Consider the following 57,671-nt stretch of genomic DNA (forward strand, 5'->3'; position numbering starts at 1 on the left):
AGCCAAAGCACGCGCAATGGATACCCGTTGTCTCATACCGCCGGACATTTGGGGGGTTTCTTTTCCATTGCGTCAGCTAATCCCACCATTGCTAAATGTTCCCGCACAATCGCCCGTTTTTCCGCTTCCATTTTGTTGGGGTAAACGGCGTTAACGGCGAGGTAGATGTTTTCAAAAGCTGTACGCCAAGGTAGCAAGGCGTAGTTTTGAAACACTACCATTCTGTCGGGGCCGGGTTTGGTGATGGGTTCACCTTCTAGTAAAACTTGTCCGGTGGTGGGGGTGTTAAAACCGGACACCATGTTTAATAAAGTGGATTTACCACAACCAGAGTGACCGATGACGCAAATAAATTCACCCTGTTCGACGTTGAGGTTAACACCATCGAGGACTGTGAAGGGGCCTTTTTTGGTGGGGTAGACTTTGGTAACGTCTTTAATTTCTAGAAAGGATCTGGAGTTAGCAAAGGAAGAAGAGGTTTGTCTGTCTCTGAGAGTCGTACTACGGTTTTGCATGGCGGTGATCAGGATGAAATTTTTAACGCAGAGGGTGGTACGCGGAGAATGAGGAAGGGAGTTATACCAATTCACAATTCGCAATGGACTAACGTCCCGCTTCGCTAACGCAATTCGCAATTCGCAATTGATAAGTCCTCACTTGACAAGGGTTCCTATGTTTGGATCTGTATCAGAATTTTCGTGAATTGGTATTAGGCGCGAGTTTTTGATTGCTGGTGAATGAGTTTCTAAGGTTCATCGGTGCAGTAAAAATACTCGCGCCTAGTGTGGTTTTTCCCTTGCTGGGCTTAGGCTACTCTTCTAGTGGGAGAGTCTAGAACGACTTCGGCAACGGAAACATCGCGTTTAATCTCTAAACTGTTGAGATAGGCGATAGGATCGTCAGCATTGAAGGGAGTACCATCAAATAATTCAATGGGTTGGCGAGTGTAGCTAATATCTAAGCCTAATTCTCTGGCGGCGGTGCTGAAGACGCGCACACGGCAAACTCTTTCTACTACTTCTACCCAGTTTCTGGGGAAGGGTGTGTCTCCCCACCGCGCTAATTGCGTCATAATCCACATTTGTTCGGTGCGGCTGGGACGGTTAATGGCAGAATCAGCATAAAACTGATGGTGAGCATACTGCCGCATGGGATGATCTAGGCTACAGCTGTTGGTATCTGGGTCTTCTAGTTGGATGTAGTCTACATCGGTGCTGACGTAATCTCTACCAGCTAAAATCAGCCTTATTTCTTCAGCGTTTTCGGGCTTGGAACAATATTGGCAAGCTTCGAGTAAGGCTTTGGTGAGGGCAATATAAGTATTAGGATATCTTTCTGCCCAATCTTCCCGCACGCCGAGAACTTTACCAGGGTGTCCTAACCAGACTTCTAAGTCGGTGGCGATGGTAAAGCCTGTATTTTCCATAGCGGCGCGGTAGTTCCAGGGTTCACCTACACAAAAACCGTCAATGGAAGCGGCTTGTAGGTCAGCTACCATTTGGGCAGGGGGGATAGTTTTCATATCCACATCTAAATCGGGGTCAATTCCCCCAGCCGCTAACCAGTAACGCAGCAACAGGTTGTGCATAGATGCGGGATGCACCACTCCCATGATGTGGCGTTGTTCACGGGTACGCAACAGGTAGTTTTTGAAGTCAGATAAGGTACGCACACCTTGGTCATAGAAGCGTTTAGCTAAGGTGATGGCGTTACCGTTGCGAGTCATGGTGAGGGAGGTGACAACGGGAAGGGGTTTATTATTATGTCCTCCTAATGTTAGCCACATGGGCATCCCGGAAGGCATTTGTGCTGCGTCGATATAACCGCCAGCCATCCCATCCACGATACCGCGCCAGCTAGTTTCCCGCACGAGGTTGACTTCATCTAAACCATGCTTGGTGAAGAAACCTTTTTCTTTAGCGACAGCGAGAGGAGCGCAGGCGGTGAGGGGTAGAAAGCCAATTTCTAAGTTAACTTTTTCTAAGCCGTGGCGAGCCACATCTGCGGTTTTACGGGCGCGGATTTTCTTCACCCGTTTTTGTTGGTTGAGGAAGTAAATCATTTCACTCCGCAAGCTGTAGTAGCTGGGGTGTTCTACTACTTCCATACGTTTGCGGGGACGGGGGATATCTACTTCTAAGATGTCACCAATTTTGGATTCTGGCCCATTGGTGAGCATGACAATTCTGTCAGATAACAACACAGCTTCGTCTACGTCGTGAGTTACCATGACGGCGGTAACTTCATTTTCTTCGCAAATTTGCATTAACTGCTCTTGTAAGTTACCGCGTGTCAGAGCATCAAGTGCGCCGAAGGGTTCATCTAATAGTAGTAGTTTAGGACGAATGGCCAGAGCGCGAGCGATCGCCACCCGTTGTTTTTGTCCACCTGACAGCATCCCTGGTTGTTTATCTGCATGGGGACGCAAACCCACCATATCAATATGTTTTTCCACAACCGCCTTACGTTCAGCTGCGGGCATACCTTTCATTACCGAGTCAACCGCCAAGGCGATATTTTCTCTAACTGTTCGCCAAGGTAATAGAGAATAATTTTGGAAAACCACCATCCGGTCTGGCCCTGGTCTGGAGATTCTTTGTCCTTCTAATGTGACAACACCTTCACTGGGTAAATCCAAACCAGCAATCATATTTAATAGTGTGGACTTACCACAACCGGAGTGACCAATCAAAGAAACAAATTCACCTTTTTTAATTTGCAGGTCAATTCCTTTGAGGGCGATATACTGGCCACCACCAGTTAGATTAAATACTTTATCAATTTGGTCAACAGCAACAAATACAGCCATAGTTTTGAGGTATCGAGTATTGGTTATTAGGGATTAGGGATTGGGGATTAGGGATTGGGGGGGTTAGGGATTGGGGGGGTTAGGGATTGGGGGGGTTAGGGATTGGGGATTAGGTATTAGGATTTTTTCCTAGTCCCCAGTACCCAGTCCCCAGTACCCAGTCCCCAGTCCCTACTTCTGTTCTGCTGGTAAAATCAGGTTCTGCACCCAAGCCATGAGTTTGTCGAGGATGAGACCGACAACACCGATGTAAACTAGTGCCAAAATTACTTCACTGACGTTGTTATTTTGGTAAGCATCCCAGATGAAGAAACCAATACCGACGATACCGGACATGACAATCTCAGCCGCAATAATCGCTAACCAAGCCAAACCAATCGCAATTCTCAAGCCGGTGAAAATGTAGGGTAAAGCGGCGGGAATTAAGATGTTGGTGAAGTATTCTTTGCGGCTCAGTTGTAATACTTTGGCGACGTTGTTGTAGTCTTGGGGAATTTGGGTAACGCCAACGGCTGTGTTAATTAAGATAGGCCAAATGGCGGTGATAAAAATTACGAATAATGCGGCGGGTTCGTTTTGACGTAAAGCAGCCAAGGAAATGGGAACCCAAGCGAGGGGAGGTACAGTCCGTAGTAACTGGAAGATGGGGTCTAAAGCTTTGGACATGGTTTGGTTAACACCAATCAAAATTCCTAAGCCAATACCAACTACGGCAGCTAAGGTGTAGCTAATGGCAACCCGTTGCAAACTAGCAAAGATTTGCCAAAATAAACCTTTATCAGTGCCGCCTTTATCATAGAAAGGATACAAAATTAAGATCCAAGTATCTTCAATAACTTGAATTGGCCCTGGTAGGGTTGCGCCGGGAGTCCAAGCGAATAACTGCCAGACTACCAAGAAAATAGTAATGGCGATCGCAGGTGGAACAATATTTGGAAATTGCTTTTGTAGTTGGGCTAAGAATCCACTATCCAACTTAGGGTTACTAGGTCTTCTCTGTGCTACGGTCATGACTTTATGTTCCTCAGATGACGCAATCAATTCAAAATTCAAAATGACGCTCGCAGACTCGCTAACGCTGCGCTAACAAAATTCAAAAGTTTTTGCCTTTTGACTTTTTTATGCTTAGTCACTAATAACTAATGACTAATGACTAATGACTAAACACTCACTTTCTTGATAGCCAGACTCTTGAGATAGGCTTCTGGATTTTCAGGGTCGAACTTAGCACCATCAAAAAATTCTTCTACGCCACGGGATGTACTGGTGGGGATATCAGCAGCCGCAATTCCTGCTTCTTTTGCTGCTTCTTTCCAAATATCTTCCCGGTTAACTTTCTTGATTAATTCTTTAGCTTTAGCCGCACCGTTGGTAATGTAATCTTTGGGCAAGAATCCCCAACGCACGTTTTCAGTGATGAACCACAAATCATGGCTTTGGTAAGGATAGGAAACGTTACCTTTTTCATCTTTCCAGTAGTAAGCAGCCATTGATTTATCATCAATCTTGCGGCCATCACCCATGTCATACTTACCTTGGAATGGGTCAGCCAGAATTTCTGGTGAATTCAAGTTGAAGTAATTTCTCCCGGCTAGAATTGAGGCTGCTTCTTTGCGGTTATCAAAGTTATCTAACCACTGTTGAGCTTCCATAATCCCTTTGAGTATGGCTTTGGTGGCTTTAGGATTTTGGTCAACCCAATCAGCCCGCATAGCTAAATATTCTTCGGGGTGGTTCTTCCAAATCTCTGCTGTTAACGCAGCCATGTAACCGATTTTGTCAGTAACAATGCGGTAAGGCCAGGGGTCGCCTGTACTGAAAGCATCCATTGTCCCGGTTTTCATGTTGGCGACGGTTTGCGCTGCGGGGACAGTCAGCAGTTTTACGTCTGCGTCAGGGTCAAGACCACCTGCGGCTAACCAATAGCGAATCCACAAATCTTGGTTAACATGGGGAAAGGTAAAAGCTGCGGTGAATGGAGTGGGGGAAGATTTCAGTTTAGAGAATACAGATTTTGCACCCGCTAATTTTAAACTGATACCACTACCTTGGTGTTTGTTGGCGATCGCAATCCCGTTACCATGTGTAATTAACTGACACAACACATACATGGGGATTTTTTGATTGCCCTTGGTAATTAAACCTTCTGTGATTAAATGGGGCATGGGCATTTGCCATTGACCACCATCAATCCCACCGCCAGATGAACCAATTTCAACGTTATCTCTGGCTGCACCCCAAGAAGCTTGTTTCGCCAACTCCACACCAGTCATACCATACTTCGCAAAAAAGCCTTTTTCTTTGGCAATAATTAAAGGTGCAGATTCTACAATCGGAATATATCCTAGTTTGACTGTAGTTACTTCTGGAGCTTGTTCTGGGCTAATATTTGCCACTGTTTGAGCAGTTGGCGTAGATGGGGTATTTCCTCCAGTGGTGGTTTCTGGGGGATTTCCCAGACAACCCTTCAAAAACACAGCACCCGCCGAAGCCCCTGCTGTGACAATAAATTTACGCCGAGAAATTTGATTGAGAAAATCTGACATCACAACTCCTTCACTGAACCATGAGATTTTTTATGCACAACAGTTTGTGCAAGTAAACTTTTGTGTCTCTTGCAAGATTTAGGAAAATTTTCACTATAATCAGCCAGCCCTAACGAATTACTTCTTGTGAGAAATAATAGTGAAGACTAAATGTTTATGATTTGATTTTTTTTGGGATTGATTTACGGTAGCCGTTCATTCATTGAAATCAGTTTACAGGTATTTATGCCCAATTTGTTGACTCTGCAAAGTGAATTCTTAAATAAATATTAGATTAGACATATAAGTAAAAATTTATCGTCCCAAACCAAAGCCCCAAGAGGGTTTCAATGTATCGAGACTTACTGATAATAGCTATTGATTTTAGCTGATATGTTCGGAAATGCCTGTATTTTAAGTTTTATTGAGTAATAAAATATAATCCGTAATAGTAATCATAATTTTATCTCTATAGATAAAATGAGATGCTGATAACCTAAGTAGTTTGTCGTCTTCATAAGTCACTTGTTTACACTAATCAAAAGAGTGCTGAGTGCTGAGTAACGAGTGCTGAGTAAAAAGTAAGATTAATTGCACGCTGCTCAACGCTGCGCTACCGCTAACAGCACTACTGAAATAATGACAACTATTTAATAAAACTGATGATTGAGAGGATGGTCAGCATAGCATTGGGTGGTGTAGAAGTCCTTGTCCAACACTTTCCCCATTCCCGCTTCCCTGTTAACGCTGAGGTGGTTCTCAGCGTTACTATTGAGAGAAGAATCAATCATGCTTGGCTCATAATGACCTTGGCTAAAACTCCCAATACCAAAAACACTCTCAATCCTTTTCTCACCCTGAATTACGAACCGGCTTTAGCATCCTTGGGTGATGATTATTATGATGAAGTAGTCGCAGCAGAATTTCCCCAACATACTTTACGCTGGCGTAACGATGACCTATTACCCACATTGGGACTCAACCCCCAAGATGTTGAGGATGAAGACTTTCTTACAGCGTTTAGTCTGTTTCAAGGACGTAAACCATTTTTAGCACTGCGTTATCATGGCTATCAATTTGGGGAATATAACCCCCAATTAGGTGACGGACGGGGTTTTTTGTACGGTCAAGTCCGTGGTATCGACGGTCAACTCTATGATTTTGGGACTAAAGGTTCTGGGAGAACACCTTATTCCCGTGGTGGTGACGGGATGTTGACTCTCAAAGGTGGAGTTAGGGAAGTTCTAGCAGCAGAAGCATTACATCAGCTAGGAGTACGGACATCACGCTGTCTGAGTATGATTGAAACTGGCTTATCTCTGTGGCGTGGTGACGAACCTTCCCCTACCCGTTCATCGGTGATGGTGAGAATGAGTAGTTCACACATTCGCTTTGGGACTTTTGAGCGGTTGTATTACATCCAGCGTCACGATTTGATTCAAAAGTTATTAGATCATGTAATTGAGCATTACTACTCTCACTTAGTGAATGAGCCAGATAAATATGCTTTGTTTTATGGCGAATTAGTCAAACGTGTTGCAGAACTAGTTGCACAGTGGATGGCTGTTGGTTTTTGTCATGGAGTCCTCAATACTGACAATATGTCCATTACTGGGGAAAGTTTTGACTACGGGCCTTATGCGTTTATTCCTACTTATGACCCTTATTTTACGGCTGCATACTTCGACTATTACAAACGCTATTGTTATAGTCAACAACCAGGAATTTGCCAGTTAAATCTGGAATTACTGCAACAACCATTAAGGTCAGTGGTGAATAAAGCTGATTTAGAAACTGGACTAGCAAAATTTGGTGATGATTATTTTGCTGCTTATCGGTCTTTGATGCTGAAAAAATTAGGTTTTGAGCAATTGACTATACCTGAAGCTGATGAACTTTTACGTTTGACAATGCAATTTTTGCAAGATAGTCAAGTCGGATATCATCACTTTTTCGCAGAAATGGCGCGGACTTTTTCTGCTAAATGGAGAGATGAGCCAGGATTGATACTTAATTTATCTGATGTTCTTCCTACAGCAGATAAGTCAGCTATCTTTGATAATTGGTGTTTCATTTATCATCAAATCTTGAATAATTTTCATCCTGATGAAATGGAAAATATTGCCAAAACTCTGAATTATTACAATCCCAAAACCGCATTATTAAGACCTGTAATTGAATCGATTTGGGAACCGATTGTGCAGGAAGATAATTGGCAACCTTTTAATCATCTACTACAAACAATCAAGACGCGAGGTTAAGACTATTTGGGTTTTTGGAATGCTTGACTGGTAAGCCTTGCAGAAATACCTTTGTCGCTATGATGTTTCCAATTGTCAGGGAAATAGAACTTAGATTGTAAGATGCGATCGCCTGCTTTATGCGATCGCATTTTTTATTCTGTATTTTTTAGAGTTATGTCATCAAGTTAATAACTGCATCTATTGTCCAGGGTTGTAGCAGAAGATAACACAGATAAAATGAGGGATTGACCCTACATCTAGATGAATTTTTCTATTGATTTATGGCAATTTATAAAATTTTAGACGGAGAAAAATCTAAATCGTTGGAAAGATTAAAAAAGAAATATAAAGTTAATGGCTTAAATTAAGAAGTTGTGCATAAATTGTTGTACTGAGACAATTTTGCATAATTGCACTATTGCTCTGGTGAAATTTCCATTCCTGACAAAGAAAGAACTAGCTAGACAATTTTTCAGGTGCTGGGGGGTGAATCAATGTACAGACAGCACAAGCATCACCGATGTCGGTCTGTGAAATTTTGGAGCAACCAGCATTTACTATCTTTTTTGGTAGGTGTGGTGATCATGTTTCTGGTAATTATTCTCTGGCAGAGATTAATTATTGCAGAACACAAGAATGTAGAGAATCTGATTCAACAGCAGGCGATCGCCACCAAAACAGAATTAGTCACCCAGCTGAATTATCGCATACTTGCCTTAGAGCGCATGGGTAAACATTGGCAACTGCACAATGGGATTTCGCAAACACAGTGGGAAGCAGAAGCCAGAGAATACATTCAAGACTATAGTGGCTACCAAGCAATTGCCAAGCTAGATTCGTCCAAGCAGGTGCGTTGGACTGTACCATCGGCGGAAAAGCCAGCATTATTAGATTTAGATATTGAGCTAGAAAAAATTCACCAAAGATACCCAGTTTTAGAAGATGCGATCAGCAATCGTCAAACGACATTAACCAATACTACAAATTCATCAACAGGCAAGAAAATACTTTTAGCCTGTGTACCCTTATATGGCAAAAGTCAATTTCAGGGATTGCTCTTAGGAGTTCTACACATTCAATCTCTGTTTGACTCCGTTTTACACTTACCAGCAGGCTATAAAATCAGGTTATGGCAAGGAAAAGATTTAATTTATAGCCAAGAGAGACTAACAACCACAGTATCAACTTGGCAGCAGCAAGTATATATCGACTTTTATGGAGCTAAGTGGCAACTACAGATTTACCCGACAAAAGAACTATTAGCGCATTTACACTCACCCCTACCTAATTTTGTCTTACTGTCGGGCATATTTGCAGCCGCCGGATTGACATTACTAACTTATTTTGTGCAAGTTACTCACATTAGTAATGGCAAAATAGCCGCTATCAATGCAGAATTAGCGCGAAAAATTGCTGAACAAGAGCAAACAGAAACTGCTTTGCGCGCTAGTAAAACCCGATTACGACAGCTACTAGAAACAGTCAAAGTCATTCCTTGGGAATTAGATTTAAAAACTTGGCGTTTTACCTATGTCGGGCCACAAGCCCAAGCCCTATTAGAATACCCTGTAAACCAGTGGTATGAGGAAAATTTTTGGATTAATCATCTCCATCCCCATGACAGGGAGCAAACCCAGAATAGCATTCTAGCGGCAGTAGCTAGGAGCGAAAACCATGAAATGGAATATCGCATGATCGCCGCCGATGGTCGGGTTGTATGGTTGCGAGACATTGTAAGTGTAGTGCAAACCGATGGTCATCCCGTACTATTACGGGGATTTATGTTTGATATTACTGACTCAAAACTAGTAGAAGAAACCTTGCGATTGCGGGAGAGAGCATTAGCTGCTACTAGTAATGGTATTGTTATTGTCGATGCTAGATTAGCGGATCATCCCATCATTTATGTTAACTCTGGTTTTGAGCAAATTACTGGTTACAGAGCCACAGATGTCATTGGCAAGAATTGTCGTTTTCTACAAGGTACAGATACCCAGCAACCAGGACTCCAAGAACTCCGACTAGCACTGAAGGAGTGTAAAAGCTGTCAAGTGATTTTGCGTAATTATCGCCAAGATGGCACATTATTTTGGAATGAACTGAGTATTTCCCCAATTTATGACGAAACCGGAAAATTAACCCACTTTCTAGGCATTCAAACAGATATTAGCGATCGCCAACAAGCAGTGATGGCCTTGCGTCGTCAAGCCCTCACCTTTGCCAATATGTACGATGGCGTAATTATCACCGATTTAAAAGGTCAGATTCTCGACTGGAATCCTGCTGCCGAGCGCATATTTGGCTACACTAAAACCGAAATTTGTGAACAATCCATCAGGATTCTACATAAACCTGGAACAGATACAGCCTTGAACACCGCCATCTTAGAAGATATGGCTCAAAATGGTCGGTGGGTAGGTGAAATCAACTTTGTGCGGAAAAATGGCAGTGAGGGTATTTGTGAAACTACCATAGTTCCTTTGCAAAATGAACAAGGGGAAAATGTAGCCACCATTAGCGTCAACCGTGATATCACTGAGCGCAGACAATCAGAGGCTTTACTACTGCAATCAGAAGAACGCTTCCGGGCATTCATGAATCATAGTCCTACCCATGCCTGGATTACAGATGCTCAAGGAAAAATTATCTATCTGAGTGAAAATTACCGACGGGCGTTGAAATTACCACTCAAAAAATTGATTGGCATGAACATTTTTGATATTTATGAACCCCACTTTGCTCAAAATTATCTAGATGCCATTCAAACAATAGCTCGTACCAATCAAGTTATTGAAGCCGTAGAATCTGCCCCTTGTCAAGACGGCACAGAACGAGATTTTTTAGTATATAAATTTCCCATCTCTCGCCAAGCCGAGGAATGTTTAGTGGGAGGAATTGCCATTGATATCACTGAACGCAAACGCGCCGAAGAAGCACTGCGCCGCAGTGAAGAACGCTGGCAATTAGTCGTTGAAGGCAATCAAGATGCCATTTGGGATTGGAATATTCTCACTAATGAAACCTTTCGTTCTGCACGCTGGGCAGAGTTAATTGGAGATCCTGACTATCAACCCATCGGTAATAGTGAAGATTGTCGTAACTATATTCACCCTGAAGATTATCAACGGGTGGTGGGTGTCACGCAAGCTTATCTGCAACGCAAAATTTCCAAATATGTAATTGAGTATCGCCTACGTTGTAAAAACGGTACTTATAAATGGGTCTTAGTTCATGCTACTGCCCAATGGGATGAGCAAGGTAATCCCATCCGTATGGTTGGTTCCATCAAGGACATTACTGAACGGGTACAAGCTCAAGAAGCACTAGAAAAACAATTAAATCACAAACTGTTACTCGAACAAATCACCCAGAAAATCCGCCAAAGCCTTGATAGTCAGGAGATTTTTGAAACAGCTGCTACTCAAATAGGTCAAGCTTTCGCAGTGGATCGTTGTTTAATTCATGCTTATGTGAGCGATCCCATTCCCAAGATTCCCCTAGTTGCCGAGTACAACCAAGTTTCTCACTCCTACTCTATGCACAAAATAGATGTCCCGATCTCAGGGAATCCCCATTGTCTAGAGATGATGTCCTATGATCGCGCGATCGCCTTACCTAATGTCTACCAAGATCCCCGCCTAGTAGATGAAATTTCTATTTGTCAGGAGATTGGTTTAAAATCCATGCTAGCCATTCGCACCTCCTATCAAGGAGAACCTAATGGTGCCATTGGTTTGCATCAGTGTAGTCACTTCCGCGAATGGACAAATGAAGAAATTGAATTATTACAAGCCGTAGCGGCTCAGTTAGGCATTGCCTTGGCTCAGTCTCATCTTTTAGAACAAGAAACCCGCCAACGTCAAGAACTGACAGTCAAAAACTTTGCGCTAGAGCAGGCAAAACGGGCAGCAGAAGCCGCAAATCGTGCCAAAAGTGAGTTTTTAGCCATGATGAGCCATGAAATTCGCACTCCCATGAATGCGATCATCGGCTTGACAGGCATACTGCTCAATACTGAATTGACATTACAACAAAGAGATTTTTTAGAGACTATCTTAACCAGCTCGGAAGCGTTGCTCACCATTATTAATGATATTCTCGATTTCTCTAAAATTGAGTCAGGCAAATTAGAACTAGAAGCTAGGCCTGTTGATGTCAAAACTTGTATAGAGCAAGTAATTGATTTGTTAGCTCCCAAAGCTGCCCAAAAAGAAATTGAACTAGCTTATTGGATTCATCCCCAAGTCCCGGCGCAAATCATCGGGGATTTAACTCGTCTGCGGCAAATTATCACCAATTTACTCAACAATGCTATTAAATTCACCGAAAAAGGTGAAGTGATTTTATCTGTCAGCACCACTGCCAAAACTAAGAATAACTGCGAACTACTATTTAGCATCCAAGACACAGGTATTGGTATTCCCCCTGAGAAAATGCAACGCCTATTTCAACCGTTTGTGCAAGCTGATGCTTCTATGACTCGCAAATACGGTGGTACAGGATTAGGTTTAGTCATTAGCCAACGGTTAGGGGAGATGATGGGAGGCCGTCTTTGGGTAGAAAGTCAAGGATGTGTAGGCGGTAATCCTCCTATGAAATGGCAACAAAAAACATCTACATCCACGGCTATTGCCCCCTCTGGCTCGACTTTTTACTTTGCCATGACTGCCTCGATCTTGACTGATTCTCCCACAGAGGAATTAATTACTTCCCCAATGATTTTGAGTGGTAAACGCTTATTAATTGTGGATGATAATCCTACAAATCGTTACATTTTGCGTTTACAAACCCAGTCTTGGCAAATGCAAACTTATGTAGTTCCTTCAGGTATGGCCGCTTTAGCTCTCATCGACCGAGGAATTGAAATTGACATAGCAATTTTAGATATGCAAATGCCAGACATGGATGGCTTAACCTTGGCACGAGAAATCCGCAAGCGTTCTACCTATCAATACTTACCTTTAGTCATTCTCACTTCCTGGGGAAAGCCAGATCATCACCATGATTTTGAGAATATGAAATACATTGCCTATTTACATAAACCAATTAAACAGTCACAACTTTATGATGTGTTGACTAGTAATTTAGGTCATCAACCGATTCCAGGCAATGTTGCTCACCCTTACCTGAGTTCCATCACGCAAAACTTAGCTGAACAATTACCACTGCGAATTCTCTTGGCTGAGGATATGGTAATCAATCAGAAAGTTGCTCTCCTCATGCTCAGAAAAATTGGTTATCGGGCTGATGTAGTGGGTAATGGTTTGGAGGTGCTAGAAGCACTACAGCATCAGACCTATGATGTAGTGTTGATGGATGTAAATATGCCAGAAATGGATGGTTTAGAAACTAGCCGGAGAATTCGTCAAACCAGGCATGGCGATACTCATCTTTATATTATTGCGATGACTGCGAACGCTATGCAAGGCGATCGCGAAGCCTGTCTGGCTGCTGGAATGGATGACTATATCAGTAAGCCCATTCAGATTGATGATTTAGCTAAAGCCCTCAGTAAATGTCAACCCCTCAAATTTTATGATCAAGTTCCTGTGAAAGTTCTTGATCCCCACCCTCACTTTGCTAGGGCTGATGTGTCAATTAAAGATGTTATTGACACTAAAATATTGCAAGAATTACGGGCAATGTTATCAGGTCAGTTAGGGTCATTTACAGAATTAATTAATTGTTACCTGACAGAAGCTCCCAAACTGATCCAGAATATTAATGTAGCGATTGCAACTAAAGATAGTCAAGCTATATGGCATATAGCTCACAAACTTAAATCAAGCAGTGGTTCAGTGGGTGCAGTGTTATTAACACAACTTTGCAAGCAACTAGAAAGTCAAGGACGCAGTAACGATTGGACAGAAATTCCAGAAATTGCTGACAAACTGTGTCAAGAGTATGAACGAGTCAAAATTGCCTTGCAAAGAGAAATTAATCGGGAGAAACCATGAACAATACTGTCCGCCAAGAACAGTCTTTAATTCTCATTGTTGATGACGAGCCATTTATTCGAGCGCAGTTACGGCTGTCTCTACAATATGAAGGCTATCGGACAGTAGAGGCTCAAGATGGAAGAGAAGCTTTAAGTGTATTCCATCAGTTGCAACCTGATATAGTGCTACTAGATGCAATTATGCCGGACATGGACGGCTTTGAGTGCTGTACCCGTTTACAATTGCTAGACAGTACCAGACATACACCAGTCTTAATGATTACTGGACTAGAAGATAAAGAGTCTGTAGATCGGGCTTTTGAGGTGGGTGCAGTTGATTATGTGACTAAACCTATTCACTGGCCTGTTTTGCGCCAACGGGTTAAACGCTTAATTCAGCAATCTTATCTCCAGCAAAAATTAGAAGCTGCTAACCGCGAATTACAACGCTTAGTCACAATTGATGAGTTGACTCAAATTGCTAATCGTCGCAGGTTTGAAGAATATTGCTTGCAAGAATGGCAATGTATGGCCAGAGAGCAACTTCCCCTATCCTTGATTCTCTGTGATGTTGATTTTTTCAAAGAATACAACGATACCTACGGCCATCGAGCAGGCGATCACTGTTTGCAAATGGTTGCTAAAGCTATTCAAGACACTGTCAAACGTCCAGCCGATTTAGTGGCTCGTTACGGTGGTGAAGAATTTGCGGTGATTTTACCTAGAACTGAATCGGAAGGCGCGCTACATTTGGCTGAGTCAATTTGCCAATCAGTAAGGAATTTGCTCGTACCACATTCCCGTTCACAAGTCAATATCTGTGTCACGATTAGCGCAGGTGTAGCGACAATTATTCCTCAACCCAACTCTGATTTTCAAGAAATTATCGATGAAGCGGATCGGGCATTATATCAAGCCAAAATCGCCGGGCGCGATCGCTGTCAAAAATACGACAAAATCCCCTCTTCTACAGTTGATTTATGGAAAGAATGGTGAGTAAAACCAATTCGCAATTCGCAATTCGCAATGGGCTAACGCCCCGCTTCGCTAACGCAATTCGCAATTCGCAATTCGCAATAAAGGCAAAAGTAAAAAAGTAAAAGGCAAAAGTAAAATTTTACCTATTCCCCAATCCCCAGTCCCCAGTCCCCAATCCCCAATCAATTCAGATTCCGCTACTTCCAACTATGGTCTTGATTAATCTCAATGACTAAATCAACTAGAGAAGGAGATGTTGTTAAGGGCTTAATGAATAATTCGGGATGAAGCGATCGCCAAAAATAATTGACGAATCCTTCAATCTCGGAATCTGTCATACCAGATTTACCAGATGCAATCATTTGTCGTTCGGCTTGCTTGCGCCATTCTACAGAATAACGGTAATCTATGGGGTACAAAACAATGAGACTATCTAGTCTGTTCCATAAGGGTAGATATTCACTTAATCGCTGATTCATTTCACGGGCAAATGCTTGATCTGCATCCGTAAAAATCGGTGCTGGTGCATGATCAAATAATTGTGAATCTATAGGACGCACACCCACAAACCATCCTTCAAATAACAGAATATCAATCCCTGGGACAACTTCTGGCTGAGTGCGATCGCCTGCACCATTGTAAGCAGATTTATCGAAACGGGGTATAGTTACAGTGGTTTTTGCTTGCCGAACTTGCTCTAAGACATCGATACCCAATTCTACATCGTGTGTTCCAGGTGGCCCACGCCAAACTAAACGGGGATCTGCTTGCGTTAAAGCTAGACGCTCATCATAAGTTTTATACAAATCATCTAGTGATAAACTCGCACTCCGATAGCCCATTTCCTGGAAAATTAAACCCAGAACTTGACACATCGTCGTTTTACCAGTTCCTTGACTTCCTAAAATGCCTTGAATAAAGGGACGTTGTAGTTGTTGCTTTTGCGATGCTATTTTCATCGCTAGGGGTAGCCACCATTCCCACAGTACAGGTAGCATAGATTCCCAGGGTCTATGGAGACGATGTTGGCAAAATTGACTGAATACTGGTAATACGGATTGTAAAAGCTGCGATCGCTCTTCGATAACTTGCTCTACATTATCTGAATTGATCCCAAAGGCTTTTGCCTTAGCAACATCATTTAAAGCTGCGGCTTGTAAAGCTTTTTTTCCACTCGCAGTTCCAATTATGTGTAACCAATCATTCATCATGAACCCAATTTAAAGGCTTCAATAAACAGACTATAGGTAAAACCCACTTTCAGGAGGTTCACCACCTCTACCCACAAAGCGCGCCTAGCAAAAAAACTCTGACTATAAAAAATTCGGCTTGTCACCTCCGTCAAGACAACTAATACTGCTGCGATCACAATATCTATTTCTGCCTTTTGTCCTGCGGTAGTAGAAACTGCTGTCCCCAAAAAAAGCCAAACAAAAAGCTAATCAACAGCAGCGACATCCTTCGCCAAGGATTAGCAAACCATTGCCCCAAATTTCTAGCAATATTATCGAATAAGTTATTAAGACGAGTGTTTGCATTGGTTAGTCAATAGTCAATAGTCAATAGTCATTAGTCAATAGTCATTAGTCAATAGTCATTAGTCATTAGTCATTAGTCATTAGTCAGCACTCAGCACTCAGCACTCAGCACTCATTACTCATTACTCATTACTCATTACTCATTACTCACCACTCCTTCCTCTCCCCCTACGCCCCCACACCCCTACACACAAATGATAAGCTGTACGATACATTAAAAGATGTAAATAATATTCTCTAGCTATCTCCAGTAGCTTGAACAATGTTACCTTGTGACTCAAGTTACCAAACTACTATCGATTTCCGTGGCTATTTATCCGAGGAAATACACAGGTTATGTATCATCTGTTGTACTTTGCTATGATGATGCTTGATATAAATTCCTGTATCATCACGCTTGTACCAACTTTTAGCGTAATTAACTCAAGTAATCCCTCAAACGGGTTATACTTCTGCTAAATGATGTTTATGATACGGTGATCAACCGAATTCTACGAGAGTCTATAGTAGGCAAGTAGAAAAATTTCCTCGAACGCAGCTAATGATAATAGGCTAGTATTTGGTCAAGCCTAGACAAAATCATTATTTCTAAATCAATATCAATATGAATTCTTCCGTGTATCGTAACGCTGCGCTGACAGCTTGCTGCTTGGGATTGCTGGGGCTACTGTTGGGGTGTCTAGACATGAGTGTATCTTTTGATGCAGGCAATATCGATACACCTTCGTCAGTATCTACTGAAGTAATCCCACCAAATCAAGATTTAGCATCTCCTGTAGCTTCTACAGACAGTAGTTCTCCAGCTAACTCTAACCCCAGTGTTTCTGATCAAAAGTTAGAACAAAACACCAAAAAAACTATTTCCGTGTTGACCTCGCGCCAATCAGAAAATAATAATACTCAGCTTTTGGGTGATTTACGTATGAGTAATCAAACAGATCAGCCTGTGCGATTAGCTCTGTTGGCTAGACAGTCAAAAAATAAGGGTTCTGTGAAACAAACAACAGATGTTCCTGCTCATTGGGATTTTGATCCCCAAGAAGGGAGTGCAAAAGGACTAATTCTGTCTCTACCCCAGGGTAATCTCAAGGTTGAAAAAGGAGACATTTTAGTGGCATTTGCTCAAGACGGTTCTCGTCGCTATTGGGGGCCATATGTAGTGGGGGAAACATCCTTGCCTACCTGGGATGCTCAAAAGCGAGAATGGCTATTGGTGCTGACTGGCAATTAGAGAAGTCAAGAAAGTCGAGATGCTCAAGAACAAACTTGAGTCATTCAACGACTAAATGAGTGTTAACTGTTAACTGTTGTTGTACGGGCGGGTTTAACAGTGAACAGTGAGCAGTAAACAGTGAACAGTGAATAGTTATCAATTAACTGATAACTATTTTCCAGGGTAAATATCTACCAAAACCCACCCCTACTGACTGTTGACTATTGACTGTTGACTATTGACTGTTGACTACTGACCATTGACTATTGACTAATGAAGTTGAAATTGAGCTTAATCCACGCCATTGAGCAGTGGCTGAATAATATAGTGAAACGTCCAGCCCTTGCTGTGACTATGGCTATTCTGTGGTTAGTTGTGATTGGTTGGTTGGGTTATGGTTGGAATTTAGGCAATGTGGGCTTGATTGATGAAACTGAGCCACTATTTGCCGAAGCCTCCCGTCAAATGCTAGTCACAGGAGATTGGATTACTCCCTATTTCAACGGTGAAACTCGGTTTGATAAGCCTGCTTTAATTTACTGGTGTCAGGCGATCGCCTATGCTGTAGTTGGTGTCAATGAATGGGCGGTACGTCTGCCTTCTGCTTTAGCCGCAGTCGGTGTAATGGCTTTGGTTTTTTATACCGTACAGTGGGCTTTGCAGCCACAAAGTAAGTCTGATTCCAGTGCGTCCCTCACCTATCCCTATGTAACCGCAGCCGTTGCAGCAGCAGTGACAGGACTAAATCCCGAAATGATTATCTGGGGTAGAACCGGCGTTTCGGATATGCTGCTAACTGGTTGTATCGCTTCATCTTTGTTGTGCTTCTTTCGGGGATACGCTGAATCAGAAACTGGGAATAGAGGAACAGAGGAAATCAAGCCCCGTTCTCGATTTTCATTGCCTAATCAATGGTATTTGGCTTGTTATGTCTTGATTGCTGGCGGGATTTTGACGAAAGGCCCTGTAGGAATTGTGTTACCAGGGTTGATTATTGGGGCATTTTTGTTGTATGTGGGTCAATTTTGGGCAGTAGTGCGGGAAATGCGCCTGTTGTTCGGGTTGGCGATGATTTTTGTCTTATCTGTCCCGTGGTATGTGCTGGTAATTTGGCGCAATGGCTGGAATTACATTAACTCTTTCTTTGGTTATCACAATCTAGAACGCTTCACGGAAGTAGTTAATGGTCACTCAGCACCTTGGTATTTTTATTTTCTGATTGTGCTGCTATTGTTTGCACCATACTCAGTGTACTTGCCGGTGGCGATGGTGCGACTCAAGTTTTGGCAGCGATCGCAATGGCGCACTCAAGCCCGTTCTCAACAATTGGGTTTATTTGCCTTTATTTGGTTTATTACTATTTTTAGCTTTTTTACTATTGCGGTTACTAAACTACCCAGTTATGTCTTACCTTTAATGCCAGCCGCCGCTATTTTGGTGTCCCTCTTGTGGGGTGATTTTTTCTCAAATTCAGAGTTAAATTCTCACCAGCAAGCTAAAGCTTATCCTCTGTGGTTTTTGCTGGTGAGTAGTTGGATTAATGTGGTATTTTTGTCCGTATTGTCAGTAGCATTATTTCATCTACCTCATTTAATAGGACAAGATCCAGCTGCACCTAATTTTCAGCAAAGTCTTCAGAATGCTGGTTTAGCCGCAATGGGTGGCTGGATTTGGCTATTATTTGCAGTGATTTTTGCCGTATTAACATTACGCCGCCATTGGCAATCCATAGTTGGGATGCAGTTGTTAGGATTTGCAGCATTTTTAATTATTGTCTTAATGCCTGCTTTATTCTTAATGGATCAAGAACGTCAATTACCTTTGAGAAATTTATCTGCGGCTGTTGTCCAGTTTCAGCAACCAAAGGAAGAAATTATCATGGTGGGCTTTAAAAAGCCGAGTGTAGTTTTTTATAGCCACAAACCAATGAAATTTATTAAATTAACTAAGGACGCTACAGAGTACATCAAAGACATAGCCAATAAATCAAATATACCTCCTTCTATGCTGCTCTTAACTGAAAAAAGAAACTTTTTCAAAATGGATTTACAGCCAGAGACTTACGAGAATTTAGCTATTAAAGGAGCTTACCAATTAACTCGCATTAATTTCAAAAAAATGAAACCGAAGAAGTTAGAGATATCTTAGTCAATAGATTAGGGGATTGGGGACTGGGGACTGGGGATTGGGTATTTTAGATAGAATAGATTGAAAATCCAAAATTGGGATGAGCAATACTTTAAGATTTTTACTGTCTTACTTTGAGTTTTAAAGATTGATTGATTTGGTTTAAGAGTTCTTCCATTGAGATAGAACGAGGGACGATTTTAGTGGCGATCGCATTTAACATATCTGCCATTGATTGCAGATCATGTTTGTCTTGAGCAGTTTTATTGCGGGAATTAAGTGATGACCGATTGAATCTTTGATCAATAACTACAACTGGTGGTAAATCTAAGGGTAAATCTTGCAAGGTTTTTAAGGCTTTTAACACTTCTGGATGGATAGTGGCAGTGCCTAAACAGATTAGTAATAAATCTACACTTTGATGACGTATTTGTTGTAAAACTTCTGCCCAACAACGGGCTATTGTCGCTTTGAATCCGGCTGTTTGCAAATATTGAATGAGGGCTTGAAACCATTCTGTACCTCTCTCGCTATTGCTTGGATTTACAGAGGAATTTTTCTCCTTATAAGCTTTGACTGGTTTGCGTTTAGTCTGTGGTAAATCCTGGAGCATGGTTAAATCTACCACTAAAATGTTTGGGGGATAGCAAACTCCAGAGGCGATTTGCAAGACAGACAATAGGGTGTCTTTTTGACTGTTGCTATCGTCTTGATTGAGTGGTGTTAAACAGGGAAATACTGACAAACCAGGAATTTGCGATGCGGTGAGGGTGGTGTTAACATCGCAAGTTACTAAAGGTAAGCTAGCTAATCGGGGATGCTGACTGAGTTGTTGTAAGTAGGTTTGTGCGAGAGAATTATCTACATCCAGTAAAACCACATCAAATTGCCAGACTCTGGCTAGTAGTTCGGCTTGATCTAAATCATCGACTTCAATCACCCGATGTTCTTGTAATGAAGAATGGGGATTGATTGATTGGGCATCAGGATCAACTAATCTGAGAATTCTTAGGGTTTTATGGGGTGGATTTTCTTCAGTATTGCTAATACTAGGTTGTTGATTTTTGCTTGGCGCACGGAGTTTTTCTAACACAGGTGTGAGGGACTGGGCTTCTACTGGTAAGCTCAAAAAACCATCAGCTTGATTAGCCAGTGCTTGTTCTTTATCTGCACCGGTGGCTGTGACAATGACGGACAAATGACGTAAGGCGGGATCGGATTTGAGTAATGTGAGAACATCCCAACCAGATAGCAGGGGTAAGAGGGGATTTAAAAATATGGCTTGTGGTTGTAGACGACGAGCTTTTTCTACGGCTTCTGTTCCAGAACGGGCGATAACCACTCGATAACCGTGATTTTTGAGTTGTTCGGTTAAGTCTTGAATGTATCTGGCGACGGTTTCGACTATTAAAACTAAGCGTTGGGAAGAAATTGCTTGATTTTTCCCGCTTTGGTTGGCAAGCTGGAGATTTCCCAATTTATCGCTGTTATTTACTTCTGTGTTTCTGGTTTCAGATTCAACAAAACCTGTGGTGGGTGGACTGGGCGGTAAAAGTAGAGTAAATTGGCTACCTTTACCTTCTTGAGATAGGAAACTGACATCACCACCGTGAAGACGCGCTAAAGCCCTGGTTAAGACTAGTCCCAAGCCTGTACCTTCAAACTGACGCGTTAAGGGATTTTCTAGTTGTTGGAATTTCTGAAAAATCAAGTGCTGTTGATGTTCGGGAATGCCGATCCCTGTGTCCCAAACAGTAAAAGCAATCCATCCTTCCCAAAGATTGACTCTTAAGCCGATTTCACCAGAGATTTCTGTAAATTTAAAGGCGTTGGACAAGAGATGTACCAGCATTTGACGCAGGCGTAATTCATCGGCGGTAATTGACTCTAACCCTGGTTCAATGGTCATTGTAAAGACAGGTTCTGATGACCGAGGGGGAGATTTTTGGCTTGTTGAGTTCGTTTTGCTGGTTTGGCTGTGAATAGCTTTGGCTTCTGCCAGGGCGCGATCGCAGACAGATTGTATATTTACAGGTGATGGGGTCAACTCCATTTGTCCCGTTTCCATACGGGTGAGGTCTAAAATGTCGTTAACTACACTCATTAAATGGCGACCACTTTGATGAATTAAGCCTGCATACCTGGCTTGACGTTCATTGAGTTCCCCTAATTGCTGATCTACTAATAACCGCGATAGTCCCAAAACGGCGGTCAAGGGGGTTTTGAGTTCATGGCTAATACAAGCTAAAAATTCATCTTTTAAGCGGTTGAGTTGAATCAGGTCAGCATTTTTGGCTGATAGTTCTTTATAAAGTTGCTGTTGTTCGGTGACATCGGTGGCTGAAACTAGCCACAAGTTATCATCCTCTATGGTTGCGGCTGACTCAGGGTGAGGAAATTTTAAATCTGGACTATCTAGGGGAATTTTGGTAAACTGCCAAATCCGTTCTTGACCACTCTGCACCTCTACAATGCAAGTACAAATACCCAGGCGGCTGTCTAAAAAACAACGGCCTGCGCCGGAGATGCTATCTGGTGATGTGGCTTGTGAGTGCAGGGGTTTGTAGCTGGGTAATTCGGTGATGGGTAAGGTTTCATTTTGCTGGAAAATCTTACCGTAGCCATGAGCATAAATTTTGGCGGCTTTGGGGTTGGCGTATTCTGGTTGTCTGATGCGGGTAGCGGCTAAAATCGCCTCAACTTGCTGCCTAATACCTTCGGGATCTTTTAATGTGCCTAATTGCTGCCACCATGCCAGATTTTGCGTTAACACCAGACCTGTACTAGTTTGCAACATTAACGGCCAAGGTAGTTGTTCTAATAATTGTACTAGTGATTTGTATCCTTGGGGTTGGCGTTGTGGCGATCGCGATCGCCTCACTCTACTGTTACTGATAATGGTGCTATCTTGATGTGTTGATGCTGGGTGGCCGTGATTGTAATTCATGCCTACTTGGATTTTGGCCAAGGCGTTTAAGAGGCGCACACTATTGAGTAGTCCTAAAAATTTCCCATCCGCATCTACTAAGACTAACTCGAATGTGCTGGCTTGGGTGATCTGATAACGCCACCACGAACTCAATTGCTCTACACAATAACTAGCTGGTAATATTTGTATTGGCTCAATGACTATTTGACCCAATTGCGAGATTGGTTGTTGTAAATAATTTGCAATTTGCCCATCTCCAGCATTGAGCATCACCTGCTGCGTTAACCATGCCGAGTGAAGCACCCCGATGGGACAATAGTGTTGATTGACTATGATTAAGCGATCGCACTGCTTCTGCTCAAACATCTCCAGCGTCTCTGCCAGAGTGCTGGTTTCCAAGCAACTATTGCCAGTTGCTAGAAATTCATAAAGCGGATACTGTAGCATTGACATACGGCTTGGGGGGTCATTCTTCTTGTGAACGCCTCTGGCTTCACCATCAGCGCAGGGGCAAATAGCGATCGCGCCTGAAGCAGTATTCTTTCAGAAGACTCATATCAGCGATCTTGTCCAGCTTTTTTACTATTGAATTAATGGCATAGGTTCTCTGGAACAAAGGCGTTTCATTTCAATAGTCAGCCAACTGCGGTCTGTTACTCCGACCACGTTCAAATCTCTTTGAACAACCATGAATACTTCGCCACTGGCATTTGTTTGTTTGTCATCAATAGCAACAGCTAAAACAATTATGCCTTCAAAGATTCGCTTTAGAACCTTGAGGAATTATAATTATTGAAAATGCGACAATACTTTAAGTTCGTTTAAGTATCTTATCAAGGAGTAAAATAGAAAATCCTTATTTAGACAGATATACATATGCAAATCATAAATTAAGTTATGTTTTTCTTCGGCAACTAAACTGAGATACTAACCAGCTATCCTGACCTTTCTCCCAATTTTCCCACCCGCCAAGTGATTGTGATTGCGAGAAAAGCCGATGATATATACATATCTTGCTCTCAATTCTTGAGTGAAGATGTACGTAATTGCCATCAATGACTAACTGCACCTGTCATCTTGCATAGTGATTAAAGAGAGATATATAAGTATGTAAATGCTACTACCAATCTTGATTCCCCGACCAAATGTTAAAAAAAATTTAGATCACTCATCCCACACAATAGCAAACAACTCTCGACTAAATGGGTGGTTACGTGATTTTAGTGGCTCTCTAATTTTAGGGGTCACAATTACAGATCAGATTTATTACCGACTCAAATGTTTATATCTCACAATTAATGAAAACCTTACTGGTAAATATCCCTATGCCTTTGCCGACCAACAGCAAAAAACACAGCAGGTTCGTCAGCACATGAATCCAGAAGTTGAACGACAAGTATTGTTGCAGCAACTCAAATCAGACTATCGAGAAATTCTCATTAATTACTTTACTACAGACAAAGCACTAAAAGAAAAAATCGATAAATTTATCAATGCAGTGTTTTGTGCTAATATTCCTGTGCCACAAATTATAGAAATTCATATGGAACTAATTGATGAATTTTCCAAGCAGCTACAATTAGAAGGGAGGAGTGATGAAACATTACTAGACTACCGCCTTACTCTCATAGAAATCCTAGCGCATCTATGTGAAGTTTATCGGAGTGCTATTTTTAAATAGATATAAATCCTCAATTCCCCTCATTTATCATGTGAATTTTTAACTTTTCTCTGTATGACAAAAGCCAGAAAAACCTATGTTCTCAAGCTTTATGTGGCAGGGAACACGCCGAATTCAGTCAGGGCCCTCAAAACTCTTAAAAATATTTTAGAGCAGGAATTTCAAGGCATTTACGCCCTGAAAGTCATTGATGTATTAAAAAATCCGCAATTAGCAGAAGAAGATAAAATATTAGCTACACCAACACTATCTAAGATTTTGCCGCCGCCCGTCCGCAAAATCATTGGTGATCTTTCAGACCGAGAAAGGGTATTGATTGGTTTAGATTTGCTGTATGAAGAATTGAATGAAGAAGATTGGGAAGAGCAAGACAATCTTTAAAATTCTAAAAAAACGATTAAAATCAACAACATTTAATAATTAAAAATCTGGGTGCAGTACCCATTTATCAAGCAACAATGAGCGATAACGAACAACAAGCAGCAAACCCTATATCGAGTGCTGGTGTGGAAAAAATCCGCACCATGATTGAAGGCTTTGATGACATCAGTCATGGGGGTTTACCAGTAGGTAGAACTACTCTAGTCAGTGGCACTTCAGGAACAGGGAAAACACTATTATCTCTACAGTTTCTTTATAACGGCATCACCTATTTTGATGACCCAGGGGTGTTTGTTACCTTTGAAGAATCCCCCAGTGACATCATTAAAAATGCTCACATCTTTGGTTGGAATTTACAACAGTTAATTAACGAAGGTAAATTATTTATTCTCGATGCGTCTCCAGATCCTGAAGGTCAAGACATCGTAGGGAATTTCGACTTGTCCGCTTTAATTGAGCGATTACAGTATGCTATTCGCAAATACAAAGCGAAACGGGTTTCTATTGACTCCATCACTGCCGTGTTTCAACAGTATGAAGCAGTAGGAGTAGTCCGCCGCGAAATTTTTCGCTTAGTGGCGCGCTTAAAACAATTGAATGTCACCACCGTCATCACCACAGAAAGAAGCGAGGAATATGGGCCTGTTGCGTCTTTTGGTGTAGAAGAATTTGTTTCTGATAATGTGGTGATTGTTCGCAACGTTTTAGAAGGAGAACGTCGCCGCCGCACCATTGAAATCCTCAAATTACGGGGAACAACCCACATGAAAGGAGAATATCCTTTCACCATTACCAATGAGGGAGTAAATATCTTCCCCTTGGGTGCAATGCGCCTTACCCAAAGATCATCTAATGTCCGTGTTTCTTCCGGTGTCAAAACCTTGGATGAAATGTGTGGTGGTGGTTTCTTCAAGGATTCAATTATTTTAGCAACTGGTGCTACAGGTACAGGTAAGACATTACTAGTCAGTAAGTTCTTACAAAATGGCTGTGTTAATGGTGAGCGAGCCATCTTATTTGCCTATGAAGAATCACGCGCTCAATTATCTCGGAATGCTTACTCATGGGGCATTGACTTTGAAGAATTAGAACGTCAGGGATTACTCAAAATCATTTGTACCTATCCTGAATCTACTGGTTTAGAAGATCACCTGCAAATTATTAAATCAGAAATTGCTGAGTTTAAACCAGCACGCATCGCCATTGACTCTCTTTCTGCTATGGCCAGAGGAGTCAGCAATAATGCTTTCCGGCAATTTGTCATTGGTGTTACAGGGTATGCCAAACAAGAAGAAATCACTGGTTTCTTTACTAACACTACCGACCAATTTATGGGATCACATTCCATTACAGATTCCCATATTTCCACAATTACAGACACAATTTTGATGCTACAATATGTCGAAATTCGTGGAGAAATGTCACGGGCAATCAACGTATTTAAGATGCGGGGATCATGGCATGATAAAGGTATTCGTGAGTACAATATCACTGCCGACGGCCCAGAAATTAAAGATTCTTTCCGTAACTATGAAAGAATTGTGAGTGGTGCGCCTACCCGCGTTAGTATTGATGAAAAGGCGGAACTTTCTCGCATAGTTAGACGTTTTGAAGATAAACAGGGTTCCGATTCCTAGATTTGGTATCGTACTATATTCCTACTTTAATTTAGTATCGTGCTATATTCTGTTGTGAAGAAAAGTTTTCTGCCGCCAGATTGATTTTCGTGTGAGGGGATGCGGTGAAAGGACAACAATTACTTTATAGTTTCTGTTTTTTACCTGGTGTAACAGCAGCTGTATTGGCAACTCAGCCAGCTGTGGCTGAGGGCGTGAAGGTAAGTAGTGTACAATTAGCTTCTTCTCCTAGTGTTTTGACTGCTAACGATAGTCAAACCTTGGTAGCAGATAATGCTCAAACACAACTACCAAAAGATAGAGATTCAGATTTTTCCCAGATAACTGAAAAATCTGATTTATCTGAAGTTAATGCAGCAGATTTAAGTAGTAAGAGTAATGCAGTGGGATTGACAGAAAATACTGGTATTACTAACGAACAAAAATCATCCCAAAAGGAAGTTAAAATTGTCAGTCTGTCACCTAATCGCGATTGGATTCAAAGGCTCAAGCAGAATCGGTTAACAAATAATCAAAAGCCAAGTAACTTAGCTAGTAATCAACTAGAGTTAGTCGCATCTGTAGCACCTACAACTAATTCTCTATCTAAGCTAGCCACAGCAAAAAATCTCAAAACTCAGTTACCAATAGCATTACAAGCATCTGTCAAAGGTGCAGGTGCAGCTCAATTGTTGGCAGCCAATAGTTGTTCTCTACAACCAGGAACTGCGGCAACGCTGATTTTAGCGACTAATTGTCCCCAGTCTCAATGGTCAGGTAAGCAACTCGCACAAAATAATCCTGAGCTTGCACCGTCTCCTGTGGAGTCGGCACCAGCAACTACACCTGCACCGTCTCCTGTGGAATCAGCACCAGCAACTACACCTGCACCGTCTCCTGTAGAGTCAGCACCAGCAACTACACCTGCACCAGCTAATAATGGTGTGGAAGTACCAGCTAGCCTGACTCCCAAGTCTAATCCCTTGCTCTTTCCTACGCAACCTCAAGAAGTCACAACCCAAGAGAATCAGCGTATTACCTTAGAGCAGGCTTTAGAAATCGCGCGGCGCAATAATCGCGATTTGCAGGTATCGTTGTTGGAATTAGAAAGAGCGCAAGCCTCTTTAAAAGAAGCACAGGCGGCTTTATTTCCCAGTGTGTCTGTAAGTGCTGATATTACCCGCAGCCAGTCCGCTAGTTCCCAACTGAGCGTAGAAAGAGCAGGAGGCGGTACCGATGAACCAAGTACAGATTTCACCAGTCAAGCCCAGTTAAGCTACGACATCTACACATCAGGTAGACGCAACGCCGCCATCAAAGAAGCAGAAGAACAGGTGCGTTTTAGTGAGTTAGCTGTAGAAACCCAATCCGAAGAAATTCGGCGGAATGTGGCTACAGAATATTACAACTTACAACAGGCAGACGAACAAGTTCGCATTGCTAGATCAGCCGTAGAAAACTCCCAAGCCAGCTTGCGAGATGCAGAAGCATTAGAAAGAGCAGGGGTAGGGACAAGGTTTGACGTATTGCGATCGCAAGTTAACTTAGCCAACGCGCAACAAGAACTCACCAGTGCGATTTCTCAGCAACAAATTTCTCGTCGCACCCTAGCAACTCGTTTGAGTTTGCCCCAAACAGTCAACATCGAAGCTGCCGATCCCGTGCAAGTAGCAGGACTTTGGCAACAGTCCTTAGAAAGTAGCATCGTCCTAGCTTATCAAAATCGCCCCGAACTGCAACAGCAACTAGCACAGCGCAACATCAGCGAGCAACAGCGCAGACAAGCACTAGCTAACCTGGGGCCACAAGTCAGCTTAGTAGCGAACTATAACCTACTAGATCAGTTTGATGATGATGTCAGCGTCACCGATGGTTATTCCTTCGGAGTCAGAGCCAGCTTGAACATATTTGACGGTGGTGCATCCAGAGCAAGAGCTGCTCAAGCCAAAAAGAACATTGCGATCGCCGAAACTCAATTCGCCGAACAACGCAATCAAATTCGTTTTCAAGTTGAGCAAGCTTACTTCACACAGCAAGCAAACCTCAACAACGTTCAAACTGCCAACACAGCTTTAGAACAAGCCAGAGAATCACTACGCCTAGCGCGTTTGCGGTTCCAAGCTGGTGTAGGAACACAAACAGACGTAATTAACGCTGAAAACGAATTAACTAGAGCTGAAGGTAATCGTGTCACAGCGATACTAGATTACAACAGAGCCTTAGTTGACTTGCAAAGAGCTGTTACCACCAGAGCATTGACCAGAACAACCACTAGTCAATAGTTTTACTGGAGACATCTTCTTTTTTCGGATATATCTTTTGTCGAGACTTAATAGTGATGAGTGATGAGTTATCCAGACTCAGCACTCATCACTTAATTTTTTGGGGTGAATCAATATTGACTTAGAAATGACACACTAGAGATTATGGACTATTGACTAATATGTAAAAACTCATGACTACAGTCACATCCCAAGAAATTGCCACATTTCGTTCTCAATTGGTAGATGATCAAGCAGCTATGGAAGCCTTGGAATTGATTGAGGACTGTGAAGGAGATTTAGAAGACGCAGCCATGACTCTAGCAATTAAAGCTGGACAAGAACCAGAGCAAGCTAATTCAGAGTGGCTGGGCGACTTGGCAAAAAGGTGGCGTGCTGTCATTTGTGAACAACAATTTCGAGAAGACTTACAAAACGGTTCCATCAAAGAGATGATTGCACATCTCAAAACTATGCCCCACATTCCCCAAGATTTTAGCCACACCAGTTTTGATGTACATCCTGAAGCAAGGTGTAAATAACTTCTGTGAACCAATGGATACGTTAAGGTAGGGAATAGGGAATGGGGAATAGGGGACAAGGTAGATTTTACTCTGATGCCCAATGCCCAATGCCCGATGCCCAATGCCCAACAACTCCTGATACGCTGTTAATTAAGGCAAAACTTCATCAGAAAAATACTATTGATAGCATCAATGAATTACCTTGTGGCCGTGTTACCAGACCGTATCCAAGCTGAAGCTGCTTACTTAGCGTTAGAAAAAGAAGGCATAGACAGCACAATTTTGGGTAGAGGTTATAAAAGTGCCGATGAGTTTGGTTTAATTGATCCCAACACTCAAGCCAAAAAACAAGCGCAACTTATGGCCTATTGGCTAGTACCATTTGGCTTTTTTGCTGGTTTTACTTTTAGTTTGATTACTGGTTTAGATACCTTCGCCTGGGCGGGTGAAATTGGTAATCACATCATTGGTGGACTATTAGGTGCTGCTAGTGGTGCAATGGGTAGCGTATTTGTCGGTGGCGGAATCGGCTTAGTTGTGGGTAGCGGTGATGCTTTACCCTACCGCAACCGTTTAGATGCAGGTAAATATCTGGTTGTAGTTCAAGGTTCGGAAACTCTCTCTCGCCAAGCTACTCGCATTTTAAGACAGTTTGAGCCAGAGAATATTCAAGGTTACGCGGGGTAGGGATTGGGGATTGGGGACTGGGACAAGGGGGACAAGGGAGAAAAAATACTAACGACTAATGACTAATGACTATTGACTAATGACTATTGACTATTGACTATTAATCATGTTGCCAAGAGAAGAATTATTAAAGGGTGTTGAAAATCGAGATAGTATAGCTCGTGTTATTGACCAAGCGGAACAGGCGATTAAAACTTGGGAAGTGGTGTTGACAGATTTTTTGTCACCTCCTGAATTAGCGGAAATGCAACGGGTATTTAATCGTTTAACAGAAGTGCAATTGTTACCTTGGGGTGGGTATCCGCAAGCTGAACGCCAAAGAGTTGCGATCGCTCGTTCTGATTTACCCTTGGATCAATCTCAAGTTAGCTTAGTAGCACTAGAAATTGCTGGTAATTTTCTATTTGACTCAGCGACACACCGCGACTTTTTAGGCGCGATGCTAGGAACAGGTATTGTCAGAGAAAAAACTGGGGACATTATTGTTTTAGGTGAACGTGGCGCGCAAGCAATAGTTGTTCCAGAGTTGGCAGAGTTTTTAACTATGAATCTCCAGCAGGTGCGTTCTGTTCCTGTGAAAACCCAGCCGATAGATTTGAGTGAGTTAAAAATCCGCGAACCCAAGAAAAAAGAATTAACTACAGTAGAAGCTTCTTTAAGATTAGATGCGATCGCTTCTGCTGGTTTTGGGATGTCTCGCAGTAAAATGGTAGACTTCATCGACGCAGGGGATGTGCGCGTCAATTGGAAAGAAGTCACTCAACCTAGTTCTCAAGTTAAATCCGGTGACTTAATCGCAATTCGCGGTAAAGGACGTTTAGAAGTTGGTGAAATCGCTGTCACAAAAAAAGAACGCTACCGCGTTCAATTAACTAGATATATTTAGGGAATGGGGAATGGGGAATGGGGAATGGGGAATAAGGAATAGGAAATATCACCAATGCCCAATGCCCAATGCCCAATACCCAACACTTAAGCTTTAAATTGGCTTGCTAAAATTCTTACTAAAGTTTCTCGCGGTAAAAATCTTGGCATATTCGTAATTACTTTACTTAAGAAACTACCACTAACTACGGTCGATTCACCTTTTGCCAAAGCCTTTAAAGCATCATTTACTACTTCTTCCGACGTAGATATTTTACTAGTTTTGCCAGTGAAAGTTGTGGGAAAACGAGCTTCAGTAAAAAAGTTTGTTTCTGTGGGGCCAGGACAAACAACTAAAACACGAACCCCATATTTACGATTTTCCGCCCACAATGCTTCACTAAAACTCAAAACAAAAGCCTTACTAGCAGCATATACCGAAAGGTATGGTATGGGTTGAAATGCAGCAATTGACGCTACATTAATAATGCTTCCTGAACGGCGTTGTCGCATCAAAGGTAAAAACTTGTGAGTTAAATCCACCAAAGCCAAAACGTTTAATTGCACCATTTTGACTTGTCGTTCCTCCTCTGTTTCTGCAAAGTCACCATAATCACCAAAACCAGCATTGTTGATTAATAAATCAACAGTTAATCCCTTAGTTTTAGTGATATCAAAGACATCCGCCGCCGCATTTGGTTCAGTGAGGTCTTTAACTATCACTTCCACTTGGATTTTATGTTTTGATTGTAATTCTTGAGCAAGCTGATGTAATTTTTCTGCCGAACGTGCAACAAGAACTAAATTAGTTTGACGCGCAGCTAATTCTTGGGCAAAGGCCTGGCCGATACCACTTGATGCACCAGTGATTAAAGCCGTTGACATTTTAGATAATCAGTTTTTTCTTATAATACTTATAAATTTTAACAATAGTTTTTAGGGGGGAAAGTCAATAGTCAATAGTCAATAGTCAATAGTCCTTAAATACTTCTTCTTCCTTCTCCCAGTCCCCAATCCCCAATCCCCACAGTAACTGTAATTTACGTCACCCGTAGTGGGAATACTAAAGCTATAGGTTAAGGCTTATATCTACTTATAGCTATGCTAAACAAAATTAAATGGGCTGTGATTATTTTAGGGGGTACGACTGGGGTGCTTTGGGTGGTCAATCTACCCTATCCGATGATTCGCTGGCCTGTTGCTAAAACTGTACCTATTCTGTTGTTGCCTAGTTATATCAACATGGATCATAACTACCGTGAAGCAATTCACAATTTAGAACAAGCAGACCAATTAATTAATCAATCTACTAGTCCAGCAGATATTGAACGAGGTGGGGAAAAGGTCAAAGCAGCAAAACGAAATTTGGATAATTTACCAGTTTGGTTTTTAGGATACTATCCGCAGACTTACTGCAATTTATTTGGGTGTACTTGGAAATTTACGGTAGATGAGTTTGAAACAGCTCGTCAACGGGTAGGAAGAATAGAAGCAATTGTATTTCAAGACAAAAATGCTTTAGTTCCATTGTCTCAAGCTGAACAAACACTACAAGCCGCAAAGCAGCAATACAAACAGGCTACTAATACTCAAGATAGAGAGAAAGCCTTAGCAATTTGGCAAGAAGGAATAGACCAATTAGAACAAATTCCCCAACAAACATTAGCAGCCAAAACAGCAAGAGCGAAGGTCAATGCTTACCAACGTGATTTTGAAAATGCGCGGGTTGGTAATTTCATCACAGCTGCACAGGAATTTGACTTAGCCGCCGAACAAGCCAAGCAAACTCAGCCAAAAGCTGCATCAGAATTATGGCAACAAGCTATTAATCGCATTAATCAAGTTCCCTTAGAAAATCCCCGTTATCTAGAAGCCCAAAAGTTATTAGTCAGTTATCAAAGTAAAATTCAAGGTATCGTTGATCCTCGCAGTAGCAAATTAATTGATGGTGCGAAACAATTTGCGCTGGCGGCTGCTAAATTGGCTCAAAAGCCACCACATACAGAGACGAAATGGAAGCAAATTGCTAAATTGTGGTCAACAGCCATTGAACAATTACAAACCGTTCAAGTAGAAGATCCAGGTTATTTAGAAGCGCAGAAGTTGCTAGCAACTTATCAAACTAATTTAGGAATTGTAGAAACTCGACTGCAAGCAGAGATAGACTCACAATTGTCACTGAAAGAGGCGAATGAGAACATTCAAAGATTGATTGCTACGCCTGCCTCTGAGCAACAGCAATTGCGATCGCAAATCCAAGGTATTATCAATCAGCTAAATACAGTACAACCTGGGACAACAGCCTACGCGGAAGCACAGACACTAATATCGCAGGCAAAGAACAGACTTCAGCAGTAGAAATTTGTCAGAAAAAATATTTGCTTTACGAGGAATGTATGCTATATTGATAAATCGTGCAGCAAGGACGTATAGCTCAGTTGGTTAGAGCGCTACGTTGACATCGTAGAGGTCACTGGTTCGAATCCAGTTACGTCCATATTTTTTTGTACAGTGATTAATTTTTTCATTGTATTATCTATTGCCTACTAACTATAAAACACTGCCTATTCCCTAATGATGTCTGTTGGGGTGTCTGTGGTGAGGCTTAAACCGCGATAAACTTGTTCAATGGGGAAATTGAGGTTAATACTTTTGAGTTCGATTGTGTCGCCTGCTTTGTAGTTGATGATCAACCAATCGCCTGCGTCGTTTTTGTGATACAGGTCGATTTCGATGCTGGTGGAACTGACTAGGAGGTAATCGATTAAGGCTGGGTTTTGGCGGTACATTCGGAATTTACTGCCTCTGTCGTAGGCTTCGGTGCTGGCGGAGAGGACTTCGACGATTAAGCAGGGGTAGGTGATGTATTGGGTGGTGGTTTTGTCGCGAACGTCGCAGGTAACGCTGACATCTGGGTAGGTATAGTTATTTGTGCCGACAATATTGATCCGGAGGTCGGAGTTACCAGTTTCGCAGGGGCTATTTTCTAGATGGTTGGAGAATAGTGTGGTAATGCGGACGGCAATGCGGCTATGATTTACGCTGCCACCTGTCATGGCATAAACTTGACCGTTGATCAGTTCGTGTTTTTCTAGTTGCTGTTCTTCCCAAGAGAAATATTCTTCGGGGGTTAGGGTGGGGAAATTTTCTTTGGTAGCGGTCATGGTGGGGAAACTCCTGCGTTGGATGACTCGCACACTTTTATATAGAAAAATCTCTGCTGCACTTTGATTTTACACAAATAGATTGATCCGTAATGCCCTACTCTTTATTTAACATTGCTTGTTCATCAAGGAAAGCTTGTAATACCAATTCACAATTCGCAATGGACTTCGTCCCGCTTCGCTAACGCAATTCGCAATTGATAAATCCTGACTTGACAAGGTTTTCTGGGTTTCGATCTGTATCAGAATTTTAGTGAATTGGTATTACTGCTTGTCGCAGACATCGCCGATGACCCAGGTTAAAATCCCTTCTCGGAAGTAATTTACTGCTGTACACAACCAAATTTTGTGTTTCTAGTTCATCTAATTTTCCAACTTCTGGTATGTCTTTGCTAAAAAAGAGACGCTGCAATCCAGCGTCTCTTCTCATTATTTATTGATCAATCTGAACCTGATTTAATTACACAGAACTCAGGTGTTTTTCCACCACAGCTTGGGGATTAGCCTCTGGACTATCCGCCTCAGAAGGTGGTACTAATTGCCAGAATCGGGGTAGGAATTCTGACCAATTTTGTAAGATAAACTTGGCTTTGGGTGAACCTGTACGTTCTACGTGAGCAGTGATTAAATCTTTCAATTGCTTCTCACCTGCGGCTGTCATCACCCGTTGGAGTTTGACAATTTCTTTGTTAACTAAATCAGGGAATGCGCTGTCTTCTTCTAAGAAGTACGCCAGTCCGCCAGTCATCCCAGCCGCGACGTTGCGTCCGACTTTACCTAACACTACAATCACGCCGCCGGTCATATATTCACAGCAGTGATCACCTGCGCCTTCAATGACGGCTACACCTTTGGAGTTGCGAACAGCAAAGCGTTCTCCACCTAAACCATTGGCAAATAATACGCCACCTGTAGCACCATAAAGGCAAGTGTTACCGACAATGACATTTTGTGATGGTTCATAGTTAGCATCAACTGGCGGTTTAATAATAATTTCGCCGCCGTGCATTCCTTTACCGACGTAATCGTTAGCTTCTCCAGTTAAGGTCAAGGTTACGCCAGGAAGGTTAAACGCCCCAAAGCTTTGTCCGACGCTACCAGTGAAATTGAGGTTAATTTGACCTTCAAAACCACTATCACCATACTGGGAAGCGATCGCACCTGCTAATCTGGTTCCTACGGTTCTGTCAGTATTCACAATCGCTAAGTTCTTAGTGACTGTGGATTGATTGCGAATCGCGGCTTGAATTTCTGGGTCAGCTAGCAGTTGATCGTCCAAAACTGGGCCGTTGCTGTGAACTTCTTCATGGACTAACCAGCTGCGGTCAGCCTTGCTATCTGGAAGTTGCAGCAAGCAGTTGAGGTTGAGAGATTGGGTTTTGGTGAGTTTTACGCCTTGGCGGGTGGTGAGTAAATCGCCACGTCCGGTAATTTCTGACAAGGAACGATAACCGAGTCTCGCCAGTAAACTTCTGACTTCTTCTGCAATGAAGTAGAAGAAATTCACAACGTGTTCGGGGGTACCTGGAAACCGCTTCCGCAGTTCTTCTTTTTGGGAAGCTACACCCACAGGACAGTTGTTGGTGTGGCAAATACGCGCCATGATACAACCTTCTGCAATCATGGCGATGGAGCCGAAGCCGAATTCTTCTGCACCCATCAACGCACCCATGACTACATCCCAGCCTGTTTTGATACCGCCATCTACACGTAAAATTACGCGATCGCGTAGGCGATTTTCCATTAACACACGATGCACTTCTGTTAACCCTAATTCCCAAGGTGAACCGGCGTGTTTAATGGATGACAGAGGAGATGCACCTGTACCGCCGTCATGACCAGAAACTTGGATGATATCAGCGTTGGCTTTGGCTACACCAGCTGCGATCGTTCCGATACCGATTTCTGCAACTAACTTCACCGATACCTGGGCTTTGGGGTTAATTTGGTGCAAGTCGAAGATTAACTGGGCGAGGTCTTCGATGGAGTAAATATCATGGTGGGGTGGTGGTGAAATCAAGGTGACACCGGGCTTAGAGCGTCTCAACATCGCAATGTAAGGACTGACCTTTGGCCCTGGTAGTTGTCCACCTTCCCCTGGTTTTGCACCTTGGGCGATTTTGATTTCGATTTGTTTCGCACTGGCTAAATATCCAGGGGTGACACCAAAGCGTCCTGATGCTACCTGTTTGATGGCACTAGAAGCTGTGTCACCATTACGTAAGCCGTTGAGGTGGGGTAGGGTGGGGGAGTGACCGGAAGCGTCTACATCATCGAGGACTTTGTAACGTACAGGATCTTCGCCACCTTCCCCAGAGTTGGATTTTCCACCCAAGCGGTTCATCGCGATCGCCAAAACTTCATGGGCTTCCCGTGACAATGCACCCAAGGACATCCCACCAGTACAGAAGCGTTGCACAATCTCGGTAATTGACTCTACTTCTTCTACGGGGATGGGAGAGCGATCGCTTTGGAAGTCTAATAAGTCCCGTAGAGCTGTAACTGGTCTGCCTTGGAGATGTTGTTTGTAAACTTCGTAGTGGTCGTAATGCTTCCCGTCTACGGCTTTATGTAAGGCTTTGGCTAGTTCTGGGCTGTTCATGTGGTACTCGCCACCAGGACGGTAGTTATAGAAGCCCAGGTTTTCTAGTTTCTTAATGGTGAGTTCTGGGAAGGCTTTACTGTGGAAGGAGAGGATTTCTTGAGCTAAATCACTGACACTCAAGCCACCAATGCGGGAGGTTGTTCCCTGGAATCCTAGTTGTAATAAGTCGCCACCAATCCCAATCGCTTCAAAGATTTGGGCGGCTTGATAGCTAGAAAGCAGAGAAATTCCCATTTTGGAGAGAATTTTCAACAATCCTGATTCCACAGCTTTGCGATAGTTAGCGATCGCCTGTTCTAAACTCATGGCTTTGAGTTTACCCCGTTCCATGAAGCTTTGGGTTTTGGGGTCATACCACCAATCACGCACGGTATCCAAAGCCATGTAAGGACAAACCGCACCTGCACCGTAGCCAATTAAACAAGCGAAGTGATGGGTACTCCAGCATTGGGCGGTATTCACTACCAGGGAAGTTTTCATCCGCAAACCTTCCCGAATCAGGTGGTGGTGTACCGCACCCACTGCTAATAAGGGAGGAATGTAACTATATTCTGATGTAATGCCATCATTGGCGCGATCGCTCAGGATTAAAATTTTCGCCCCAGCGCGCACTGATTCGGCGGCTTGTTGTTGTAAAGCTTTGACCGCATCTTGCAACCCTGACGGGCCGTTGGCAATGGCAAATAGGGTGGATAATTCAGCTGTCCCAAACCCTGAAAGCTTAATGGCTTCTAGTTCTGCTTCTGTTAAAACTGGGGATTCTAGTTGAATTCTTCTGGCAAATTCTGGTTTGGGTGATAGTAAGTTTCCTCTTTCACCTAGTTCCACTTTCAAAGACATCACCAGTTTTTCCCGCAAGGGGTCAATTGCAGGGTTAGTGACTTGGGCGAAACGCTGCTTAAAGTAGTCATACAACAGGTGGGGTTTTTCTGACAGCACTGCCAGAGGAATGTCATCCCCCATACAGAAGGTTGGTTCTGCACCGTTGCTAGCCATTGGGTTAATCACCATGTCTACATCTTCGTTGGTGTAACCAAAAGCGATTTGTTGGCGCAGGAGGGTTTGTTTATCAATGGTGTTGGTGGTCAGATGCCCGTTTTCGGCTGCTTTGTGACCGTTCCCGTTACCATTGTGGGCTGAAGGTTCTCCCACAATCTGTTTGAGGTCTTGGCGATACTGGCGCAACCATTCACCGTAGGGATGTTTCTTGGCTGCGCGCTGTTTAATATCCCAATTCTTCAGAATTTCGTGGTTGACTAAATCCACGGCGATCATTTGTCCGGGGCCCAGTCTACCTTTTTCGACAATGTTAGCTTCGGGGAAGTCTACTACCCCTGCTTCGGAAGCTACAACAATGTAGTCATCTTTGGTAATTAGATAACGAGCTGGTCTTAAGCCATTACGGTCTAAGGTTGCACCTACTTTTTGACCATCACCGAATACTAACAGGGCAGGCCCGTCCCAAGCTTCTTGCAGACCACTGTAATATTCGTAAAAATCAACAATCTCAGGATAATCAACTAAAGATGGTTGATTTTTATACGCTTCTGGCACCATGATCATTAATGCTTCTTCTGGTGAACGGCCAGAACGCACCAATAATTCCACTACATTATCTAAGGTCGCGGAGTCACTGCTATTAATGTTAGCGACCGGTTTGATATCTTCAATGCGATCGCCCCAAATGGGATGCTCTAAGGTGGCTTCCCTGGCCATCATCCAGTTAATGTTACCCAACAGGGTATTAATTTCCCCGTTGTGACCTAATAACCGCATCGGTTGCGCTAGCGGCCATTTGGGCATAGTGTTGGTGCTAAAACGACGATGGTAGACAGCAAACGCACTCTTATATGCAGGATTTTGTAAATCCTCGTAAAATTCTCCCAAAACTGCTGAACGCACCATGCCTTTATAGACGATTGTGCGGCTAGATAAAGAACAAATATAAAGTTCTTCGGTGACGCTTTTCGCTGCTTTGAATATACGTTTGCGGGCAATGTAGAGTTGCTTTTCTAGCTCATCCCCACTTTGCGCCGATTGGAGAAAAACTTGTTCAATTCGGGGTTGATTGGCTCTGGCTTGCACACCCAGTAACTCAGGTTTTACTGGTACTACGCGCCAACCCAGTACAGTTAATTTCTCTTCTGTCGCTATTTTTTCAAAGATGGCTTTAGCTTGTTGAGCGATTTCTGCATCTTGGGGTAAAAAGATCATCCCCACTGCCAGATGACTGGGGGAGGAAAAGTCTATCTGTCCAGAGGTATATTCTGTTTGCCATAATTCCCAAGGAATCGCCGTTAAAATTCCTGCCCCATCACCAGAGTCATAGTCTGCACTGCAACCTCCCCGATGCTCTAAACAGGTCAGTGCTACTAAAGCCTTCGCCACAATTTCATGACTGGCTTGATTTTGACGATGAGCGATAAAACCTACACCACAGGCATCTCGTTCTTCTACTAACCACCTTTGCCCTTGGTAGGTATCCCCTGATTTCATACTTGCTGTGATTTGTTGGTTTAGATTCATCGGTTGATCATTCATAGCCTATTCCTGAGATGTCCTGAGATGTTGAGTCACTAACTTCGCCACTGCTGGTGAGAGCAATTTCCCAATTTCGTCCTGTACAAATACATAAACATCAACGAAATTTTAGAGAAAAAAAATTTTAACTGCGGTTGATCAAATTGCCCACGTTAAAATTTTGACACTATTTCTTATGTGTTTATCCTGTGGAGGACAAAATACCTTATTTTGACATTTTATTTCTTTTATAAAGTTCGGTACTTTCTTCAGTTTTTTGTTCCTGTGGTGAATATAATTTTCAAACAGAAAATATTTTGACAAGCAAGAACAAAACTCTAGTTAAATACTGCATGGCTTGACAGACAGAAACTATCCTGATTTAGTAGCAAAATCAGCGTATTACACTATGGACTCCTTTGACAATTTTCCAGTGTTTTTGGTTTTGATTTGAGTTTTTACTAATAATTTTTGCCACCAAAATATAGCTACTATCCTGCACTAACTAAATAGCGGTGACAGCAGCACACATCCTTGTCAGGATCTAATATTTTAATTTAAATTTGATTACCAAAACCATTGGCTATAGTTTGGCGATCGCTCATGCTAGTTATGTATCTGGTGACAATGATTTTAGCGACAGATTGCTGAATCTAGTTTATAAGAGATAACTAGCCAATATATAGACTATCACGTTTTCACATAAGATGAATCATGATTTTTTAAGATTTCCAGACATTTGGTGAATCTGTTAAGTTGAGTGATATTTTTTCACAGAACCTATGAGTTGTTTTCCGCAATTAAATTCAGGCGCAAAGATGGGGAACAAGAAAAAGGCAACGCCAAGACAATGTATCTAACTAATTTTGTCTCATTCCTCATCAATCAGGGTGAAAATGCCAAACTACTGCCGACTAACAAATCATCAGATGATTATCCACAAGTTAAATCACCACTTATTTCAGAAGACGGGAGTGACAATTGTCGCGATCGCCTTATATTTATCTGCTACCATTCCCCAAAAGTCTTTAGCTAACACTCCGGCAAATTCGCAGTTACTTTCCCAGTCTCCTGCTTCCTTTGTGCCGCGTAACATATCCACTGGTAGTCAAATTTCTCTGAATGGGCGTAATTTATCAGGTGCTTGGTTACAACAACTCAATCAAACAACCCCAGCCAAAATATACATTAGTGATGCAGCACTCAGGCAACTGCTTGGTATAGACCTATTAAGCACTAATAACCCTGAAAGACAGCCTATAGAGTGGTTTTCCAGCAATAATCAACCCCTGATTCTCTCTGCCAATCTTTGGCGAGGCTATCGTTATCTAGATGTGACTAATTTAGCCACAGCAGCAGGCTGGCAAATGCAAGCCCAAGGTAACACCTTAGTAATTGTCACACCGTCAACACAAATAAGAAATATTAGTGAAAATATCAATCCTGGCTCAGTTTCTCAGATTGTACTGGATTTAGACCGTCCTACCCCTTGGCAAATCCAACAAGGATTACCCATCAAAACCCTCCAGGATGACCCTAACGCACCCACTTCCAATAATGCTGCACCAACTAACCGAGAGTGGAAAATCACTTTAGATGCGATCGCCGATTCCAGTTTAATTCAACGCTACACACCCCCACCAGATTTACTCAAACAATCCTCAACATCCGCGTCCCTAATTCAAAAAGTTGAGGTTGTGAACAATCAAACAGTCATTACTCTCAGTGTCCCCCTAAATTTATCTTTGCAAGCTACCACAATCAATAATCCTCATCGCCTGGTGTTGAATCTGCGTCCTGATGCCCTTGAACCTAAAAATATCAACTGGGCGAGGGGATTACAGTGGCGACAAGATTTCGTCAATTTAGGCAAAGACCGCTTTGGTATAGTTTGGCTAGAAGTCAACCCCCGCGCTGCGGGTTTAGCCATTAAACCAATTTGGGCAACTGCCAATACTTTAGTTGGGACAGCACCCTTAATTCAAACAGCCCAAAGGGATTTAGCCGTAGCCGCCATTAACGCGGGTTATTTTAACCGCAATAATCGCTTACCCCTGGGTGCAATTCGTCGGGATGGTCAATGGTTATCTAGTCCCATTCTCAACCGAGGTGCGATCGCTTGGAACGATGCGGGACAATTTTATTTTGGTCGTCTCACCCTCCAAGAAACTTTAACAACATCTAGTAACTTGCGATCAGCTACGCTGGGCGGAACGCCATCGCCAATTCTCTTTCTCAACAGTGGTTATGTCCAGAGTGGTATAGCCCGTTACACTCCCGCCTGGGGACAGACTTATACATCCCTCACAGATAACGAACGGGTGTTTATTGTCCAAAACAACAAAGTCACCAATCAATTTGTAGGTGACAAAGCTAATCAAACCAACTTTCCCATTCCACCAAATAGCTACTTACTAGTGTTTCGGGGGTAATGCTATTGCCCAAGCATCACAGTTAACCATTGGTACTGATGTGCAAATCACAACAGGGACTACTCCAGGCGAATTTAATAGTTACCCCAACATTGTAGGGGCAGGGCCACTATTGTTACAAAATGGGAAAATTGTCCTTGATGCCAAAAGTGAACAATTCAGCAATGCTTTTATCACTCAAAAAGCCAGTCGCAGTGCCATTTGTACAACTGCCAACAATACTGTATTAATTGCAGCCGTACATAACCGTGTAGGAGGTTCTGGCCCCACTTTGGCAGAACACGCTCAACTAATGAAGCTTTTAGGTTGTGTGAATGCCCTCAATTTAGATGGTGGTAGTTCCACAAGTCTTTATCTAGGAGGACAATTACTCGACCGTTATCCTAACACCGCCGCCCGTGTACACAACGGCATCGGTATATTTCTTCAGCCAAGATAATACATGGGGCATGGGGCATAGGGCATTGGGAAAAATCTACCTTGTCTCGCAATTCCCCAGTCCCCAGTCCCCAATCCCCAATCCCCAGTCCCCAATCCCTCTTTAAAGTTGAGAATAAGCTACCCTGAGACTTAATGAAGAGTTGGTGTAGACCATCTATTTTGGGCAAAAATGAACGCTCCATCCAAGTTTCACTTTGCTATGTTTAGCAAGGTGAAACTAAATTGCTGATTTTTACGGTTGTAAGATTGCCCCTCAATTTTCCATCAATGGATAAGAGTATCGACGGTTTGTATTATGTCTTCAAATGAGGTAACTATGGCTCAACATCAAGAAAATACTAAGACTAACACTCTCACCTTGCCAAGTGCGATCGCTAGCCGGAGTGTTGCTGCCACTGAATTACGCCCTTGGGGTTCTTTCACGGTTTTAGAAGAAGGGCGCGGCTACAAAATTAAGCGTATTGAAGTCAAGCCAGGACACCGACTCAGCCTGCAAATGCACCATCACCGCAGTGAACATTGGATTGTCGTTTCTGGCACGGCTAGAGTAACTTGTGGAGAACAAGAAATATTACTCAGTAATAACCAGTCAACCTATGTACCTCAATGTACAGCTCACCGTCTAGAAAATCCTGGAGTCATTCCCCTAATTTTGATTGAAGTCCAAAATGGCGAATACTTAGGTGAAGACGATATTATTCGCTACCAAGATGATTATGCCCGTACTGCGAATTAATTTACAGATAAAACTATTATGGTTTTAAGTTAACATCATTTCGCAAACCGTCTTAATTCAACCTGGCAATCTTTAAGTTAAGTCCCTGCTAAATTGTTGGTGGGGACTCATCAATTAAAAATTCAAAAAGGTCTGGAAACAATTTCTATATTGTCCCCTAAACCCTAAACCCCTAAACCCTAAACCCCTACACCCTTAAACCCATACACCCCCATACTTCCCCAAAGTCCTTTCTTTTCTCACTAATGATTGTGGTAGCTCAGTCATCTGCGATACTTAGATATAATGTCTTGAGTTGCCTTCAACAGTTTCATGATTCATTTAAGCCCATCTGCTGCTAGTGAAATCACTCGCTTACAGGCAAAACAGCAGCCTAATACACTTTTTCGGTTAGCGGTTAAATCAGGTGGCTGTTCTGGTTGGTTTTATGATTTGTCTTTTGATGATCAAACCAGAGTTGGCGATCGCGTTTTCCAAATTGACAGCCTGCAAGTAGTCATCGATGCTGATAGCTGCAACTACGTTAATGGTTTAACCATAGATTACTCCGAGGATCTCATGGGTGGTGGTTTCCGCTTCCATAATCCCCAATCTGTTGTCACTTGTGGCTGTGGTAATTCTTTTGCAACTTGATTTTTGACAGGGAATGCGAGCTTAAATAAGCAACCAGCAAAAGATTACTCCCCTAAATTTTGTATTTCCCAGTCCCCAGTCCCCAATCCCCTAATTTATATCCAAAAATTAAAAATAATATGAAAGTTTGACATGAATTCATAAAAAAAGCTATAATCAGGATTTGTTAAAACTTAGACTAGCAAGCAGCTTCACGCGCTGTAACTCATGCCAACCATACAGCAACTAATACGTAGTGAACGCGAAAAAGCGCGTCAGAAAACCAAGTCCCCTGCTCTTAAACAATGCCCACAGCGTCGGGGCGTTTGTACCAGAGTCTACACGACTACACCTAAAAAACCCAACTCCGCGCTACGTAAAGTAGCACGGGTCAGACTAACCTCTGGGTTTGAAGTCACAGCTTACATTCCTGGAATTGGTCACAACTTACAAGAACACTCAGTTGTGATGATTCGTGGTGGTCGGGTCAAGGATCTACCTGGTGTGAGATACCACATCATTCGCGGTACTTTGGATACAGCCGGAGTTAAAGACCGCAAACAAGGCCGTTCCAAATATGGAACCAAGCGTCCTAAAGAAGCGAAAAAATAAAGCAGGTGATTAATCGTAATCTATTGCGATTAGTCCCTGGAATTTACAGCGTCCAGATTGCATAACCAACTCATTGGTCGCTAATTCTGAAACCAGTTTCCAGAAATTATTCCAGCTTCTCCCACCAATCTACACTCAGCGAGCAAGTGTAGCAAAAATTTCAACCGTTGTAAGCGACAGCAACGTTTGCATAATGACATTCCACTTAAAAAAGACGTTGTCGCTTTGTCATCCCAGTTTTTGAGGAAACAAGTCTGTAAAATTAGGGTGATTGCAGCCGTAAAGCAACCCTTTGCAATAGACAAGTCTGTAGCTAACCATTGCTTCAGATAAACATCTGTCTGATAGCATATAATTTCGTTGCCAAAATCCGAATTAAGGGTATAGTATGTCTCGTCGTGGTGTTATTCAAAGGCGTCCAGTTCCGCCTGACTCTGTATACAACAGTCGGCTTGTGAGTATGATCATCCGACGGGTAATGCGTCATGGCAAAAAATCACTGGCGGCACGCATCGTGTATGATGCAATGAAGACTATAGAGGAACGCACAGGCACAAATGCACTGGAAGTATTTGAAAGAGCAGTGCGAAATGCTACCCCTCTAGTAGAAGTAAAAGCTCGCCGTGTTGGTGGAGCTACCTATCAAGTACCAATGGAAGTGCGTACAGATCGCGGTACTACCCTCGCACTGCGTTGGTTAGTACAGTTTTCTCGGTCTCGACCAGGACGCACAATGGCCAGCAGACTGGCTAACGAATTACTTGATGCAGCCAATGAAAGCGGGAATGCAATCCGCAAACGGGAAGAAACACACCGGATGGCGGAAGCAAACAAAGCATTTGCACATTATCGTTACTAAGTACAAAAGCGGTATATCGTGCATTTAAAAGCGGTATATCGCAGAATTACCAAACAAAAGTCGGTTTTCTTTAAAAGTATAGAATCTTAACAAAGAGTAATATACAAGATATCATGAGGCAAAAACCATAGGAGGCTACTGTGGCACGTACCAACCCGCTAGAGAAAGTACGCAATATCGGTATTGCGGCGCACATAGATGCGGGCAAAACAACTACAACAGAGAGAATATTATTTTACTCTGGGATAATTCATAAAATTGGCGAAGTACACGAAGGAACTGCCGTTACTGACTGGATGGATCAGGAACGGGAGCGCGGTATTACCATTACTGCGGCGGCAATTAGTACCAGTTGGAAAGATCATCAAATTAACATTATCGATACTCCTGGTCACGTAGACTTCACCATCGAAGTTGAACGTTCTATGCGGGTGTTGGATGGTGTAATTGCGGTATTCTGTTCCGTTGGTGGTGTACAGCCTCAATCAGAGACAGTTTGGCGGCAAGCAGACCGTTACAAAGTGCCTCGGATTGCCTTTATCAACAAAATGGATCGTACAGGTGCGAACTTTTACAGAGTTCATGAGCAAATGCGCGATCGCCTACGTGCCAATGCTATTGCAATTCAACTACCAATTGGTAGCGAAAGCGAATTTCAAGGCATTGTAGACTTGGTACGCAAGTGTGCATATATTTACACCAACGACCAAGGTACAGATATCCAAGAAACCGATATCCCCGCAGAATTGCAAGACCTGGTTGAAGAACACTACACCAAACTGGTAGAAGCAGTTGCAGAAGTCGATGACGACTTAATGAATAAGTACTTCGAGGGCGAAGCACTCACAGAAGCGGAAATCAAAAATGCACTGCGTAAAGGTACAATTGCCGGCACAATCGTACCCGTACTTTGTGGTTCAGCCTTTAAGAATAAAGGTGTGCAGTTGATGCTGGATGCAGTAGTAGACTATCTACCTGCACCCATCGACGTGCCAGCTATTCAAGGTACAGTCGGTAGTGGCGACACAGTTGAGCGTCGTGCTGATGACAACGAACCCCTAGCGGCTCTAGCCTTCAAGATTATGGCTGATCCCTATGGTCGCCTTACCTTCGTTCGTGTATATTCTGGCATACTGAAAAAAGGTAGTTACGTCCTCAACGCTACCAAGAATAAGAAAGAACGAATTTCTCGCCTCGTGGTTTTGAAAGCAGACGAAAGACTTGATGTAGAAGAACTGCGAGCAGGTGATTTAGGTGCAGCACTAGGTTTAAAAGACACCTTGACAGGTGACACCCTTTGTGATGAAAGCGCACCAGTCATTTTAGAATCCTTGTTTATTCCTGAGCCTGTAATTTCAGTTGCGGTCGAACCCAAAACGAAAAACGACATGGACAAATTGTCCAAAGCACTGCAATCACTCTCAGAAGAAGACCCCACCTTCCGTGTCAGTGTTGATCCAGAAACTAACCAAACCGTAATTGCGGGGATGGGAGAATTACACCTAGAAATTCTCGTAGACCGGATGTTACGCGAATTTAAAGTGGAAGCTAACGTAGGTGCGCCGCAAGTAGCTTACCGTGAAACCATTCGCAAAGCCGTCAACAGAATTGAAGGTAAATTCATCCGTCAAAGTGGTGGTAAAGGTCAATACGGTCACGTTGTGATTGACTTAGAACCCGGCGAACCTGGAACTGGCTTTGAATTTGTTTCCAAAATTGTCGGTGGTGTTGTACCCAAAGAGTACATTAACCCCGCAGAACAGGGAATGAAGGAATGTTGTGAATCTGGTGTATTAGCTGGATATCCACTCATCGATGTGAAAGCTACTTTAGTAGATGGTTCTTACCATGACGTAGACTCTTCAGAAATGGCTTTCAAAATCGCTGGTTCAATGGCGATGAAAGAGGCAGTATCCAAAGCTTCACCTGTACTCTTAGAGCCTATGATGAAAGTTGAGGTAGAAGTTCCCGAAAACTTCCTTGGTGATGTAATGGGCGACCTCAATTCTCGTCGTGGTCAAATTGAAGGGATGGGATCTGAACAAGGTCTTGCCAAAGTGACAGCAAAAGTCCCCTTGGCAGAAATGTTTGGCTATGCTACCGATATCCGGTCAAAAACCCAAGGTCGGGGTATCTTCTCCATGGAGTTTAGCCATTACGAAGAAGTGCCTCGCAACGTGGCCGAGGCAATCATAGCAAAAAGCAAAGGGAACGCATAATTAGAAAAGGAAACGAGCATACATGGCACGCGCAAAGTTTGAAAGAAACAAACCCCACGTTAACATCGGTACTGTTGGCCACGTTGACCACGGTAAAACTACCTTAACAGCAGCTATCACCATGACCTTGGCTGCTTTGGGTAAAGCTGAAGCTAAAGCTTACGACCAAATCGACAACGCACCCGAAGAAAAAGCACGGGGTATCACTATCAACACTGCTCACGTTGAGTATGAGACTGAAAACCGTCACTATGCTCACGTAGACTGTCCCGGACACGCTGACTATGTGAAAAACATGATCACTGGTGCAGCACAAATGGACGGAGCTATTCTTGTAGTAGCTGCGACCGATGGCCCCATGCCCCAAACCCGTGAACACATTCTGTTAGCGCGTCAGGTGGGTGTTCCTAAGCTAGTCGTCTTCTTAAACAAAGAAGATATGATGGAAGACGAAGAATTGATGGAACTAGTAGAACTCGAATTGAGAGAACTACTAACAGAGTATGGCTTTGATGGTGATGAGATTCCCATCATTAGAGGATCAGGTCTGCAAGCTCTAGAAGTCATGACCAAGAGTAACAAAACCATCCGTGGTGAGAATCCTTGGGTAGATAAAATTTATGCTCTCATGGATGCTGTAGATTCCTACATCCCCGACCCAGAGCGTGACATTGACAAGCCCTTCTTGATGGCGGTAGAAGACGTATTCTCAATCACTGGTCGTGGTACAGTAGCAACCGGCCGGATTGAACGTGGTAAGGTCAAGGTTGGCGATGTTGTAGAGTTAGTGGGTATCAGAGACACCCGTAACACCACAGTTACTGGTATTGAAATGTTCAAGAAGAGCTTGGACGAAGGTATGGCTGGTGACAACGCTGGTGTACTTCTGCGTGGTATCCAAAAGACTGATATTGAACGCGGTATGGTAATTGCCAAACCTGGTTCTATCACTCCTCACACCCAATTTGAAGGTGAAGTATACGTACTCACCGAGAAAGAAGGTGGTCGTAAAACACCCTTCTTTTCTGGCTACCGTCCCCAATTCTATGTACGGACAACTGATGTAACCGGCACAATCACTGCATTCACCTCTGATGATGGTAGTGCAGCTGAAATGGTAATGCCCGGCGATCGCATCAAAATGACCGTAGAATTGATCAACCCCATCGCGATCGAACAAGGTATGCGCTTTGCGATTCGTGAAGGTGGCCGCACCATTGGTGCTGGTGTCGTCTCCAAAATCCTCAAATAGTACCTTGTTACCCAAATAAATAAGAGCAGAGACGGGAAAATCCTCTCTGCTCTTTTATCTGAACCTTGATAAAGGAATTAGATATTAAATCTTGGGAATTAAAAACTGGTGATGAGATAGTTCTAATTACTCAATTACCAAAGCATTATCCTCAATTTCACACTTAAAATCAGAACCTGGAAAACTAAAGATGGCAACTCTACAGCAGCAAAAGATTAGAATTCGCCTCAAGGCTTTTGACCGTCGATTATTGGATACATCTTGCGAGAAGATTGTAGACACAGCTAATCGGACTAACGCTACAGCTATCGGCCCTATCCCCTTACCGACAAAACGGAAAATCTACTGCGTACTGCGTTCTCCTCACGTAGACAAAGACTCACGGGAACATTTTGAAACTCGTACCCATCGTCGCATTATTGATATCTACCAACCCTCTTCTAAAACTATTGATGCTCTGATGAAACTAGATTTGCCGTCTGGTGTAGACATTGAAGTAAAACTGTAATTAGTCCAGAGTCAGTAGGGGCGGGTTTTGGCAGATGTTCACATTTAAAAACAGATATGTTTGTTAAACCCGCCCGTACAACAGTCAACAGTGAAGAATTCCTGGACTATGAATTATTGACGAATGTATGAATATTAACTTAGCCCTGGAGAAATTTATTTCAGGGCTTTTTTATTAGCTCTAAAACAGATGATAGAATGTAGACACATTCCGCCAAGTTGAGATAAGTAGTCTTGCTTGAAACCGTTGACCTAGCCCAAGAAAAAAGGCACTAAATCTAAAATCTAAAATCCAAAATTGATATTACGGGGAAAGCAGAGAATCATCAATTTTTAGCATTAAATTTATACTTAGGTAACAATGACATCTTCTTCCAGAATAGCAGTTCGTGAACTACCTCTGTTCCCGTTACCCGAAGTAGTTCTTTTTCCCACTAGACCTTTACCACTGCATATTTTTGAGTTTCGCTACCGAATCATGATGAACACGATTTTGGAGAGCGATCGCAGGTTTGGTGTGCTGATGGTTGACCCAGTGACAGGCCAAATTGCTAACGTCGGGTGCTGTGCGGAAATTATTCACTACCAGCGTCTACCAGATGACCGCATGAAAATGCTCACCCTGGGACAGCAACGGTTTCGCGTTTTAGAGTATGTGCGGGAAAAACCCTACCGTGTAGGCTTGGTAGAATGGATAGAAGACCAGTCACCCAGTAAAGATTTATATCCTTTAGCTACAGAAGTCGAACAACTACTCCGTGATGTGGTCAGGCTATCAGCAAAGATTACAGAACAAAATATTGAACTTCCAGAAGAATTACCCGATTTACCCACAGAGTTGTCTTATTGGGTAGCAAGTAATCTTTATGGTGTCGCCGCAGAGCAGCAGTCTTTACTAGAAATGCAAGATACAGCTGCCCGCTTAGAAAGAGAAGCCGAAATCTTGATGACTACTCGTAATCACTTAGCGGCTCGTTCTGTACTCAAAGACACCTTTAGTCAAAATTCATAAATTGTGAGTTAATTGTCAAGACTCTTGCGTGCTAATTGGTAAAACATTATAACTACCAAATATTTTGAGAACTTCTGTATAGGTAGTTAGTTCAGCCAAAGCAGATTGCATTTGCGGTGTGTTGACGGCAGCTTCTAAGTCAATAAAAAATAAATACTCACCTAGCGATCGCTTTGTCGGTCGAGATTCGATCCGGCTGAGGTTAATTCCTTGTAGCGCAAATACTAGTAGAGTTTTCACCAACGCTCCAGGCACATTAGCAGGGACACTAAAAGCTACAGACGTATGAGTTGGAGTATGTAAGCGCAGTTGCTCTGTGATCTCCGTTTCTCCCTGACTGATCACCCAAAACCTCGTACAGTTTTCTGGATAGTCGTTAATTTGATGAGCTAGTATCGGTAAATTATAAATTTGTGCGGCTCTTGTAGAAGCGATCGCGGCAGCTTGTATATTTTTTTCTAATGCCTGTAATGCTTCGGTAGTAGAATTAGTAGGAATCAAACTCACATGAGCTAAAAACTCTCCTAGCCAGTTTTGGCACTGTGCCAAAGCTTGGGGATGAGAATAGACAGTTTGAATCTCATCTAAACTAGAAGCGCAAGAAATCAACGTGTGGGCAATAGGCATCACCAAGGCTGACTGAATCCTGAGACTATCTAATTGCCATAAGGTATCCATTGTCATGGTGACACTACCTTCAATGGAGTTTTCCACAGGTACAACAGCCAATTGGGTTTGACCTTGGGCAACAGCTTTTAATGATTGAGCAATACTAGGATAGGGATGTAAAATTGCTTCGATGCCTGTATTCTCTGTTAGCCATTTAACATAAAAAAGAGTTGCTTGTTCTGCGTAAGTTCCAGGTGGCCCTAAATGGGCAATTGAGATAGTCATATTACTTCACTCCCAATTCCAAATTCCAACTTGAAAATTAATTACTCCAACGCCATTTAGATTATGATGTTGGCGTTTTGATTACAGACTTAAAATATTTATCTTTGCTAGGGTGATAGACTGTATCATAAGCAAAATCAGTCTATTTTTAACTAGAAGTTTCTGAAGCTAGACAACGATAAAGTTTATAACTATATTCACCAGCAAAGCTGCCATATTGCTTATCCAAAGTGCAGTTTTGGGATACTAAATCAACTGGATTGCGATACTCCACTAACCACAAATCTAGAGGTCGGGGAACTTGAGTGAGTTTTTGTACCAAAATTTGTTGACTTTGAGTATAAGTATGAGTATTTGGGTCTTGAGCAGCTAGGAAAAATTGTAGATTCTGGTTGGGTTGATTTTGCAATTCCCATGCTAAACCCATCATTCTGCCAGTTTGACCATGATGGATATGTGTTGTAGCAATCAATACATTATTCCCTGAAGCTTTTTCAATGATTGCCGCCAGCACATCAGGACGTTGGTTTTGCAAGTAACCCCAATTCCCCGTAACTATCACGCCTCCCAGAGTTGCCATCAATAAAATCACACTGACTGCAACTTTACCATGTGTGAATAGTCCTGATTTCGCCACTTGATGCCAACAGCCTGCTAAAGCAACACCCAAAAGTAAAATGACTGCTGGGGCATAAAAAAACTGGAAACGAGCCGCCAAAGTCAAATCCTTCCCTAAGCCATAAGTCAATAGCAAAGTTAAAGCGATCGCCGCTAAGACATAATCAATTAAAATTTGCAGAGTCGGATTTTTATCAGCATCACTTTGATAACTTTTCAGTCCATGAATTATTTGTGGCAGACTCCATAGTAAAAACACCAAAGTCACCACACCAGAAATAATTATCACTGTTAGGGGTAAAGTTGTGAGTGCCGATGGTAACAACAACAGCATACTCATCAGCCACAGCAGTAAGCGCGCTAACGGTTCTAACCATCTACTATGGGGACTACTAGCGGCTACCCAACTGGTTAAATCATTACCAGGAATATTTTGCAGGTTAGGTATCCAAACTAGACAGCCGATAGCAGTACCCAAAGCAACTATCCCCAAACGCCACCAATTGATCTGCTGATTTTTCAGTAGCAAAACTTGTCTGAGTACAACTACACCTTCTGCACCCAGGGTCAACATGAAAAAATAATGAGTTGCTACCCCAAGACAATTAATCACTATCCAAGTCAACAATAACCATATAGGTAAAGATTGCTGACGACGGATTTTCTCCATAGCCGTGATGAGACAACATAAAGAAGCTATTACCAGCAACATCACTAAACTGTAATGACGGGCTTCTCTAGCTAAAAAGATTGTGTAAGGGGAAACAGCCATCATTGCTGCTGCTAACTGACCAACTAATTTCGAGCGAAAGGTCAAATAGCCAAAGCAGAACATGGCGGGAATTGATATTACTCCCAGTAAAGCACTGAGCGATCGCGCTGTGAAGATAGATGCAACTTCCCCAACAGGTGAAAACAACTTCATCCACACATGAGCCAAGACAAAATATACAGGGGGATGGGTACTATCTTGTAATAAATTTTGCATGACTGTGCTGATACCAGTTACCGATGTTAGTTGGAGTGGCTGTAACAAAATATCTGCACTAATTAGTTGATTGAGTGGTACTGTCCGAAAACTATTCCCCAAGCTAAACACCATCGTGGCACACTCATCAGTCCAAGGTGGCAAGGAATCCAGATCAAAAAAGCGTAAACTAGTGCCGATAACGACCCATAGCATTAACAATAATAGGTGAGCGTGAGTCTTCATCCAGGACTTCCAAATTGCAAAAGTGGGGTGAGAGCTATCCGTAGTGATGATAATAATTGGTTATTAATATAACTATGATTTCTAGTTTGCTGAGAATACTAGAAATTATTGTGAGATATTTTGCAATATTTAAGTTATGATTTTACTGTTTTAATCGCCAAAAATCTCATCAAGCATTGGAATATCTGAGGTTTGCTATAAGCAAATATATCTTGTCTGAGCAATGAGATTTTCTCAATAATCTTTTACGAATGAAAAACAATAAATTCGTAAATTAATTAATAATAAAATTATTAAACAATTACTGTCTTTAATTCATGGCTACCAGGTTTACTGCCTCCCAATCGGTAGAAATTGCTGTGGAACAGCAAACTATTCCTATTCAGCACTACTTGCGTCAGCCGCAACGTCTCGTTCATGCTTTGGTTGATCAAAGACGCATTCAGCAGCTTTCTGAGGAAGTATTTCGGTTAAAAATGCGGCCTTTGAGTTTTATGTCCTTGAGTATTCAACCTACTGTAGATATGAGAATCTGGGCAGAATCAAATGGCACAATTTACTTGCGATCGCTAGGCTGTGAAATTCTAGGTTTTGAGTATATTAATCAGCGTTTTTCCTTAAATCTAAGAGGGTATTTGTCTCCATTCATACAGGGTGAAGACACACGTCTGCGGGGTCAAGCTGATTTAGAAGTTCAAGTGGAATTACCCCCACCGTTTTCTTTTACACCAAAACCCATTCTAGAAACCACAGGTAATGGTTTACTCAAGAGTGTCTTATTAACAGTTAAACAGCGATTAACACATCAACTCTTAGTAGACTATCGTCAATGGGTAGTGTCTCAAACTCACAACCAGAGTTTGAGACGCGATGATCCTAACTTACCCTTCCTCAATCCCGAATAAAGGGCATAGTAGGGGAAGAATCATCTATAATTCTTTCCCCTACACCCTGGTTACTGAGCGCAGTCGAAGTACACCCCTACACCCCTACACCCCTATCCTGACAAGGACTAAAAGACTGACGGTGTAACGGTGAGGAGCCATACTTTTGCAGTGCTAATAAATGTTTCTTACTGCCATAACCCTTGTTATTTGCTAAATCATACATGGGATATTTGGCAGCTAAACGCATGATTAAATCATCACGCCAAACTTTAGCCACAATACTAGCAGCCGCAATGGAGAGCGATCGCTCATCCCCTTTGATGATAGTTTGTTGTGGTATCGCTAAATCTTTGACCAACTGATTGCCATCTATCAAGCAAATTGCAGGCTGTACCTGAAGTTTCTGTACAGCCCGCTTCATCGCCAACAGTGTCGCCTGCAAAATATTGATCTGGTCAATTTCCGCAGTGGCAGCATAACCAATTTTCCAATCTGTCGCTAGCGTACAAATTTGCTGCGCTAGCTGACATCTGCGAACACTAGATAGTTTTTTGCTATCTCTCACCCCAGCCGCTATCAGTTCGGGTAAAGCATGGGTAGGTAAGATGACTGCTGCTGCGACTACAGGGCCAAACAAACAGCCCCTACCTACTTCATCCACTCCTGCTATTAACCCAGAAACATTGGCCAAGGTGGAAGAAAACTCTAGCCAATGAGTTTCCTGGTGATTGGTTGTGGTGTCTACCGTTGGTGATGAGGGCGATACCTGAACAGTCTGCTTCCTCCTCTCTACCATATCGGCTTGTTAGATGTCGTCACCATCAGATTCCGCCGCAGAGGAGCGACGACGACGGCGACGGTTGGGAGTAGCAGCCATTGAGGTTTCATTTTCTTCTGTGTTGACTGCTGTTACCGTTGGTTCAGGTACGGTGACAGGGGATGATTTAGGTTCTGGCTTGGGTTCTGACTTGAGTTTGGGCGGGGTAAATTCTGAGGATGTTGACTCAACAACAGTTGCTTTGGGGATTTCTTCTGGGGGCGGCGTTGATGGTTGTCCTGGTTGCACAATATTAATGATGACCGATTTCGGATTTTTCACCTCTTGTTCTAATTTAATTAGCGGTGAAACTCCCATTAAAGCAAAGATATCTTGCTCTGGTTGTGTCATTTCCACAGTGCGAATTTCCGGCGGTTCTACCACAGGCTTAATCGGCTCGGCTTTGCTGACTTTAGTTCTGTCTCCCCTTTCTACCCAGCCGGATTTCCCCAAATTCGGTGAGGGTAATTCTGGTGTTGTACCCAGTTCTGTGTCGTTATCTAAATCTAAATCTGACTCGTTGATATAACCTAGAGAATTGTGGGAAATGCGATTTTCATCTTTACCATTGGCTCCATTGATACCAATGCGACTCCGGCGGGTGCGGGTGCGACGTTTGTTGTGATCATTGAGTTCTTGATAGCTGGGATGATTCATCAGATTGAAAGATCCCAAGTCAGCATCACTATCAAATCCTTCATTAAACCCATCGTAAGTTTCCCGCATATCTGTAAGGCGAGTCACGGGTAAACGAGGTTCTCTTTGGGTTTCTCTTTGGGTTTCTCTTGGAGTTTCTCTTTGGGGTAAAGATACAAATCTATCTGGTACGTCTACTGGGGTAGGTAAGCGGCTTTCAGTTTCCCCTGGTAGGCGGACTGTATGTCCTAAGCCACCGCAAGTAGAGCAAGTTTCACCAAATAATTCGTAAATATTTTGACCTTGGCGTTTGCGAGTCAGTTCTACTAAACCTAGCTCAGTCAGTTGAGCAATTTGGGGACGAGCTTTATCTGCTCTCAGGGCTTTGTTAAAGTGTTCTAAAACTTGTAGTTGGTCGCGCCGTGATTCCATATCAATGAAGTCTACGACGATTACCCCTGCAATATTTCTTAAACGTAGTTGACGGGCAATTTCTGTGGCGGCTTCGCAGTTTGTCCACAATACGGTTTCTCTGGCTGTTGCCGATCGCGTGAAGGAACCAGAGTTAACATCTATAACAGTTAGGGCTTCCGTTGGCTCAATAATAATATACCCACCAGAAGGTAAGTCTACCCTGGGCTTGAGGGCTTCGCGAATAGCAGCGTTAATGCGGAAATATTCTAAAATTGGGGAGCGATCGCGATGGTGGTCAATTAATAATCCTTGCGGTGTTTGACCTCCACTCCAGTTTTGTAAATATTGTTTAACTCGCTTTAATCCGGTGCTGGAATCCACCACAATCCGGTTGACATCCGCACCGTACATATCCCGCAATACACGCTGAATAAAATCATCGTCTCGATTTAATAGAGCTGGCGCACGGGTAGATTGAGCCTCTTGTTGAATCGCTTCCCACTGCTTTTGCAGCACTTCCAAATCTTCGATGATTGCTTCTTCTGGTTTACCTTCGGCTTCTGTCCGCACTAGTAAACCCATACCTGCGGGTTTAATTAAAATTGCTAATGCCCGTAATCGATTACGCTCATTTTCGCTTTTAATGCGTCGAGATAAGTTGACACCTCTGCCATAGGGCATCAATACTACATAGCGTCCGGGTAAAGTGATATTACCTGTCAGTCTTGGCCCTTTTGTGCCTGTTGGCTCTTTCATTACCTGCACCAAAACTTTTTGTTGTGGTGCTAATAATTCTGTAATTGCTGCTGCTGTGCGCTTGATTCGCAGTGGGCCTAAATCTGTTACGTGAATAAAACCGTTACGTTCTGGATCACCAATATTGACAAAAGCCGCGTCAATTCCAGGTAGGACGTTTTCTACTACACCTAAGTAGATGTCACCGATTTGATGATGCCCTGTGGCTACAACTAACTCTTGTATTTGATCTTCCGAAAACACGGCAGCGATTTGATGCTGCTCCGCGATAATAATTTGTTTTGGCATTCAATTTCCTCAAAAATCGGCAGCGTCAACGGGCTTGGAGGTTTGTTATGCCTCTCGCCCCTGCCAGCCTCCAAAGACGCTGTTAGTAATAAAAATTGTGAAGTCGAACTTCAAAATTAAAGAGCTATTGGCTAAGGAATTGCGTTCACACGCCTGATTATTCCAGAACGGCTGCATACTGTTTAAGCAAATAAATCAACCGTCCGTGGTTGATTTCTGATGCGATACCTTCACCCTCTAGGGATTGGGCATTCAGCAGGTGTTTTAAAAAGCATAGATAGAGAAGTTGACTGGAATCTGCTGTTAATTACTGATTCACAAGGTAGCTATAGAGAGAGTGTTCTTTAATCTGCCTTAGTTTGTCTGGGATAAAATCCAAGAAGCTTCACTCTGATATCTTGCTCGTTTGCTCCCTGACGACCAGGGTAGTTGTGAACCAGTTTCTTCAATGCAGCGTCAGAAAATTTCTCTTCATTTCATTCTAACGCAACCTTGCCAAAAATCAATTCCTATGATTGCGACTGGGGGCAACTACTAGCCAGTTGCCCTCTAGCATTATACCGCTAAGATTAGCTGATTGCGGTGAATATGCAGAAGATGAAATTTTGTGAAGTCTGTTCTCAGGTTGGCTGAGTTTTCCCCAGACACTACTTCTAGCATAGACAGAATTTGTTCTGGGCGCAATAAAAAACCATCTTGGCGACAGCTACCCACATAGCGGATAACAGCGATCGCTTCAGTTTCCGTACTGCTGGTAGAAATTAATTCCAACTCAAACAACCGTGAGCGCAGATTTATCATCTGAGTCTTGCCAGATTTAGTTGTTTGCTCACACAAAAGTTCTGTTTGCTGCTCGATTGCGGCTATCCACTCTTGCCATTGTGCTGGTGTGACTTCACTGGGGGCAGCAATAGTAATTAAATACTCTGCTTGTTCCAATAATTTATTAGCGGCGGGAGCTTTTAAATCTACTTCTGCCACACGATACACAGGGATATCTGGGGGCAGTTCTTGAGTCAGTTTTTGTTGAAATACTGCCAAATCTACAGGTTCAGTTAACTCAAAATCAACAATCTCACCGCTACTAGTAGCCCCTAAAGCTAAGGCACTGGCGACAGCAATTTTAGGACTGGGATGGAAACCGTTAGTGTAAGCGACTGGTAAACTAGCACGCCGCACCACTCGATCCAGCAACCGCATTAAATCTAAGTGACTGAGCAAAGCCATGTCACCTTGTTTACCAAACCAAACGCGCAGGCGTTGGGCTTTGTTAATGTTAGGGACGAATTCACCGGCGAATTCTGGAATGGTAGGTGGTTCGATAACGATGTTATGGCCAAAATCCGTGCCACATACACCACAATGGGAACAACCATCAAAAGAACAGTCTGGGACAACAGCCGCTTCCAGAGCGCGTTGTAAGTCCTCAATCAGCCACTTTTTGTCAATGCCGGTATCTATATGATCCCAGGGTAGGGGGTTTTCGAGGGACTGGGGACTGGGGATTGGGGACTGGGTATTGGGAAGTAATTCTACCTCGTCTACCTTGTCTCCTCTACCCGCCTCGGCTGCAAACAGATTCCATTCTCCGTTTTCCACCTGGCGGTATTTCCAATCTAGACCAGCTTCTGCGATCGCTTCTCCCCAGGCGGCAAAAGCTTTGTCTAGGCTGTCATACCAAGAATCCATCCCTGCGCCTAATTCCCAAGCACGTTGCACGACTTTACCTAAAGAGCGATCGCCTCTACCAATAAAGTCTTCCATTGCGGAAATTCGCACATCGGTAAAATTGACTTTTACGCCCCGAATGCGGCGGAACGCTTGCCGTAGTAGGTCTTGCTTCCGGCGAAATTCTGCCGTAGA

37 protein-coding genes, 1 tRNA gene and 5 pseudogenes (1 of these 43 running past the window's edge) are annotated in these 57,671 nt (G+C 42.8%); 25 read left to right on the forward strand and 18 right to left on the reverse strand.

Annotation, left to right across the window (positions count from 1 at the left end; genetic code table 11):
- The 4 genes and pseudogenes from CV014_RS03635 to CV014_RS03650 all read right to left on the reverse strand — a co-directional run.
- A pseudogene (locus CV014_RS03635) lies at positions 1–515 on the reverse strand (ABC transporter ATP-binding protein); the annotation flags it as partial.
- 290 nt (positions 516–805) lie between these two features.
- Entirely contained in the window at positions 806–2,809 is a 2,004-nt protein-coding gene (locus CV014_RS03640; protein ID WP_236140776.1) for an ABC transporter ATP-binding/substrate-binding protein, read from the reverse strand.
- Between the two features lie 171 nt (positions 2,810–2,980).
- Positions 2,981–3,820, reverse strand: a complete 840-nt coding sequence (gene ntrB, locus CV014_RS03645) for a nitrate ABC transporter permease (RefSeq protein WP_236140856.1) — start codon at positions 3,818–3,820, stop codon at positions 2,981–2,983.
- A gap of 149 nt (positions 3,821–3,969) precedes the next feature.
- A complete protein-coding gene (locus CV014_RS03650) occupies positions 3,970–5,355 on the reverse strand; it encodes a CmpA/NrtA family ABC transporter substrate-binding protein (protein ID WP_236140777.1) in 1,386 nt (461 codons plus the stop codon).
- A 782-nt stretch (positions 5,356–6,137) separates the two neighbouring features.
- On the opposite strand from CV014_RS03650, the gene CV014_RS03655 reads away from it, so the two are divergent.
- Positions 6,138–7,595, forward strand: a complete 1,458-nt coding sequence (locus CV014_RS03655) for a protein adenylyltransferase SelO (RefSeq protein WP_236140857.1) — start codon at positions 6,138–6,140, stop codon at positions 7,593–7,595.
- Positions 7,596–7,597: 2 nt separating this feature from the next.
- On the opposite strand, the gene CV014_RS29850 is transcribed toward CV014_RS03655, so the two are convergent.
- Positions 7,598–7,726, reverse strand: coding sequence for a hypothetical protein (locus CV014_RS29850; RefSeq protein ID WP_268964478.1), 129 nt, complete (start codon positions 7,724–7,726; stop codon positions 7,598–7,600).
- 345 nt (positions 7,727–8,071) lie between these two features.
- Between CV014_RS29850 and CV014_RS03660 the strand changes: the two genes are divergently transcribed.
- Together CV014_RS03660 and CV014_RS03665 are read left to right on the forward strand one after the other, a co-directional pair.
- Positions 8,072–13,534, forward strand: a complete 5,463-nt coding sequence (locus CV014_RS03660; protein WP_236140778.1) for a PAS domain S-box protein — start codon at positions 8,072–8,074, stop codon at positions 13,532–13,534.
- Positions 13,531–14,511 (forward strand): response regulator, encoded by a 981-nt coding sequence (locus CV014_RS03665; protein ID WP_236140779.1) that lies wholly within the window; start codon positions 13,531–13,533, stop codon positions 14,509–14,511. Before CV014_RS03660 ends, CV014_RS03665 begins: the two co-directional genes overlap by 4 nt.
- 51 nt (positions 14,512–14,562) lie before the next feature.
- On the opposite strand, the gene CV014_RS03670 is transcribed toward CV014_RS03665, so the two are convergent.
- The 3 genes and pseudogenes from CV014_RS03670 to CV014_RS03680 form a co-directional block, all read right to left on the reverse strand.
- The gene (locus CV014_RS03670) at positions 14,563–14,700 is read right to left on the reverse strand and encodes a hypothetical protein (protein WP_236140780.1); all 138 of its coding nucleotides are present in this window, start codon (positions 14,698–14,700) and stop codon (positions 14,563–14,565) included.
- Positions 14,691–15,701 carry a glycerate kinase gene (locus CV014_RS03675; protein ID WP_236140858.1) on the reverse strand — a complete coding sequence of 337 codons (1,011 nt, stop codon included), beginning with the start codon at positions 15,699–15,701 and terminating at the stop codon, positions 14,691–14,693. Before CV014_RS03675 ends, CV014_RS03670 begins: the two co-directional genes overlap by 10 nt.
- Positions 15,701–15,996 (reverse strand): annotated as a pseudogene (locus CV014_RS03680) (DUF565 domain-containing protein). The gene CV014_RS03675 and the pseudogene CV014_RS03680 overlap by 1 nt, the downstream one beginning before the upstream one ends.
- A gap of 639 nt (positions 15,997–16,635) precedes the next feature.
- Here CV014_RS03680 and CV014_RS03685 point away from each other — a divergent pair.
- Complete coding sequence (locus CV014_RS03685) at positions 16,636–17,262, forward strand: hypothetical protein (protein ID WP_236140781.1); 627 nt, start codon at positions 16,636–16,638, stop codon at positions 17,260–17,262.
- Positions 17,263–17,517: 255 nt separating this feature from the next.
- Positions 17,518–19,392 (forward strand): ArnT family glycosyltransferase, encoded by a 1,875-nt coding sequence (locus CV014_RS03690; RefSeq protein WP_236140782.1) that lies wholly within the window; start codon positions 17,518–17,520, stop codon positions 19,390–19,392.
- Positions 19,393–19,492: 100 nt separating this feature from the next.
- Here the strand turns inward: CV014_RS03690 and CV014_RS03695 are convergent, their stop codons facing one another.
- Positions 19,493–22,753, reverse strand: a complete 3,261-nt coding sequence (locus tag CV014_RS03695) for an ATP-binding response regulator (RefSeq protein ID WP_236140783.1) — start codon at positions 22,751–22,753, stop codon at positions 19,493–19,495.
- Positions 22,754–23,414: 661 nt separating this feature from the next.
- Here CV014_RS03695 and CV014_RS03700 point away from each other — a divergent pair.
- The 8 genes and pseudogenes from CV014_RS03700 to CV014_RS03735 all read left to right on the forward strand — a co-directional run bounded on the left by CV014_RS03700 (position 23,415) and on the right by CV014_RS03735 (position 30,336).
- Positions 23,415–23,981, forward strand: coding sequence for a circadian clock protein KaiA (locus tag CV014_RS03700; protein WP_236140784.1), 567 nt, complete (start codon positions 23,415–23,417; stop codon positions 23,979–23,981).
- 54 nt (positions 23,982–24,035) lie between these two features.
- Complete coding sequence (gene kaiB, locus CV014_RS03705; protein ID WP_236140785.1) at positions 24,036–24,362, forward strand: circadian clock protein KaiB; 327 nt, start codon at positions 24,036–24,038, stop codon at positions 24,360–24,362.
- A gap of 77 nt (positions 24,363–24,439) precedes the next feature.
- Positions 24,440–25,999, forward strand: a complete 1,560-nt coding sequence (gene kaiC, locus CV014_RS03710) for a circadian clock protein KaiC (protein WP_236140786.1) — start codon at positions 24,440–24,442, stop codon at positions 25,997–25,999.
- A gap of 104 nt (positions 26,000–26,103) precedes the next feature.
- Positions 26,104–28,260, forward strand: a complete 2,157-nt coding sequence (locus CV014_RS03715; protein WP_236140787.1) for a TolC family protein — start codon at positions 26,104–26,106, stop codon at positions 28,258–28,260.
- A 173-nt stretch (positions 28,261–28,433) separates the two neighbouring features.
- Positions 28,434–28,812: pseudogene (locus CV014_RS03720) on the forward strand (hypothetical protein).
- Positions 28,813–28,822: 10 nt separating this feature from the next.
- Positions 28,823–28,999, forward strand: a complete 177-nt coding sequence (locus CV014_RS03725; RefSeq protein WP_236140788.1) for a hypothetical protein — start codon at positions 28,823–28,825, stop codon at positions 28,997–28,999.
- A complete protein-coding gene (locus tag CV014_RS03730) occupies positions 28,956–29,450 on the forward strand; it encodes a hypothetical protein (RefSeq protein WP_236140789.1) in 495 nt (164 codons plus the stop codon). The genes CV014_RS03725 and CV014_RS03730 overlap by 44 nt, the downstream gene beginning before the upstream one ends.
- Positions 29,451–29,556: 106 nt before the next feature.
- Entirely contained in the window at positions 29,557–30,336 is a 780-nt protein-coding gene (locus tag CV014_RS03735) for a photosystem II S4 domain protein (RefSeq protein WP_236140790.1), read from the forward strand.
- 86 nt (positions 30,337–30,422) lie between these two features.
- Here the strand turns inward: CV014_RS03735 and CV014_RS03740 are convergent, their stop codons facing one another.
- Complete coding sequence (locus CV014_RS03740) at positions 30,423–31,199, reverse strand: SDR family NAD(P)-dependent oxidoreductase (RefSeq protein WP_236140791.1); 777 nt, start codon at positions 31,197–31,199, stop codon at positions 30,423–30,425.
- A 216-nt stretch (positions 31,200–31,415) separates the two neighbouring features.
- On the opposite strand from CV014_RS03740, the gene CV014_RS03745 reads away from it, so the two are divergent.
- Positions 31,416–32,672: a hypothetical protein gene (locus tag CV014_RS03745; protein ID WP_236140792.1), complete on the forward strand. Its 1,257-nt coding sequence runs from the start codon at positions 31,416–31,418 to the stop codon at positions 32,670–32,672.
- 65 nt (positions 32,673–32,737) lie between these two features.
- Positions 32,738–32,811 (forward strand) — tRNA-Val (locus CV014_RS03750).
- A gap of 67 nt (positions 32,812–32,878) precedes the next feature.
- Here CV014_RS03750 and CV014_RS03755 read toward each other — a convergent pair.
- From CV014_RS03755 to CV014_RS03765, 3 genes and pseudogenes are all read right to left on the reverse strand, one after another.
- Entirely contained in the window at positions 32,879–33,478 is a 600-nt protein-coding gene (locus CV014_RS03755) for a Uma2 family endonuclease (protein WP_236140793.1), read from the reverse strand.
- A 282-nt stretch (positions 33,479–33,760) separates the two neighbouring features.
- A pseudogene (locus CV014_RS03760) lies at positions 33,761–33,863 on the reverse strand (IS1 family transposase); the annotation flags it as partial.
- A gap of 75 nt (positions 33,864–33,938) precedes the next feature.
- A complete protein-coding gene (locus CV014_RS03765) occupies positions 33,939–38,624 on the reverse strand; it encodes a glutamate synthase-related protein (RefSeq protein WP_236140794.1) in 4,686 nt (1,561 codons plus the stop codon).
- Between the two features lie 875 nt (positions 38,625–39,499).
- Here CV014_RS03765 and CV014_RS03770 point away from each other — a divergent pair.
- From CV014_RS03770 to CV014_RS03810, 9 genes and pseudogenes are all read left to right on the forward strand, one after another.
- A pseudogene (locus CV014_RS03770) lies at positions 39,500–41,474 on the forward strand (phosphodiester glycosidase family protein).
- A 318-nt stretch (positions 41,475–41,792) separates the two neighbouring features.
- Positions 41,793–42,212: a cupin domain-containing protein gene (locus CV014_RS03775; protein WP_236140795.1), complete on the forward strand. Its 420-nt coding sequence runs from the start codon at positions 41,793–41,795 to the stop codon at positions 42,210–42,212.
- A gap of 312 nt (positions 42,213–42,524) precedes the next feature.
- Positions 42,525–42,845 (forward strand): HesB/IscA family protein, encoded by a 321-nt coding sequence (locus tag CV014_RS03780; RefSeq protein ID WP_236140796.1) that lies wholly within the window; start codon positions 42,525–42,527, stop codon positions 42,843–42,845.
- A 207-nt stretch (positions 42,846–43,052) separates the two neighbouring features.
- On the forward strand, positions 43,053–43,436 hold the full coding sequence (gene rpsL, locus CV014_RS03785; RefSeq protein ID WP_015140400.1) for a 30S ribosomal protein S12: 384 nt from the start codon (positions 43,053–43,055) through the stop codon (positions 43,434–43,436).
- A gap of 388 nt (positions 43,437–43,824) precedes the next feature.
- On the forward strand, positions 43,825–44,295 hold the full coding sequence (gene rpsG / locus CV014_RS03790) for a 30S ribosomal protein S7 (RefSeq protein WP_103139238.1): 471 nt from the start codon (positions 43,825–43,827) through the stop codon (positions 44,293–44,295).
- A 140-nt stretch (positions 44,296–44,435) separates the two neighbouring features.
- Positions 44,436–46,514, forward strand: coding sequence for an elongation factor G (gene fusA / locus CV014_RS03795; protein ID WP_236140797.1), 2,079 nt, complete (start codon positions 44,436–44,438; stop codon positions 46,512–46,514).
- Positions 46,515–46,536: 22 nt separating this feature from the next.
- Entirely contained in the window at positions 46,537–47,766 is a 1,230-nt protein-coding gene (tuf, locus tag CV014_RS03800) for an elongation factor Tu (RefSeq protein WP_236140798.1), read from the forward strand.
- A 190-nt stretch (positions 47,767–47,956) separates the two neighbouring features.
- Positions 47,957–48,274, forward strand: a complete 318-nt coding sequence (gene rpsJ / locus CV014_RS03805; RefSeq protein WP_015113498.1) for a 30S ribosomal protein S10 — start codon at positions 47,957–47,959, stop codon at positions 48,272–48,274.
- A 360-nt stretch (positions 48,275–48,634) separates the two neighbouring features.
- On the forward strand, positions 48,635–49,285 hold the full coding sequence (locus CV014_RS03810; protein ID WP_236140799.1) for an LON peptidase substrate-binding domain-containing protein: 651 nt from the start codon (positions 48,635–48,637) through the stop codon (positions 49,283–49,285).
- A gap of 15 nt (positions 49,286–49,300) precedes the next feature.
- On the opposite strand, the gene pheA is transcribed toward CV014_RS03810, so the two are convergent.
- Both pheA and CV014_RS03820 read right to left on the reverse strand, forming a co-directional pair.
- Positions 49,301–50,179 carry a prephenate dehydratase gene (gene pheA, locus CV014_RS03815; protein ID WP_236140800.1) on the reverse strand — a complete coding sequence of 293 codons (879 nt, stop codon included), beginning with the start codon at positions 50,177–50,179 and terminating at the stop codon, positions 49,301–49,303.
- Positions 50,180–50,327: 148 nt separating this feature from the next.
- Entirely contained in the window at positions 50,328–52,010 is a 1,683-nt protein-coding gene (locus tag CV014_RS03820; protein ID WP_236140801.1) for a glycosyltransferase family 39 protein, read from the reverse strand.
- 317 nt (positions 52,011–52,327) lie between these two features.
- Between CV014_RS03820 and CV014_RS03825 the strand changes: the two genes are divergently transcribed.
- Entirely contained in the window at positions 52,328–52,915 is a 588-nt protein-coding gene (locus CV014_RS03825) for a DUF1997 domain-containing protein (RefSeq protein WP_103139232.1), read from the forward strand.
- Positions 52,916–52,991: 76 nt separating this feature from the next.
- Here the strand turns inward: CV014_RS03825 and CV014_RS03830 are convergent, their stop codons facing one another.
- From CV014_RS03830 to CV014_RS03840, 3 genes are all read right to left on the reverse strand, one after another.
- Entirely contained in the window at positions 52,992–53,693 is a 702-nt protein-coding gene (locus tag CV014_RS03830; RefSeq protein WP_236140802.1) for a ribonuclease HII, read from the reverse strand.
- Positions 53,694–53,702: 9 nt separating this feature from the next.
- Positions 53,703–55,808, reverse strand: coding sequence for an Rne/Rng family ribonuclease (locus CV014_RS03835; RefSeq protein WP_236140803.1), 2,106 nt, complete (start codon positions 55,806–55,808; stop codon positions 53,703–53,705).
- A gap of 555 nt (positions 55,809–56,363) precedes the next feature.
- Positions 56,364–57,671, reverse strand: the 3' portion of a protein-coding gene (locus tag CV014_RS03840; RefSeq protein ID WP_236140804.1) for a TIGR03960 family B12-binding radical SAM protein. It continues 1,374 nt past the right edge of the window; only the last 1,308 of its 2,682 coding nucleotides appear in the window; its start codon lies beyond the right edge, outside the window; its stop codon occupies positions 56,364–56,366.

Origin of the sequence: Nostoc sp. CMAA1605, assembly GCF_021596505.1 — a bacterium.
Taxonomy (GTDB): domain Bacteria; phylum Cyanobacteriota; class Cyanobacteriia; order Cyanobacteriales; family Nostocaceae; genus Trichormus.

Excerpts from the sequence above, each read along its gene's own strand:
- CV014_RS03640 (WP_236140776.1), bottom strand. The coding sequence starts at position 2,809 with ATGGCTGTATTTGTTGCTGTTGACCAAATTGATAAAGTATTTAATCTA.
- ntrB (WP_236140856.1), bottom strand. The coding sequence starts at position 3,820 with ATGACCGTAGCACAGAGAAGACCTAGTAACCCTAAGTTGGATAGTGGA.
- CV014_RS03650 (WP_236140777.1), bottom strand. The coding sequence starts at position 5,355 with ATGTCAGATTTTCTCAATCAAATTTCTCGGCGTAAATTTATTGTCACA.
- CV014_RS03655 (WP_236140857.1), top strand. The coding sequence starts at position 6,138 with ATGACCTTGGCTAAAACTCCCAATACCAAAAACACTCTCAATCCTTTT.
- CV014_RS29850 (WP_268964478.1), bottom strand. The coding sequence starts at position 7,726 with ATGCGATCGCATAAAGCAGGCGATCGCATCTTACAATCTAAGTTCTAT.
- CV014_RS03660 (WP_236140778.1), top strand. The coding sequence starts at position 8,072 with ATGTACAGACAGCACAAGCATCACCGATGTCGGTCTGTGAAATTTTGG.
- CV014_RS03665 (WP_236140779.1), top strand. The coding sequence starts at position 13,531 with ATGAACAATACTGTCCGCCAAGAACAGTCTTTAATTCTCATTGTTGAT.
- CV014_RS03675 (WP_236140858.1), bottom strand. The coding sequence starts at position 15,701 with ATGAATGATTGGTTACACATAATTGGAACTGCGAGTGGAAAAAAAGCT.
- CV014_RS03685 (WP_236140781.1), top strand. The coding sequence starts at position 16,636 with ATGAATTCTTCCGTGTATCGTAACGCTGCGCTGACAGCTTGCTGCTTG.
- CV014_RS03690 (WP_236140782.1), top strand. The coding sequence starts at position 17,518 with ATGAAGTTGAAATTGAGCTTAATCCACGCCATTGAGCAGTGGCTGAAT.
- CV014_RS03695 (WP_236140783.1), bottom strand. The coding sequence starts at position 22,753 with ATGTCAATGCTACAGTATCCGCTTTATGAATTTCTAGCAACTGGCAAT.
- CV014_RS03700 (WP_236140784.1), top strand. The coding sequence starts at position 23,415 with ATGCTACTACCAATCTTGATTCCCCGACCAAATGTTAAAAAAAATTTA.
- kaiB (WP_236140785.1), top strand. The coding sequence starts at position 24,036 with ATGACAAAAGCCAGAAAAACCTATGTTCTCAAGCTTTATGTGGCAGGG.
- kaiC (WP_236140786.1), top strand. The coding sequence starts at position 24,440 with ATGAGCGATAACGAACAACAAGCAGCAAACCCTATATCGAGTGCTGGT.
- CV014_RS03725 (WP_236140788.1), top strand. The coding sequence starts at position 28,823 with ATGGGGAATAGGGGACAAGGTAGATTTTACTCTGATGCCCAATGCCCA.
- CV014_RS03730 (WP_236140789.1), top strand. The coding sequence starts at position 28,956 with ATGAATTACCTTGTGGCCGTGTTACCAGACCGTATCCAAGCTGAAGCT.
- CV014_RS03735 (WP_236140790.1), top strand. The coding sequence starts at position 29,557 with ATGTTGCCAAGAGAAGAATTATTAAAGGGTGTTGAAAATCGAGATAGT.
- CV014_RS03740 (WP_236140791.1), bottom strand. The coding sequence starts at position 31,199 with ATGTCAACGGCTTTAATCACTGGTGCATCAAGTGGTATCGGCCAGGCC.
- CV014_RS03745 (WP_236140792.1), top strand. The coding sequence starts at position 31,416 with ATGCTAAACAAAATTAAATGGGCTGTGATTATTTTAGGGGGTACGACT.
- CV014_RS03755 (WP_236140793.1), bottom strand. The coding sequence starts at position 33,478 with ATGACCGCTACCAAAGAAAATTTCCCCACCCTAACCCCCGAAGAATAT.
- CV014_RS03765 (WP_236140794.1), bottom strand. The coding sequence starts at position 38,624 with ATGAATGATCAACCGATGAATCTAAACCAACAAATCACAGCAAGTATG.
- CV014_RS03775 (WP_236140795.1), top strand. The coding sequence starts at position 41,793 with ATGGCTCAACATCAAGAAAATACTAAGACTAACACTCTCACCTTGCCA.
- CV014_RS03780 (WP_236140796.1), top strand. The coding sequence starts at position 42,525 with ATGATTCATTTAAGCCCATCTGCTGCTAGTGAAATCACTCGCTTACAG.
- rpsL (WP_015140400.1), top strand. The coding sequence starts at position 43,053 with ATGCCAACCATACAGCAACTAATACGTAGTGAACGCGAAAAAGCGCGT.
- rpsG (WP_103139238.1), top strand. The coding sequence starts at position 43,825 with ATGTCTCGTCGTGGTGTTATTCAAAGGCGTCCAGTTCCGCCTGACTCT.
- tuf (WP_236140798.1), top strand. The coding sequence starts at position 46,537 with ATGGCACGCGCAAAGTTTGAAAGAAACAAACCCCACGTTAACATCGGT.
- rpsJ (WP_015113498.1), top strand. The coding sequence starts at position 47,957 with ATGGCAACTCTACAGCAGCAAAAGATTAGAATTCGCCTCAAGGCTTTT.
- CV014_RS03810 (WP_236140799.1), top strand. The coding sequence starts at position 48,635 with ATGACATCTTCTTCCAGAATAGCAGTTCGTGAACTACCTCTGTTCCCG.
- pheA (WP_236140800.1), bottom strand. The coding sequence starts at position 50,179 with ATGACTATCTCAATTGCCCATTTAGGGCCACCTGGAACTTACGCAGAA.
- CV014_RS03820 (WP_236140801.1), bottom strand. The coding sequence starts at position 52,010 with ATGAAGACTCACGCTCACCTATTATTGTTAATGCTATGGGTCGTTATC.
- CV014_RS03825 (WP_103139232.1), top strand. The coding sequence starts at position 52,328 with ATGGCTACCAGGTTTACTGCCTCCCAATCGGTAGAAATTGCTGTGGAA.
- CV014_RS03830 (WP_236140802.1), bottom strand. The coding sequence starts at position 53,693 with ATGGTAGAGAGGAGGAAGCAGACTGTTCAGGTATCGCCCTCATCACCA.
- CV014_RS03835 (WP_236140803.1), bottom strand. The coding sequence starts at position 55,808 with ATGCCAAAACAAATTATTATCGCGGAGCAGCATCAAATCGCTGCCGTG.